Origin of the sequence: Bacillus sp. PS108 (assembly GCF_037963335.1) — a bacterium.
GTDB lineage: Bacteria > Bacillota > Bacilli > Bacillales > Bacillaceae > Bacillus > Bacillus subtilis.
In genome coordinates, this window is sequence record NZ_CP150155.1 from 4,053,505 (window position 1) to 4,110,115 (window position 56,611).

The window sequence follows — 56,611 nt, forward strand, 5'->3', positions numbered from 1 at the left end:
GTTGATGCGTATAAACCTGAGTTCGCAACAGATAACAGTGCGATTAAAATAACAAAGTTCATGATATCAGCTGCATATGGGATTCCGATTTGCTCAAATACGGCAACAAATGGACTTTCCACGACACCCGCCTGTTTCCACGGAATCATGCCGGCAATGACAATGATTGAAAGCACAAAGAAGACAAGCGTTCTCCATACTGTCTGTTTGATTGACCGTGGAATCGTTTTTTCAGGGTCTTCACTTTCTCCGGCTGCAACCCCGATCAGCTCAGTCCCCTGAAACGCAAAGTTCACAGTAATCATCGTAATCAGCATTGCCTTTATGCCGTTCGGAAATAACCCGTCTTCATAAAAATGTGTCAAAAACGGCGCCTGCTCTCCGCCCTTCAGATCAATCAGGCCAAACATGGCAGCTCCGCCGAGAATAATAAATAAAAGGATAATCAAAATTTTAATGCCTGAAAACCAGAATTCTGATTCTGCAAAGGCTTTTGTGGTGATTGCATTTAAAATAAACATCAGTGCCGCAAAGACCAGACACCAAATCCACACGTCTATATGCGGAAACCAGCGTTGCATCAGCTGCCCCGCTGATAAAAATTCAATGGCGCATGTAACCGCCCAGCCGAGCCAGTACAGCCAGCCGAACGCAAACCCGAAGGCCGGGCTGATAAATTTTGTCGCATAGGTCTGGAAGGACCCCGACACAGGAAAGGCGACTGCCAGCTCTCCTAAGCAGAGCATCGTCAAAAACATGATAAAGCCGCCCACTAAATAGGACAGAACCGCGCCGAGCGGTCCCGCTTGGTTAATGGTAAACCCGGTTCCAAGGAAGAAACCGGTTCCGATCACTCCGCCCAATGAAATCATGAACAAGTGGCGCGATTTCATTGTCCGCTGGAGCTGATTTCCGTTATCTTGGTTTGTATTCACATTCTGCACCCCTTCAGCAACTTGTATTGGATCTAAGCTGGAACATCTGCATGGTGCTATCCCAGTTTGCTGTCCAAAGAGCCTCTATCTATTTAATATAAAATTCACTTCTTCTCATAAAGATACATTATACTAAAATACTGTAGCTGAGCAAATAGGGAGTGCTGATTTTTCTGTTGTAAATTTATACAAACGAAGTGAATATCCCGCCATGGTGCGGATTTATGCGTTTTGCAGCACGTGCTTAATTTTCTCTATCGCCCAATCCAAATCCTTTTTGGAAATGATTAATGGCGGCGCAAAACGAATAACCGTATCATGCGTTTCCTTGCATAAAAGCCCTTCTTCCTTCAAACGCTCACAATACGGACGTGCCGCTTCAGTCAATTCCACACCGATAAACAGCCCTCTGCCGCGGACTTCTTTAATGACCGGGCTGTCAATGCTCTCAAGCTCGCTTTTAAAGTATTCACCAAGCTCAAGAGAACGATCCGCCAGCTTTTCATCCTCCAGCACTTCTAATGAAGCGATAGACACTGCACATGCAAGCGGGTTTCCGCCAAATGTGGAGCCGTGTGAGCCAGGGTTAAACACGCCTAGGATCTCCCGGTCCGCCGCAATGCATGAGATCGGGAACACACCGCCGCCAAGCGCTTTGCCCAAGATATACATATCCGGAACAATGCCGTCCCAATCACAGGCAAACGTCTTGCCTGTACGTCCGAGACCCGTTTGAATTTCATCCGCAATAAACAAGACATTCTCTTCCTTACAAATCGCCGCCGCTTCCTGTAAAAATCCTTCAGGCGGAATCACAATGCCCGCTTCGCCTTGAATCGGTTCAAACAAGAATGCCGCTGTATTCGGCGTAATGGCCTGTCGAAGCGCTTCCACATCGCCGTAAGGAATGAGTTTGATTCCCGGAAGCATCGGACCGAATCCTCGTTTATATTCCTCTTCAGAAGAAAGAGATACCGCCAGCATCGTGCGGCCGTGGAAGTTCCCGACACATGCGATAATTTCCGCTTGATTGTCTGCTACGCCCTTCACTTCATACGCCCAGCGTCTCGCCGCTTTCACCGCAGATTCAACCGCTTCGGCTCCTGTATTCATCGGCAGAATCATCTCTTTGCCTGTCAGCTTAGCTGTTTTTTCGTAAAACGGCCCAAGCTGATCGTTATGAAACGCGCGCGACGTGAGGGTGATTTTATCAGCCTGATCCTTTAATGCCTGAATGATTTTCGGGTGTCTGTGCCCCTGGTTTACCGCAGAGTAAGCACTCAGCATATCCATATATTCATTGCCTTCCGGGTCCTTTACCCAAGCACCCAGCGCTTCAGAAATAACAATCGGGAGCGGATGATAATTGTTGGCTCCGTAATGAGACGTCTGATCAATAATTTCTTTGGATTTAGATAAAGCTGGCATATTTGAATTCCCCCTTGTTTTCTGTTTCAACATGTTATCCTGCTTTCCCTTTATATAAATGCAAGTTCTGTGCCAAATCAAGAATTCGTGTGTTTTCTACAATTTTCGAGGACAAGGTGCAAAAACATTCTGATATTTCGAGCAAAAAATTCAGTGAGTGCAAAATTCTTTTGCGATTCAAAAGCATATATGAACAAAGAAGGTCAGCATAAATCGAATAAAAAAGTTTTATAATAAAAAAGCATAATCTGAATGGTGATTACGCCTTTTAATCCTTAGTGCAGCTCTTTTTGATATATGAAATAAGATGCGAATACGGATAAGAGTATACTACCTATTGCCGCTATAAAAATAATCGGCTCGGTAAAAGACTCAGGAATAAATGCAGTTAAAACAATAATGATTCCGGCTAGAACAAATATTCTTGAACTCAATCTATGTGTAAGCCTCCATACATTTTCACTGCTTAATGTCCAAGGAGTTCTAATTCCCAAGAAAAAATTCGGTCTAACCTGCTGAATAAAATTACCAAAAACCATAAATATAGCTCCAAGAATAAATGAACCTAAATATGGAATAGGAAGTTTAATACCCAGCCCCGTCAATATTGTAATCAAATTAATGAGAAATAAGACGAGAAACATGGTATTAAAAATAGATAAGTATGCACGAGTAAAGGTCGGATAGTTTCGTCGGGGATCAATTTTAGGAATAAGCACCATAAGAATATATTGTACTATCATTATACCTACCAACGTTGCTATGGCCGTAGGTTTCTTTGAAAAGTCATCTGCTTCACCACTTATACCCCAGTGTGTTGCCAATTCATTAGGTAAGTGTGAATATGTTATAACCCAAGCTAAAATTGTTAAGGCTATCATAATTAGTGCAAAGAAATATTTTTTCATCATTCTCCACCTTCCTTCTTGTCATGGTCTGTATCTGTAAGGGAAAAAAACCAGCCAATAAGATCTTGAAGTACAGTCGTATTTAAAGAATAAATAATAAATTGTCCCTTTTTTTGGTCTCGTACTAAATCAGTGTTCTTTAAAATATTTAAGTGATGAGAAATACTAGGTTTTGACATATCAAATTGGTCAGCAATTTGCCCGGCTGTTAAATCTTGTTGTTTTAACAAATCCAAAATCCTTCTCCTTGTAGGATCGGCCAGAGCTTTAAAAGCCTTATTCAAATAATTCTCCCCCCTTTGGTAAACATTAGGATTTAGATATTTACCTAAATAATAAAACATTTTATTTTTCCAGTCAATATACAACACCAGTATTTCCTTCCTTTACGATAAAACGATATTAGGATTAACTGTAATACAAATCCTAAGTGCAAAATTCTTTTGCATATCCTCTCCATTTTTTTATAAAATAGAAGCAATATTAAGAAAATAATTGAGGGAGGTTCATACAGTGGTCAAAGACAGCGAATTCCTCACATTGGTTTTTCAGAGCATTTTAGATGAAATCGATGTTGGCCTGCACGTGGTAGACGAGCATGGAAACACAATCGTATATAACAATAAAATGATGCAGATTGAAGATATGGAGAAGCATGACGTCTTGAATAAAAACCTGATGGATGTGTTTATGTTTTCAAAGCAGCAGGACAGCACACTGGTACAGGCTCTTCAGGAAGGAAAGACGATTAAAAACGTCAAACAGAGCTATTTCAATAATAAAGGCCAGGAAATAACGACGATCAATCATACATATCCCATCGTCCAAGACGGCAAAATCAGGGGCGCCGTTGAAATTGCCAAGGATGTGACAAAGCTTGAACGGCTGATCAGGGAGAATATGAACAAAAAAGGCAGCACAACCTATACGTTTGACAGTATTCTCGGCACCAGTCCGGCCATTCAAGACGTCATCGAAAACGCCAAGCGGGCAACCCGTACGTCATCATCTGTCCTTCTCGCAGGCGAAACCGGCACAGGAAAAGAACTGTTCGCGCAAAGTATCCATAATGGAAGCGATCGTTCTGGCGGCCCGTTTATTTCGCAAAACTGTGCGGCATTGCCAGACAGCCTTGTGGAAAGCATTTTGTTTGGGACGAAAAAAGGCGCGTTTACCGGCGCTGTCGACCAGCCCGGCCTGTTTGAACAAGCCCACGGCGGGACGCTGCTGTTAGATGAAATCAACTCGCTGAATCTCAGCCTTCAGGCGAAGCTGCTGCGCGCCCTTCAAGAACGGAAAATCAGGCGCATCGGTTCGACAAAGGATACACCGATTGACGTACGTATTATTGCCACGATGAATGAAGACCCAATTGATGCAATTGCAGGCGAACGAATGCGGAAGGACTTGTATTACAGGCTGAGTGTCGTCACACTGATCATCCCGCCGCTACGGGAGCGAAAAGAAGACATTTTGCTTCTCGCGTCGGAGTTCATCCAGAAAAACAACCATCTGTTCCAAATGAATGTTGAACACATCAGCGATGACGTGAAGCAATTTTTCCTTTCTTATGACTGGCCGGGAAATATTCGCGAGCTTGAGCATATGATCGAAGGCGCAATGAATTTCATGACGGACGAGCAAACGATTACGGCTTCCCATCTGCCCTATCAATACCGAATGAAAATCAAGCCGGCTGACATCCCAGAGCCTGAAACACCAAGACACCAGCCGGCCGCGGACTTAAAAGAAAAAATGGAAAGCTTCGAAAAATATGTGATAGAGAACGTGTTAAGAAAACACGGCCATAACATCTCGAAAGCTGCTCAGGAGCTTGGCATCAGCAGACAAAGCCTCCAATATCGGCTGAAGAAATTTTCTCACTCGTCTAACGAATAATCCGGAGCAGGAAGCCTGATCAGAAAAACAGTGCCTCTGCCGATTTCACTTTTCACTTCAATCGTCCCATTGTGATTGTCGATAATCGATTTCGTTATGGCAAGGCCTAATCCCGAACCTCCATATTTCCGGGAGAATGCTGAAAATGGAGGTATTTGCAGTTAACAGCCATTTGCTGCTGTTTCACGTGTAACAACCATCTTGTATTTTTCTTCATATTCGATATATCCTTTTCAACTGAACGAGCGTGACCCCCGTTCAGTTTTTTTTGCATATCAAAACAGCCTGGCAAACGATGCCAGACTGTTTTGATTAACTTCCTAATTGGTCTGCGGACGACAGCTTGATGTCAACAGATTTTTCTTTTCCGCCGCGGTAAAACTTCACCTTCACCCGGTCACCGACTTTTTTCTGATAAAGCCGTTTTCGCAGGTCAACAATATCATTTACTTTGTATCCGTCAAATTCCGTGATGACATCGAGTTCCTTCAGTCCCGCTTTTCCGGCAGGTGAAAAGGCGTCTACACCCATCACAACCGCTCCATTGGTGACGTTCTTAGGAAGCTTTAATGTTTCATCCCAATGATAGCTTGCGATGTCGCTTAGGGATTTCATCTCAATGCCAAGGAACGGGCGTTTGACCTTTCCGTATCTCTCTAAATCCTCTATCACAGGGATCACGAGCTTAGACGGAATGGACAGGCCAATCCCTTCAACCGCTGACTCGGCAATTTTCATTGAATTGATGCCAATGACCTTCCCATCCATATTTAACAAAGCGCCGCCGCTGTTCCCAGGGTTAATGGCCGCATCTGTTTGCAGGACTTCTGCGTTCCAGTCAGGCTGTCCATCACCGTTTGAATCTACTGGGATCGCCCTCTCCGTACCCGAGATGACGCCTTGTGTGACAGAGCCAGCAAACTCAAGGCCTAACGGGTTCCCGATCGCAATAACCGGCTCCCCAGACTTCACTTTATCTGAATTTCCGAAATCGGCGACTGCTTTAATTTTATCGCTTTTCACCCGTAAAACGGCCAGATCCATCAGCTGGTCGCTGCCGACAAGATCAGCTGATACACGCGATCCGTCTTTCAAGCTGATTTCAATTTGGGAAGCGCCTTCGATGACATGATGGTTGGTCACGACATAAGCGGAATGGTCATTTTTCTTATAGATGACGCCAGAGCCGCTCCCAGCCTCGCCGCTCTCTCCCCGTATATCTGATTTTTGGATGTTCACAACACCGACAACGGCGGGCGACACATTGCTGACAATCTTGGTGACCGTATTGTTGACACTGACATTCACCGTCCTGATTGATTCCCGGCCGTTATTGTTCTGCTGCTGATCTAAAGCGCCCGTATCTAGCCCTTCATTTGAAAGGTACGGCATGATAAACGCCATTAAGACGGCACCGACAATCACACCAATCAGGCTTGAAAGAAAATATCCTTTTTTGCTTCTCTTTGGCTGTTCAGGAGTAGTATGTTCTTCCTCACGTTCGTAATCCACCATATTCCATCCTTTCCAAGAACGTTAATATGGTTATATTGTGGGTTAGAAGCTCCTAGAATAGTCATGATTTACATAGAAAAATTATACAGCGCAAAGCGGAGTGGCCTTCTTCGGATCAGTGTCGTATAAGTCAAATGTCTCACCCGTCACAAATCCTTTAGAAGCCAATGTCTGCTGTACAGACATTCTTGCCAGCTCCTTCATGTTGTTGTCCTGGCTCAAATGCGCCAGGTAAATACGAGACGTCTCATCACCAATGACATCCGTCATCGCCAAGGCAGCATCTTCATTTGACACGTGCCCGACGTCACTTAAAATCCGCCGCTTAATGCTCCATGGGTATCTTCCCATTTGCAGCATACCGACATCGTGATTGCTTTCAAACACAAATACATTCGCTGAACGGATAATGCCTTTCATCCGGTCGCTGACATATCCCGTATCTGTCATTAATGCGAGCTTTCGGCCGTTATAATGGAACACATAAAACATCGGTTCCGCCGCATCGTGGGAGACGCCAAACGATTCAACATCAAGTCCGCCGAACGACTTCACCGTCTCCATCGGAAATACAAACTTTTGATCGGTGTCAATTTTGCCGATTTGATTCTCCATCGCTTTCCAAGTCTTCTCATTCGCATAGATCGGAAGCTTGTACTTTCTGGCGACGACACCAAGGCCCTTAATATGGTCACTATGCTCATGCGTCACAAAAATGCCGTCTACATCATCCAGCTTACGCCCGATCTGCGCCATCAGCCCATCCATGGCTTTTCCGCTCAAACCGGCGTCCACTAAAAATGCGTGATCCTCTGTTTCGAGGTAAAACGCATTTCCCGTACTCCCGCTCGCAAGTACGCTAAATTGCAAGCTCATGTTTGTCTCACTCCATTATTTTCATTGATCTGTATCTAAAATCGTACTCTCCAAAGCATTCACAGTAAAATACTCTTGTACTGCCTTTTTCTCACCGTTCACTTTTTTCTCGTACTCGACCGTAATTCTCCATACCGGCGCCAGCACCTGCGTACTTGTCAGCGGATATTGTGCTACATAGCCGAATTTACAGCTCTTCACAGTGCTGTATTCTTTTAATTGATTTTGATAGTACAATAGCTCAACCGCATCCATTTCAGTAATTAAGCTTTCTTTCTGGATTTGCTTGAAGGTCTCAAGCGTAGTCTGGTCGTATGACACAACCTCGTTTTTACCGTTTAAGTGCAGCACCACTTGCCCGATCATATTAGAGGGATTGTCGGTCTTTTGGTAAATATAATGGCCTTCGTACGTTTGGAAGAAAATAATTTCTTTCTTCGATTTATTAACCTTCCAAAGCTTATATTTTTCGCCATCTTGAATTTTCGAAGAAACAAGTGCCTGAGCATCGTCCTCGATATCCTTCTTTGATAGGGCGATTGGATTTGCAAACTTCATTTTCAGGCTCGTTACTTTATGATCATCACTAGGCATGTCCATCAAAGGCTTTTGATCCTTCAGCGCCTCAATTTCCTCCTTGGTGAAGGCTTTTTGATTTGCCGTGATCCGATAGCCTTCTGTCGCTTCCTTATTCAAGCCTTCATACGTGATATGATCGGCCTTCATGTCATGCTCGACATCATTTTTAATGACTTCATATTCTTTGCCGGTAGCCTGCCATTTTTGAAAAAACTGATAGCCTAAGAAAATATCTAAAATGAGGAAGGCAACGATGAAGATTGATTTTGTCTTATTCCACTCCACTGTTAGCCCCCTCCTTCCTCAATAAATCCTTTGTAATCGGCACAATTTTTCCATTTACTTTCATCGCCCAAACCGGTTCCAGTTCAACGAGAGGATCATCGTTGGTTGATGTTGATACCAATTGATAAGCAAGGAAGATCTGATCAATTTTGTCCGTATCATAAGCGGTTTGTTTCGAAAGCAGCATCTTCACTTCGCTGCCGCTCATGAGCTCTGTTTCACTTGTTTTAATCGGATTCGTTCCGAGACTGTAATTCGGCCGCTTATAGCTGAGAATATCATCATTCGCCCATTGCACCGTAATCGCCGATGTCGCTCCGAAAGGTTTGGCGGTGCTGTTAATGACCGGGATCTGATCCATAAAGATATAGAAGCTCAGCTGCTGGCTGTCATTGATATTGAAAAATTGATAGTGATCCGTCCAGCTTCCGGTATCCTCAAGGTATTTTTGGCTCTTTTTGATTAACTCACCTGTTTGATAGGATGTGCTCTGCACCAAATTGCGCTGCTGGAATTGCACCTGTCGCTGGCTTAGATTCACATCTAAACGGCTGATCCCATCTGTCAGCACATTTCTGTTGTTGTAATTCGAATCTTCTCTTACAATGCTCGGATCACTAAACAAAGCCTGCTTAAAGGTATTTGTTTTAATCGATTCTGTGACAAATTCTTTTTTGTCCATCGTAAGCGGTTTGTTCGGCAGCAAGAACTCTTTCTTTGAGCCAATGGAGAACAAACTGAACGCCGGCATATTTGATTGCCTGTTTTTCAAGTCGTTCATAATGTTCCGGTAGTTTGCCGACTCAACCGTCACTTCAAGAATGAGCTGTTTGCTGTAAGATACCAAATAGATTTTCTTGTTCGCTTTTGTTTCATTGAACGGGATCAGAATATGGTCAAACGAACTGTATTCAAACGACTGATTAGACCATTTAAACAACGTTTGGAAAATATCAATCGGGATCGTATCGCTGAATTGCAAGTCAAGCTTGGCTTCAGAACCGCCTATTCCATAAAACCAGCTTTTGAATCCAGCCTTGTCATACTGATCCGAAATATCTTTAATTCCTTTCACATCCCAATGCGGCAAGTCAGACCAAATTTCTTCATAGAGGGCATTGTCATCCACTTTGTAATGAGCGCCGTCATCATGGATAAACATGTCCCTTGGCCTTACCGTTTCAGACAGCTTTTGGGTGGTTTTTTCGATTTTATGTTTCACACGAACAGTAGACTCTGTTGAGGATGAGCCTTCAGAAAAGTTTGGCTGGAACGTCCATATCCCCCATGTAAAAACAAGACTGATGACGACGAGTACCGTAAGTAATATCGTTTTTATATTTTCACGCTTCATCCCAATCATCCTCTTGTTCCTCTTTATATGGAAGAGTAAATGTAATCGTCGTGCCTTTTCCTTCTATGCTGTCCGCCCAAATATCTCCGCCGTGCGCCTGTACCATTTCCTTGGCAATCGCCAATCCCAGACCGGTGCCGCCAAGCTTTCTCGTTCTCGCTTTATCCACCCTGTAGAAGCGGTCAAAGACTTTTTCGACATCTTTTTTCGGAATGCCGATCCCTTCATCCTTCACGCTGATATAGAGAAGTTCTTCCCCTTCATTGACATCAATCGAGAACGTGACATGTCCGCCTTCCGGTGAATATTTTAAAGCGTTAGAAATAATATTATCGAGCACCTGCGTTATTTTATCCTGGTCAATCTCGACGTACAGATCTCTGTCCGGCAGATTGCGGATAAACTCCACATGCTGCTCTTTTGTCATTTCAAAACGGTCAATAATAAGCGACATAAACCGGACAATCTGAATCCATTCCCGGTTAAATTGATAATCCTTGCTGTCAAATTTCGACAGCTGAAGCAGATCATTGACAAGCCGGATCATACGCTCTGTTTCATTTTGCGTCACCATTAAGAAGCGCGGAGCAATGTCTTTATTTTCCCACGCGCCTTCAGCTAACGCTTCTAAATAGCTGCGCATTGTCGTAAGCGGCGTCCTCAGCTCATGTGATACATTCGCAACGAATTCTCTGCGTTCCTGATCCATTTTCTCTTGTTCGGTTACATCGTAAATGACAGCGATTAAACCATCAATTTTGCCGTGTTCCCTTTGAATCACAGAGAAATTCACGCGAAGCACCGTTAATTCATCATCGCGCTCAATTTCAAGCAGCATAGAATCCTGCTGCTCCACTAAATCTTCAAAAGTATAATTCTCTTGAAGCCCCAGCAAACTCGTAATCGGCATTTCTAAGGCTGTTTCACGTGAAACGTTCAACAGTTCCAGCGCCGGGCTGTTTAAGAGAATAATCGCTCCGTTTCGGTTTGTGGCGATAACGCCGTCTGTCATATAAGCAATGACAGAGGCTAGCTTTCTGCGTTCTCCTTCAGTCATCGCCTGGGCATCTTCAAGCTCTCTCGTTAAGTGGTTAAACGTTGTGGCCAGCTGCCCAATTTCATCATGCCCGTACTTTTTAACCTTCCTCGAGAAATTCCCTTTCGCAAGCTCCATCGCCTGCTTTCGCATATCTGAAAGCGGGTGGGTAATGGTTCTTGCCAGAAAAATACCGAGAAGAGCCGTCAAAACAAGTGCCAAACCTGTGCCGGACGCCAGTATCGTGTTGATCGTCTTCATTTGATTAAAGACATCTTCCATACTCGCGACAACATAGATCGCGCCGACAACCTCTTGGTTTTCAGTCATGACGGGCTTCGCGGAAATAAGAACTCTGATTTTGCTTTTCGGGTCATAATATTTTCTTAAATACGACTGTTTGGTAGAAAAAATTCTTTTGAAAATCAGATCGGTCGTTTGTTTCCCAGCCACTTCCTCACCGTACGGCTTTGAAGAACCGACCACTTCATAGCTTTTATCTACAAAGCTAATTTCCCGAACCTCATCACTTTTCGTGAAGTCATTCAAAATACGGCTGACGTCATCCTTTATGACGGTACTGTCGTTATCGCTCTTATATTCTTGTTCGATATAATAAGAAAGGTTGTCGATTCGCTGATTCAGCGATTGTTCATAAGAGCTGATCAGCGACTTCTCTACCTGATTGACAAAATACACACCAATGATTTGCATGGCAATGATAATCAAAAGCACATAAATCAAGGTAATCTTAAATTGGATCGACCGAAAAAAACCAACCTTATTCATATGGGCATTAGTCCTGTTCTGGGTTTCTCAAGTAATAACCTACACCGCGGCGTGTGACGATCCAATTTGGATGGCTCGGGTTGTCCTCGATTTTTTCACGAAGCCGGCGGACTGTTACGTCAACCGTTCTGACATCGCCGAAGTAATCATAGCCCCAAACGGTTTGAAGCAAATGTTCACGGGTCATCACTTGTCCGATATGTTTTGCTAAATAATGAAGCAATTCGAACTCACGATGAGTCAATTCGATTGTTTCGTCTCGTTTTGATACAACGTACGCGTCAGGGAAGATGACGAGAGAGCCGATATGAATCTCGTTAGAGGAAGGCTCTTCCTCCGCAGGCGCTGTTGTCAGCTGGCGACGCAGGTTCGCTTTTACACGTGCCAAGAGCTCGCGTGTGCTGAATGGTTTTGTGACATAGTCATCAGCACCGATTTCAAGCCCGATAACCTTGTCAATTTCTGAATCCTTAGCCGTCAGCATAATGATTGGCATATCGTATTTCTTTCTGACTTCGCGGCATACTTCAACGCCGTCTTTATTCGGGAGCATAATATCTAAAAGAATTAAATCAGGCTGAAGCTCTTCTACCATTTCAACGGCTTCGTTTCCGTCGTGGGCACAGTGCACTTCATAGCCTTCTTTTCTTAAGTTAAATTCCAATATATCTGCAATCGGTTTTTCATCATCTACTACAAGGATCTTTTTATCCATCATTTTGATTTTCCTCCTGCCGAATGACTTCATTTCATCTATATAACATTCGTTTCATCACTTATGGCCCATGTAAAGAATGGGTCCTTGTCTATTATAACGGTTTAAGGTCAAAAGATAAAAAAAATAAAGGTTTAGAAAAAAAACACATGTTTCACCTTTATCGCCAGTTGTTTATCTATTGTCATGCTGGTCAACTTTTTTTAAAAAAGATAACTTTATTGAAACCTCCCCTCACCGGAGTGCGTCTTTATCAATGACGTCTTCTTCTTTGAACCGGCCGCAGGGCCGGTTCTCCCTTTTTCTTCTATTATAACACTCCTCATGTTTGCCTTTTTCCTAAAAGAAAAAACGCACCTACGATTGCAGATGCGTTTGGTAAGTGGCTCGGGACGGAATCGAACCGCCGACACACGGATTTTCAGTCCGTTGCTCTACCAACTGAGCTACCGAGCCAAATGTTTTATTTTTCTCTACTAAGTAAAGTAAAATGGCGGTCCGGACGGGACTCGAACCCGCGACCTCCTGCGTGACAGGCAGGCATTCTAACCAACTGAACTACCGGACCTTACAGTAATTGCCCGGAGAGCTGTCGTGTCAGCTCTCACAGACAAATAAGGAATTTAGCAATAACGCTAAAGTAAATCAATGACCCGTACGGGATTCGAACCCGTGTTACCGCCGTGAAAGGGCGGTGTCTTAACCGCTTGACCAACGGGCCTTCACGAAATGGTGAGCCATGAAGGACTCGAACCTTCGACCCTCTGATTAAAAGTCAGATGCTCTACCAACTGAGCTAATGGCTCTTAAAGATGTCGGAATTTCTATAGAGCAAACGACTTAGATCTAGTTCTTATCTCGTACTCTATTGAAGCAGTTTCCGTAACAACGAGATTTATAATATCACGAACAAATAGAAGTGGCAATAACTTTTTTGGTTTTTTTTCATATTTTTTTCTCAGACCAACTTATATGCGGCTTTCAAACAAAAACAAGCCCCTTAAATAGGGGCTTGCAGACATATTCTATTTAGTTCGCACGGTACACACTGCGAAGGACATTTGTTTGTGAGCGGTCTGGACCGACAGAGAAAATAGAAAGCGGAATGCCTGTCAGCTGAGACACACGCTCAAGATAATGGCGCGCATTTTCCGGAAGCTCGCTCAAGCTCTTCGCACCTGTAATATCCTCATTCCAGCCCGGCATTTCTTCATATACCGGCTCACATTCAGCAAGTGCCTTAAGACTTGCTGGGAATTCTTCAATGATTTCGCCTTTGTAGCGGTACGCCACACAGATTTTCAACGTTTCAATTCCTGTTAGGACGTCAATTGAGTTCAGAGAAAGATCTGTAATTCCACTCACACGGCGGGCGTGGCGGACAACAACGCTGTCAAACCAGCCGACACGGCGCGGGCGGCCTGTTGTTGTTCCATATTCGCGTCCGACTTCACGGATTTGATCGCCGATTTCATCTTTCAGCTCAGTCGGGAAAGGACCGTCGCCGACACGAGTCGTATATGCTTTTGATACACCGACAACGTGCTTGATTTTGGTCGGGCCGACACCAGAACCGATCGTGACACCGCCGGCAACCGGGTTAGATGACGTAACAAACGGGTATGTTCCTTGGTCGATATCGAGCATAACCCCTTGTGCGCCTTCAAATAATACACGGCGCCCTTCATCAAGAGCATCGTTTAAGACAACAGATGTATCGCAAACATATTTTTTAATCTGCTGGCCGTACTCATAATATTCGTCTAAGATATCCTCAAGTTTAAACCCTTCTGTCTCGTACATTTTCTCGAGAAGACGGTTTTTTTCTTCAAGATTGCGCTCAAGCTTTTCCGCAAACGCGTCACGGTCTAACAGATCCGCGATGCGAATTCCGATGCGGGCTGCTTTATCCATGTAAGCAGGGCCGATTCCTTTTTTCGTTGTGCCGATCTTGTTAGCCCCTTTACGCTCTTCTTCCACTTCATCCAATTTCAAATGATACGGCAGAATGACGTGAGCTCTGTTGCTGATTCTCAGGTTATCTGTACTGACGTTGCGCTCATGAAGATACGCAAGCTCTGTGACTAATGCTTTCGGATCTACAACCATTCCGTTTCCGATTACACACGTTTTATCCTTATAGAAAATTCCAGACGGGATTAAGTGAAGCTTATATGTGATTCCGTCAAACTTGATTGTATGCCCTGCGTTATTTCCGCCTTGATAACGGGCGATCACTTCTGCATTTTCTGATAGGAAATCTGTAATTTTACCTTTTCCTTCATCGCCCCATTGCGTACCTACTACAACTACTGAAGACATGTCCGTGCACCTCCGTTAACCTTTCAAAACGATTCTATTCAAACAAATCAAGTTTATCAGTGAAGAAACAGAAAGTCAATTGTAAATCCGAACATTAAATTAATGTAAATCTATATTCGTTCGCTTCCATTCGTTTTATAAGCGTTTTCTCACTGCTTTGTCATAAAAAGCTTGCGAAACTTTCACCCTTTAGCACAAGAAAGAATCACTTGCCTGATATCCCTTTTGAATTCATAAAAACGACCCGCCAGCCATCCGGGTCCTCTATCGTCACGCCCCCATTGCTCCAGTACGGGTTCTCTGATTCGGCCTCTTGATAGCCCATGTGCTTTAGCTTTGAAGTGATCGCTGCCAGTTCAACTGCATTCGGCACATAAAAAACAAGAAGGCTGTCGGGATGGGGAACGGGGGCAGTGCTTCCCCCTTCATACTGGGTGAATTCCAAATGATAATCGGCATGAGGAAGGCCGAACATGACACCGTCATACCCGTTATGCTTTGAAAATTCTCCTATTCGTTTCAAACACAGTCCCTCTTCGTAAAAACGAATAATCTCATCAAGCTGGCCCGTAGGACGCGCAATTCGGATTTGTGCTGCTTGAAAAGACGAAAAACGTTTTCCCATATTGTTACCATCTCCTTTTTGCACCATTTTATTAAAACGCTTTCAAATTTTCATCCGCTGAGCGAACGGTATTTCTTCCATCTTTCGAATGAAAAAAAACCCCAAGAGCAGCTCTTGGGGCTTATGCGCCGGGCGGAACGCCTGCGTCATCAAAACGCCGTTCCAGGTTGACGAATTTGTTGTATTCTTTTACGAACGCAAGAGACACGGTTCCTACCGGGCCGTTACGCTGTTTGGCGATAATAATTTCGATAATATTTTTATTCTCGGTTTCTTTGTCATAGTAGTCATCACGATAAAGGAACGCGACAATATCCGCGTCCTGCTCGATACTTCCTGATTCCCGGATATCAGACATCATCGGACGTTTATCCTGACGCTGCTCAACACCCCTGGAAAGCTGAGAAAGCGCGATAACAGGGACTTGCAGCTCCCTCGCAATCGACTTCAGTTCACGGGAAATTTCAGATACTTCCTGCTGACGGTTGTCCTTTGAACGACCGCTTCCCTGAATCAATTGCAGGTAATCGATCAAAATCATGCCCAGCCCGCTTTCCTGCTTCAAGCGGCGGCACTTGGCACGGATTTCACTCACTCGAATACCCGGTGTATCGTCGATGTAAATCCCGCTGTTCGATAGGCTTCCCATTGCCATCGTCAGCTTGCCCCAATCCTCTTCGGTCAGGTTACCTGTACGGAGATTCTGGGCATTGATATTTCCCTCGGCACAGAGCATACGCATAACGAGCTGCTCTGCACCCATCTCAAGACTGAAAATTGCTACGCTCTCATCGGTCTTTGTCGCCACGTTTTGTGCGATGTTCAGGGCAAAGGCTGTTTTCCCTACTGACGGACGGGCAGCCACAATGATCAAGTCGTTGCGCTGGAAACCCGCAGTCATCCGGTCAAGCTCCGTAAACCCTGTTGGAATTCCCGTGATATCACCTTTTCGATTGTGAAGCTGTTCGATATTATCATAGGTCTGGACAAGGACGTCCTTAATATTTTGGAAGGCACTCGTGTTTTTGCGCTGTGCCACTTCCATAATCGTTTTTTCCGCTTCACTTAGTAAATCCTCGACCTCATCCTCACGGGTATACCCGTCTTGAGCAATCGTTGTCGCAGTTCTGATTAATCGGCGAAGAATCGATTTTTCCTCAACGATTTTCGCGTAATATTCTATGTTAGCCGCTGTCGGCACCGAGTTTGCGATATCTGTCAAATATGAAATGCCGCCTACTTCTTCCAGCAGGTCTGTGTTCGCAAGCTCTGATGTTACTGTCACCAGATCAACCGGTTCACCTCGGTCACCGAGCACCAGCATCGCATTATAGATTTTTTGGTGGGACATTCTATAGAAATCATCTGGAATCAATACTTCTGAAGCCAGTGTTAAAGCAGACGGCTGTAAAAAAATAGCGCCTAACACGGCTTGTTCGGCTTCTATATTTTGCGGAGGAAGCCGGTCATTCAGAAGGTCTGTCATGCTAAGCACCGTCCTCTCATTAAAAAATCTCCAACCTCCATTCTACCATTTCTACAGAAAAAAAATAGAAAAATTGTCTGTTTCCTGTTTTTTTCAGTTAGCAGATTGGATCGTTTCGGACAGTAACAAGGCGGGAAAAATGCAATAAAACATGAGGGAGGAATGAAAGATGATAAAGAAATATGCGATTACGCCTAATGTTGACGCGGACGGCTGGTTTATTGAGGTGGAGAATGTAGCGCCGACAGCTTTGTATACGTCTAAAGACGCCGCTATTGAAAAGGCCAAACAGGTGGCTAAGGAAAACAGTCCGTCTAAGCTTGTAATTTATGACCAGTTTAAAAATGTGGAAGAAGAACACTCATTTTAATGAATGAAAGCCTTCGCTGCAGCGAGGGTTTTTTGGCGGTTATCGGTTTATTTCATCCATTGGATGCCTATGTGCATCATCAAATCTGCCGCTTTTTGATACAGATCCCACTCCCCGATCGAAGCAAATTTCCCCATCAGCTCCTGAAGCTTTAACCTCATTGCTATATATTCTTCGAAAGTGACAGCTTTTTCAGTGTCTATTTGGTGTTCCTTCAGCATTTGTTTTAATAAGGATAACGGTGCGTGCATAAGAACCCTCCTTACCTCTTTTATAACGGTCATTTTCCGATTGCTCTATTCCTTTGTGACATCTTCTTACATTTCACATCTGATTCTTGTACAATGGACAGAAGAGAGGAGGGATCTTTTGTGAGACCTTTGCAAATTTCTGCTGAAACTGCACAAAAGCTTGCAGAGTCCTTGAATCTGCCGCTTGAACAGATCATGCATATGCCTCAGCATATTCTGCTTGCCAAAATGGCTGAACTGCAAAAAGAGGACAAATCATAGCGTTCATTCACATACTTGCTTACCTGTTTCGGGATAATATCATGTATATGTTAGAAAAGAGGAGTAACTGCTTTGCCACATCCACATAATAAAAAAATCCAATCATTTTGGCTGATCACCGGCATTATCTTTATCGCCTTTAACTTACGGCCCGCGATCACTTCAGTCGGTCCGGTCATCAGCTCTATCCGGGCAGAGCTGCACATGTCCAATGGGGCAGCCGGTTTTTTGACCGCACTGCCGCTGCTTTCGTTTGCAGTTCTTTCTCCACTTGCACCTAAGCTTGGACAGCGCCTCGGAAATGAGCGAACTTTATGGCTAGGTCTCGTGATACTGCTTATCGGTGTTTTGACTCGTTCTACCGGCTATACTGCCGCTTTGTTTTTCGGAACGGCACTTATCGGAGTCGGAATTGCGATTGGTAACGTACTTTTGCCAAGCTTAATCAAACATAAATACCCTGAAAAGCCAGGGATCATGATCAGCCTGTATACGACATCAATGAATATATTCGCAGCTTTAGCATCGGGTGTCAGCGTGCCTTTAGCGACCCAGATGGATGGCGGATGGAAACATGCCTTTCTCTTATGGGGCGGGCTGGCTTTACTTGCATTGCTAATCTGGATACCTCAGCTGCGCCACCGGGATACGGCAAACCAGACAATGAAGCTGCAATCCAGTTCCATTTGGGCTTCCAAAATGGCATGGTATGTCACCATCTTTATGGGCCTGCAATCGTTTTTATTTTACAGCAGCATCGCTTGGTTTCCTGAAATTCTCCGTTCACACGGGATTGATACGGCAACAGCCGGATGGATGGTATCACTCATGCAATTTGCGAGTCTGCCTTCCACTTTTTTGACACCAGTTTTAGCTGACCGTGTGAAACAGCAGCGTGGTATCGTTGCGGCGCTGGCCTCAGTTTATCTGATCGGCCTCTGCGGATTATTAGCGGGCGGAAGCCATACATTGCTTGCCATCTGGATGATCATTATCGGTATCGGGCAAGGCTCCAGCATTAGTCTGGCGCTCACTTTGATTGGTCTCCGCAGTGAAAATGCCCAACAGGCCGCTGCGCTGTCAGGCATGTCTCAGTCATTCGGCTACCTGCTGGCAGCAGTCGGGCCAATCTTTGTCGGCTATCTCTTTGACCAGACGCATTCATGGACGATGCCGATTGTGCTTCTCATTGCTGCCCTGATCGTAATGGGAGCAGCCGGACAGGGAGCCGGACGAGATCGATACATTTTCCAGTCAGAAAAACAAAGAAATTCAGCATAAAAGCGGGGAAAATATCTCCGCTTTTTTCTTTGAATATTTATGGTTTATTCATAAGTTTTTCATATTTGTTTTTTACAATGAGACACCATAAAGAGGTGAAAAACGATGAAAACCAAACGATTCGACGCAGCCCTTATTCTTATTTTGCTGGCAGCAGCTTTTTTGAATACGTATCACATTTGGCAGGATGATACAGCGAACCAGTACTATTTGGCGGCTGTAAAAAGCATGACGCAAAGCTTCCATAATTTCTTTTATGCGTCATTTGACCCTTCTGGATTTGTGACAGTAGATAAGCCTCCTGTCGTGTTATGGATTCAAACGATTTTCGCACTGATTTTCGGTGTTCACACGTGGAGTGTCATCATTCCCCAGGCTCTTGCCGGAGTTGGATCTGTCTTCCTTCTCTACAGAATGATCAAGCCGACTTTTGGAATTGGAGCGGCCCGCATTTCCGCACTTGTTATGGCACTGACCCCTATCGCAGTAGCTGTCAGCCGGACAAACAATATCGACAGCATGCTCGTTTTTACCATATTGCTCGGTTCAGCTTGCCTGTTTCGGGCAGTAAAACAAGGCAAGCTGGTTTGGCTGCTGATGGCATTTGCCCTGATTGGGCTCGCCTTTAATATGAAGATGATGCAAGCGTTTATGGTATTGCCTGCATTTGTGTTATTCTACATGGTTGCATCTCGGGTTTCCCTCAAGAAAAAAATCGGTTCCCTGCTTCTGTCTCTTGTCCTTCTGACAGGCCTTTCACTCTCATGGGCGATAGCAGTGGATTCAGCCTCTTCCTCAAGCCGGCCTTATGTAGGAAGCAGCCAGACTAACTCAGTGCTAGAACTGGCCTTTGGCTACAACGGCACAGAGCGTCTGCTTGGGCAAACTACGGGCCTTGCAAAGGGTGATATGAATGCTGCTGGCGGAGGGAACATGCAGAATCAAGACAACATGCAAGCGCCAAATGGCGACGGTTCATCTTTTTCTCAGAACGGAAATCAATCATTCGGAAACCATTCACAGGCGCCTCAGCCGCCTAACGGACAAACCGGCGCTCTCAATGGAGGCGGAGGCACACCTCCCACAGGTGGCAACGGGCCTGGAAATGGAGGGCCTGGCGGTAGAGGCGGAAAAAGCGTGAATATGTTCGGCACCGGTGATCCTGGACCGCTTCGTCTTTTCCAATCAGCACTTTCCGGCCAAATCAGCTGGATGCTTCCATTCTCATTGATCGGATTACTGGGCGCAATCGTCAGCTGGTACCGTGATCGCCGCGGACATGCTGCTGAAATGAAAGAAACGCTATTCTGGGCGGCTTGGCTTGTTCCCGTGGCTGGTTTCTTCAGCATCGCAGGATTCTTCCACCAGTATTATTTGATTATGCTGGCACCGCCGATTGCCGCCCTTTCTGGTATCGGATGGTATACGATGCACCGCTTATACAAAAATAATCAAGACTGGCCCAGCTATCTTCTGCCGGCAGCCGTTCTGATCACAACCGTGTTCCAGGTGTATATTCTGAGTGCTTATACAAGCCAAATCGGCAGTGTGTGGATGTATGTCCTGGGACTCGTAGGACTCGGTATCACCCTTGCACTTCTGATGCTTAAACGCAGCCATACGTTCAGTAAGCAGCTGACCATCATCAGCTTGTGCGTTCTGCTTCTCACACCTGTTTACTGGTCAGCAACGCCGCTTCTATACGGTGGCAACAGCGTCCTTCCTGAATCCGGCCCGCAGCTCAAAGGCTCAGCAAACGGCGGGAACATGTTCTCTTCAGAGGTCGACAGCGGGCTCCTGTCCTATCTGAGAAAACACAATACCGGCGAAGAATATTTATTTGCTACTTTGACAACCGTAACAGCTGCGCCATACATCATTTACGAAAATGAATCTGTTATGGCAATGGGCGGATTTAACGGCACGGATCCCATTCTGACTGTGTCGGAACTGAAAAAACTGATCAAAGAAGGCAAAGTGAAATACTTCCTTCTGTCAGAAAACAACTCAGGCAACAGCGAACTTGTTTCCTGGATTAAGAAAAACGGAAAAGAAATAACATCTGACGAGTACAGCGGTTCCTCCAGCAGCACAAACAGCGTGCAGGGAATGCGAAGAGGACCTGGCGGAGAAAGCCAGCAAACTCTTTATCTCGTGGAATAAAAAAAGAGGCTTGGATTCATCCAAGCCTCTTTTCTATTAAGCTTCTTCTTTTACATGTACCTTTAACACAGCCTGCACTTCAGGATGCAGCTTCACAGGCACGTTTGTATATCCTAATGCACGAATGCCGTCCGGCAGTTCAAGCTTCCGCTTATCTACTTTAATGTTATGGTCTTTTTGGAGCTGTTCAGTGATTTGCTTGCTTGTCACTGAACCAAATAAACGGCCGCCCTCACCTGATTTTGCGCTAAGCTCAACAGTCAGTTTTTCTAATGTCTCTTTCAAGCTCTTAGCCTGCTCAAGCTCAGCAATGGCTTCTTTTTTCTCTTTCTGCTTTTGTCCGTTTAACGCGCTGATGTTTGACGCGTTCGCTTCAACCGCGAGGCCTTTTTTAATTAGAAAGTTATGCGCATAACCGTCTGCTACGTTTTTGACTTCGCCTTTTTTTCCTTTTCCTTTTACATCTTGTAAGAAAATAACCTTCATCTCTGTACGCCTCCCTCAAAATACTCATCTATGGCGTGCTTCAGCCGTTCCAGCGCTTCAGAAACTGAAATGCCGGACAACTGAGTCGCCGCATTTGTTAAATGCCCTCCGCCTTCCAGGGCCTCCATGATGATCTGAACATTTACCTCGCCAAGCGACCGCGCACTGATACAAACCGTTTGTTCATCCCGTCTCGCCACCGCAAATGAAGCCTCAACCTCACTCATCGACAGCAGCGAATCGGCAGCCTGCGCAATCAGCACTTGATCGAAGTATTCCTCTTCATTTTCCGGAAGAGAAGCAATCGCAATGTTATCTTTATAGAGGACCGTATGCTGGATCAGCTTCGCCCGTTTAATATAGGAATCAACGGTTTCTTTCAGGAACTTCTGCACCAGCACCGTGTCGGCGCCTTTTGCCCTTAAATAAGAAGCCGCATCGAAAGTCCGCGAGCCCGTGCGGAGAGAAAAGCTCTTTGTATCCACTATTATACCAGCTAATAGGGCTGTTGCTTCAATCATATTGATTTTTAAGCGCTTCGGCTGATATTCAAGCAGCTCTGTCACCAATTCCGCTGTGGAAGAAGCGTATGGTTCCATATAAACGAGCAACGGATCTCTGATAAACTCCTCACCTCTTCGGTGATGGTCAATGACCACGATATGTTCAATTTTATTGACCAGCCGTTCCTCCATAACAAGTGACGGCTTATGTGTATCAACGATCACAAGCAGTGTGTCATCATTGGAAATTTCCATTGCTTCTTCAGGCGTAATAAATCTTGACCACAGTTCTTCATATTTTTTGATTTCCCCAATCAAACGCTGCACACTTGATCCGATTTGATTTGGGTCAATCACGATAAAACCATCTTTGTTATTTGCCTGAGCCACCTTTAAAATCCCGATCGCTGCGCCGATAGAATCCATGTCAGGGAATTTATGCCCCATGATAATTACATTGCTGCTTTCGGTGACGATTTCCTTTAAGGCGTGAGAAATCACGCGGGCCCGCACCCTTGTTCGTTTCTCCATTGGGTTTGTTTTACCGCCGTAAAACTTCACCTTGCCGTTTGGCAGCTTAATGGCTACCTGGTCTCCGCCGCGTCCCAGTGCTAAGTCCAAGCTGGATTGCGCCAAATCGCCAAGTTCTTTCAGGGAAGAGACTGAAGCCCCGACACCGACGCTTAACGTCAGCGCTACACCGTCAAACGAGGTTTTTTCCCGCACTTCATCAAGAATCGAAAACTTCGAATTTTCGAGTTCAGTTAAGATGTGTTCATTAAGTACAGCGATAAAGCGTTCTGAAGACGTCCTTTTCAAGAAGATCCCGTACTCCTGCGCCCAAGCGTTCAGCAAAGATGTCACCTGGCTGTTCATCGTGCTTCTCGTCTGGTCATCCAATCCTTGTGTCACATCATCATAGTTATCAAGGAAAATATATGCCAGGACGGTTCTTTCGTTTTCATATAGCTTTTCAATCTGAATTTGTTCTGTTACATCAAAGAAATATAACAGACGCTCATCCCGTTTGATGACAACCCTAAACTTGCGGTCATTCAATGTAACCGTTTCCGATTCCACCTCTTGTTTGATAAGCGGCACTACCGATTCACAAGTATCGTAAAGTGATCTCCCCACTAAAGTGCTTTCATTAAAGCAAGAGGAAAGAAACGGATTTGCCCATTCTATATAATATTGGTCATTAAAAAGCATGATTCCAATCGGCATTTCCATCAATGCCTCTTCACCGACTTTTTTCAACCTGTAGGACAACGTAGAAATATAAGCATCAATCTCTTGTCGAATAAGAGAATCAGCACGCTTAATAAAAAACAAAATAACTGCCAGCAGCAGCACTTCGACGGTTCCTAATATCCAGTTAAAATAAAAGCTGATGAGGATTGTAATAATTGACAGAGCAATCAATGCATAGATGGGATACCGAAACAGCGGTTTTTCATAAAAGCTTGGCATTTCTATCACTCCCCACCATGTGAGTAAAACTCATGTTCACTTCACCTTATTCCTTATATGAAAGCCCATATCTAAAACGCCTAAAATGCGAATGGCTGCCATGAAGACCGGATGCACAAACCCAAGTATGACAGCAATCACAGCCGCAGCCTTTGGATATTGTTTCTTATGGCAATAGAAAAAGATAAATGATAAACCTTGGATGAAAATCAGAAACCCGAGTATAAACTCCCCATTTAAAGCGATAGAGTACAGCATTTGGCCTTTTTCTAAAGGCAAAAATGAAAGCATGACAATAATCAAATACAGTACTACAACACTTTGCGGAAACTTCAACTCTCTAAAAGGCTTTAGATTAGGAATATCGGGGGAGAATCGCCTTAAGAGCGGCTTAGCGATAAGGTAACTGAGGAAAGAAAAAATAACTCCTACCATCACAATAGCTGTTGGAAAAAGATATTGAACGATACCCAATTGTTCTTCCATCAGTTTTAATTGCTTCTCAAACTGTCCAGCATTGCCCGACTGCTTCGCTACAGTTTCTACCATATCAAGAGATTGCCGGTATTGTGTCATCGCCTCATCAATGATATTGATACCCAAAAACTGAATGCTTATCACAAAATAGAAGACAATACTAAGCATATAAATAAGAGCGCCCGAAATAATGGCGTGCCCGGGCTCTTTCCTTTTGAAAAAATGTCCCATGGCAATGCCGGCGCAAGCTGACATAAAAGCTACAATAAGCCCGTTAAAGGACCCGACAATAAAAACAACCGGAAGACTGACAGCGCCCATCCATATCCCTAGCTTCAATCCATGTCTGATCGTATACAAGATCATTGGCAGCGGCAGTGCAAATAACAGAATTGTTCCAATCACAGGAACATAAACGACCAGAAGCGTGATGATCGCAAACAGACTGATTAAAATAGCACCTTCCATTAAAGCTCTCGTTTGTTTCACTTAGTCACCTCGTATCATCCTGAACATACGAATAGAAAAGAGCAGCATAAACGACTGCTCTTTTTCATCGCTGCAACATACGTTGCACCGAATGTTTTTATATCATCTCTAAATTTTACTTTTATATTTTAACATAAGTCCAAATCGCAAGTAAAATGACGCTAATGTTTCATGTGAAACATAAAAATGAAAAGACATTCTTTGAAAAGAATGCCCATCACAATTAATGTTTATCATCCATAAAGCCAGAAGATTCCTTGTTTTTCTTTTTCGTTTTTCTGACATACATAAAAATTAAGATCACCAGTAAAAGGGTTGTTGCTTGCAGAACGCCGCTGCTAAACAAGAAAAAGTTCTTTATCATGTCCCACATTGTGTTTCACCTCTTTGTGCATGTTCTCAACCCGTATCCTATATAAGGTGAATTTCCCTTTTTATAAACTTCAAAACATCATGAACAACATTGAGCGTTGGGCATATGCTGATATGGAATCTGATCGATAAAGGAGAATTTTCACATGGATGAACGCAGAACATTGGCTTGGCATGAAACATTAGAAATGCACGAGCTGGTTGCTTTTCAATCAAACGGACTCATTAAACTGAAGAAAATGATAAGAGAAGTAAAAGACCCTCAGCTCAGACAGCTTTATAACGTGTCTATTCAGAGCGTTGAGCAAAATTTGAGAGAGCTTCTTCCGTTCTTTCCACAGGCTCCGCACAGAGAAGATGAGGAAGAAGAACGCGCAGATAACCCATTTTACAGCGGTGACCTGCTCGGTTTTGCCAAAACATCTGTCCGCAGCTATGCCATCGCAATTACAGAAACAGCAACACCTCAATTAAGAAACGTACTGGTCAAACAGCTGAATGCTGCCATCCAGCTGCACGCCCAAGTTTATCGATACATGTATCAGCATGGATATTATCCGTCTTACAACCTTTCTGAACTGTTGAAAAACGATGTCAGAAACGCCAACAGAGCCATTTCAATGAAATAAAACAAGCAGCAAAGGAGTTCCCTTTGCTGCTATTTCTGCTGATCCTTCACTAAGCCGTTCGAACGATAAGATTCCAGCACGTCTCTGTTGGATTCTCCCCATTCTTTCATTTGCAAAACAATCGGTTCAAGCGTTCGCCCGAATTCTGTCAGAGAGTACTCAACCTTGGGCGGCACCTGTTGATAAACCTCACGATGCACGATGCCGTCCGCTTCCAGCTCCCTCAGCTGAAGAGTAAGCATTCTTTGAGTAATACTCGGGCAGATTCGCCGAAACTCATTAAATCGTTTCTTGCCATCTATCATGTGATAAAAAAGAATTCCTTTCCACTTTCCGCCAATGACATCTAGAGTAAATTCAACTGGACAGCCTTCTTTGTTCGGGTATATATTCTTTTTTCCACTCATTCTTGACCCTCCAATAGTACCTTTTTTGATACTACATTACATTTTGCAACTAAGCTACCCAGTATTTTACACACCTTTTCTCCTTAGCTCAAAGAAAATGCTTCTTATTCACATCAATTTTTAAGGGTTTGCATGATTACACCTGCAGCAAGACGTGTTAAACTATATAAAGATTACACTACTTAAAAAAAGGATAGGAGCTATCATGGAAAAGATACTTATTTTCGGACACCAAAACCCAGACACAGATACGATTTGTTCTGCGATTGCTTATGCTGATTTGAAAAACAAACTCGGCTTCAATGCTGAGCCTGTCCGTCTCGGACAAGTCAACGGCGAAACACAATACGCGCTTGACTATTTCAAACAAGAAAGCCCGCGTCTTGTTGAAACAGCTGCAAACGAAGTAAACGGCGTTATCCTGGTTGACCATAACGAACGCCAGCAAAGCATCAAAGACATTGAAGAGGTTCAGGTTTTAGAGGTTATCGACCATCACCGCATCGCTAACTTTGAAACAGCTGAGCCGCTTTACTATCGTGCTGAGCCTGTAGGCTGTACGGCTACCATCTTAAACAAAATGTACAAAGAGAATAACGTGAAAATCGAGAAAGAAATTGCCGGCCTTATGCTGTCTGCGATCATTTCTGATTCCCTGTTATTTAAATCTCCAACTTGCACGGACCAAGACGTAGCAGCAGCAAAAGAGCTTGCGGAGATCGCTGGCGTAGATGCTGAAGAATACGGCTTGAACATGTTGAAAGCAGGCGCTGATCTAAGCAAAAAAACAGTGGAAGAGCTCATTTCTCTTGATGCGAAAGAATTTACGCTCGGCAGCAAGAAAGTCGAAATCGCACAAGTAAACACAGTGGACATTGAAGATGTGAAAAAACGCCAAGCTGAATTAGAAGCTGTGATCTCAAAAGTTGTGGCTGAGAAGAATCTTGATCTCTTCCTTCTCGTTATCACAGATATCTTAGAAAATGATTCACTTGCTCTTGCAATCGGTAACGAAGCAGCGAAAGTGGAAAAAGCGTTCAACGTTACATTAGAAAACAACACAGCCCTCTTAAAAGGCGTTGTTTCCCGTAAAAAACAAGTCGTTCCTGTCTTAACAGACGCAATGGCTGAATAAGCAAAAAGCATCCCGCGTCGGGATGCTTTTTCTTATTCACCCAGCTTCTCAATTTGTCCCATCACATCAGTAATTTGCTTTGCGTTTTGGACCAGGTCTGACTGCTCCAATTCTTTAAGCGATACCTTGCCTTCCTCGGCTTGTTTCAACACATCTTCAGCGCTTTTCTGCAAGGTTTTGTTATGTTCCTGAATGGTTTGATGAATCTCCGCTGCGGCATCAGGCGGCGTTAATTCATTAAAATCAGCGGCAGCCTTCTGAATCGACTCAAGCTGCGCTTCAAGTTTTTCTTTCGCCTCGGTGTCATTTACAGCTTTCTCAGCCAATTCAGGCGCTTCCTCTGCAAATGTCTTCACCTTCTCCACATAACCAGCTGCTTCACTCGTATAGTTCAATCCGTCGTTCACCTGATCAAGCATGCCGCATCCGCCTGCACTCAAAAGTCCCACTCCGGCAAGTACTGTCAAAATAATCTTCATCTTCAGCCCCCTCATCGTTTCTTTTTCATTTTTTCTTTTAAGATCGGAATCAATTTCTCTTTCGCTAACGGCAGCCCTTTCCTTACCAATTCACGCTTCAGCCACTTTTTCAGCTTAGACATTCTGATGCTCCTCTCCCTTTTTGATAAAAATGAAAAAACTCCACCAATTTGGTGAAGTTCCTGAAACAAAAAGACCTTCACCAAATCAGATTTGGCAAAGGTCTCGCTAACAATGAGATTGCCAGCAAAGCCGAGGACACCTTGTCCCGTAATGACGACTTTACTGTGAAAGCTACTCCCCTTTGGAGTGTTCATTTTTATTACTTTCATTCTAAAGCACCGATCTGTTCCAGTCAAATTCCTGCCGTTTATATAAAAGCGCGCTGTGGTATTTAAAATTTGAATGGTTTTTCTATCAGGAGATCATGCTATGACAGAGGAGGTTTTCATCATGAGTCAAGAGCGCGTGAAACGGCCTGGGCATACCAGATGGTACATATCTTCGTTACTTAGCGGCATTATTATTCTTAATTATTTTGACCGAGTGGCCATCTCGGTAGCGGCCCCTGCGATACAAGATTCGTTTCACCTTACTGCAACTGAACTCGGCATCGTGTTTTCCATTTACACCTATTCCTATACACTGATGCAGCTGCCTGTCGGAAGTTTGCTGGACCGTTTTGGGGTCGCATGGGTCACGAGGGTTGGAATGACAATATGGAGCTTTTTAACGATCCTTCTTGCTTTTTTGCAAGGAAAATTGCTGTTGTATCTGTTCCGGTTTCTCATTGGGCTGACGAGCGCCTCTGCGTTCCCTGCTGCCTCTAAAGCAACCGCTCTCTGGTTTCCTCCAAGTGAGCGGGGATTGGCAAACTCACTGTTCGATTCGGCCGCCAAGTTTTCAAATGTAATCGGCGCGCCATTGGTCGCCTTTCTTGTCACAACATTTGACTGGCGTGTCGCTTTTTTGACGATTGGATGCATCAATGTGCTGTTTACGATCTTTTTCTGGCAGTATTATGAACAGCCTGAACGGCACAAACGCATTTCTAAAAGTGAACTAAACTATATTCAAAAACACAATGCCATTACAACAGAGCAAATCCCTTACAAAACGGGCCCGCTTTTAAAAAAGCTTTTCACCAATCGGAAAGTATGGGGCTTAATGATCGGATTTACAGGGTACGGGTATACATTCAACCTGCTGCTCACCTGGCTTCCGACTTTCTTTAAGCATACATACGGTATGGATCTCATGTCGTCCGGTTTATTTACAGCAGTGCCGTGGCTGATCTCAACCATTTCCGGAATTGCCGTCGGCGGCTGGCTCGTCGATTATTTTATTAAGAAAGGCTATCCTAACACCAAGGTGTACCGAACCGTAATCATAGTCGGAATGAGCTTTGGCTTTTTCTTTTTAGGCTCCATTCTGACGAACAATATTACCGTAGCCATTATTTGCATTTCCATCGGACTCGCCGGAATTTCCGCAACCGCTCCGGTCGGCTGGTCCATCTCCGCAGAACTTGCGCCGATCGGTTCCGTATCCATGCTGAGCTCTATGGTGAATCTCGCAAACAACCTGTTCGGAGGCATTATTGCTGCGTCACTGACAGGGTATTTGTTTGATGTGACAGGCTCCTTTACGCTCAGCTTTCTGGTAGCTGGTTTTGTGCTGTTGCTGGGATTGGTTTTTTATGTGTTTGTATTAGGGGATGTAAAACGAATTAAACTGGAATGAAGAGTGCTTGCTGAAAAGCACTCTTTTCTTTGAATCCGCCAGGTGTTATTTTCTTTCTCCCAACATTCACTAGGCTGTCTTCGGACGAAAACACCACCATTTTATCCTTGACTCCAACCAAAGGTAAGGCCTCATAGTGAAAGAAGAAAGGAGGAGTCAGATGGTGAAATTAACAGTAAAAGAACTATCCAATATTGCGAATGTCACAATCAAAACGCTTTATCATTACCACAAAATCGGCTTGCTAGCCCCAAAGGAAATAAGCGAAGCCGGATATCGGTACTATGGTGCTGACGAACTAAAAAGACTGCAGGAAATCCTTTTTTACAAAGAATTAGATATTCCTTTGTCAGAAATCAAAAGATTATTAAATGAGGATGCTGAAAGAACAAGTACATTAGAAAAACAAAAAAAGCTGTTTGAAAAGAAAATTGAAAAGTATCAGCGTCTCATTCAAACAGTCAACACATCTTTAGAATACACGAGAAAAGGCGAAAACATGGATCATAAGGTAATGTTTAAAGGATTTGAAAGCGCTGAAGAATGGAAACAATCTTTAGCAGAACAAAATGGGTATTTAAAAGAGCGTTACGATTTTGAATTGGATACACATACAATCAATGTCGATGAAATGAACAAAATGGCAATAGAGGCTAAACATTTTCTTGATAGGATGGCTGATTTTTTAAGAAACGGCGTAACGTATCATGACCCTTCCGTGCAAGAGCATGTCATGAATCATCTTAAGTTCCTAAATCAGAACGGGCATCCGACAAGTAAAGAAGATTACGTAAAACAAACACGTTTTTTTATGCAAGATGATTTCCATAGAGGAATGTTAGAAGAGCAGCAAGCCGGTTTATCTTATTATTTGGTTGTCGTTGCAGAACACCTGTAGTGTTTTGTCACCCTTTATAGGGTGACAGCCATCAGGATTACGAGACAGCACCGCCAACAATCGAAACATTCTGCCGGTCAACGGCAAAACGCCGTCCGTTCCATTTTAATACGGTTTGAACATATCCCAATGAGTCGGCGTTATACCTTCCCGCTATCCGCTGGTACGCCAATAATTCGTATACGCCGTCTCTGTCAAAATCAACCGGATACAAGCCCGATAAAGGATTCACCCATCCTTCTATCGGCATTTTTAACACACCTTGGCTGTTATAAATCTCATTCAAATATTCCCTGCCTTTGTAAGTAAGGTCGAGGATATACGTTTCGTTTTGCTGATGACTGATGACGCTCGCTTTATATTGATTTTGATACCTCACACTGTACTTTAATTCATCATTCAATACATCTGAATTGAAAATTCGCCGGAACTGCCTGTTTAGATAGGCAAACACGTATGCATAAATAGCACCGCCGCTTCCCCCTGTATCTATTACCACCGCCACATCCTCAATCTTGTCGCCTGTCATATCCCCCAGAAAAAGTGACGGATTGTATCCCATATTGTTTTGAAGCTGAATCTGCTGCTCCTGATGGGTTCTGCCATCACGGATCACCAATGTGATATTTCTCCATAACAGGCTGCCGGGCATTTGATTTCCAGTTAGAAAGACCTCGTCAATAACGCCGTCTCCCGTTACATCGCCGCGAGTAGATGCAATGATTGCACGTGAGGAGACAGGCTGCCGAAATACGTATGGATGTTGAACAAGTCCTCTGCTTTCATAAAACCAATAAGGAGCCATTCTGATGTCATACACATTCAATTGTGTCACCTTCCCTAATCAGCTGAATGAATCATTATATGCAGGTATGGCACATCAAAGACATATCTTACACACCAATTAAATCCGTACCATATGAGTTATCAATTACACAAAGCCACTCGCCTTGCGCATTCTTCTTAAATACATAGGTCGCCCTTCTTTCCATCGCATACTCGGAGTCCTTTTTATCCGAATCAAGCAGTGTCTGAGAAAGGACGAGTACCGTGTCACCTGCTTCCAACAGGATCATTTCCCCTTGTTTCGGGACAATATGATGATTGAAATAGTTCGCAATCGTAATAAACGCTTTTTTGATTTCTTCTTTGCCTCGCGCGATCATGCCCGGCTTCACGACTAAAACGGCATCTTCCGAATAATAATTCATCAGTGTATCAAAATCTTCATTTTGGATTGCCAAATCACACGCAGAGATGATGTCTTTCAATTGCTGTTCCAAATGAATTCCCCCAATCATCATGATTGGATATATTATACATCGCTAGACCACTGAAACCGTGAAAACAAAATGAAAAGTATCCTTTTTTCCTATATAATCAAATAGATATATTTAACAAAGTACCCAAGTGAAGGGGTGAATATTATTGTCTGCGGAAGTAACGTTACATGACAATATACATCATGATTTAAGTGCGGATTGCCAGCACTGTTTTGGCCTGTGCTGTGTCGCCTTGCCTTATGCGAAGTCGGCAGATTTTGCTTTTGATAAAGACGGGGGCACGCCTTGCCGCAACTTACAATCAAACTATCAATGTTCTATACATAAAGATCTCAGAGAAAAAGGATTTCGAGGCTGCTCTGCATATGAATGCTTTGGCGCCGGCCAAAAAGTATCCCAAATCACTTATGAGGGAAAGGATTGGCGAAACAGCCCCGAAACGGCCAACCAGATGTTTGATGTTTTTCCTATCATGCAGCAGCTGCACGAAATGCTCTGGTATTTACATGAAGCTCTTTCTATAGATATAGCCAAGCCGATTCATGCTGAACTGAGAACCAGTTTCGAAAAAATAGAAAGGCTCACCAGACTCAGCAAAGAACGCTTGCTGACACTGCAGGTGGACGAGCATCGAGCTGAGGTCAATGAATGGCTGTTAAAAACAAGTGAACTGGTGCGAGCCCAAGCCCGCCATCCAAAACTCCCGAAAAAGGTCAGCCGGGGAAGTGTCCTGATCGGCGCGAAACTGAAAGGGCTTGATCTGCGAGGAGCAAATCTAAGAGGGGCGCTGCTCATAGCCGCCGATCTGAGAAATGCCGATTTGAGAATGACAGACTTTATCGGTGCAGATATGAGAGACGCTGATCTCAGCGGCGCCGACCTGACCGGGAGCATCTTTCTGACACAGGCACAGGTGAACGCCGCCAACGGCGATTCGAACACAAAGCTGCCGCTGTCTTTACGAATCCCTGCCCATTGGAAATAAAAAAGGACCCGCTAACGGTCCTTTTTTACTGATCAATTCAATCCTTTTTCGTTCCTTTTATCCGGCACTTTCGCACTTCTTGCCAAGTATCCCGACAGCCATAACGCAACCAGCAGCATGAAGGTGATCATACCGACAACGCCCAGCCAGTGAAAAACAGACCAGAATAGCCCTCCGATTGTTCCGAAAACACTTGAACCGGCGTAATAAAAGAACAAATACAGCGATGAAGCCTGTGCTTTGTTGTGAAGGGCTCTCCTGCCCACCCAGCTGCTGGCAACTGAATGCCCTCCGAAAAAACCGAATGTAAAGAGGGCAATTCCCAGAATTTTCACTGCCAGCATACTGTTTATCGTGAATAAAGCACCTGCAATGACGATGAAAATATTCATCACCAGTATTTTCGGATAGCCATACCGATCAACCATTCTTCCAATGAAAGACGAGCTGAAAATGCCTACAATCATCACAATAAAGATCCAGCTGGAAAATGCTTTATTAAGCGAATACGGCGGGCCCAACAGCACATACACAATGTAATTAAACAAGGCAACATTGCTTCCAAGCAGCAAAAAACCAATGAGAAACAAGCTGAATAGTTTACGGTCCCTCAAGTGGCCGTTCAGAGACATTCCCAATTTCCCGAGCTTCAATTTTCTTGGCGTAAAATGCCTGGATGGCGGCAAATTTATAAAAAATATAACACTAGCAATCAAACTAATGACACCAATTGCCCCCATCGCCATATGCCAATTCAAGTACTCGCTCAGGAGCCCGGAAACGATCCTTCCGAAAACGGCGCCGATTGCATTTCCGCTGATATACAGCCCCATCGCCGACCCAAGACTTCCGGGTTCAATTTCTTCCCCGAGATAAGCCATCGCAATCGACGGAAGGCCTGCGAGCGCAACGCCTTGGATGGTTCTCAATACGAGCAGCGTATGAAAGTTCGGACTAAAGGCCGATGCCAGACAGAGAACCGATGCGGCCAGCATGGAAATACCCATAATCGGCTTGCGCCCCCACACCTCGGATAATGAACCAAAGACAAGCATGCTCACAGCTAACAGCATTGTGGTAACAGATAAAGAAAGACTCGCCGCAGTAGGCGTCACATGAAATTCCCGCGTGAATTCCTCCATGAGCGGCTGTACGCAATATAGAATCGCAAATGTATTGAAACCCGCAGCGAAGAAAGCAAACGTAATTTTTCGAAAAACCGGTGTGCCTTTTTGAATGTATGTCATCGGGACTTTATCGGTCCCTCATCATGTTGTGGAGCACTGCCATTCATAAACAACCATCCTTTATTTCTTCCGAATTCAAACATCCTCGAGTCTGTTTATATTACTATCTTAGCACCGTTGATATATGTTGTATAATGCATATAAAATATCATTTTCATGCTTATATGTAATAAAGGAGGGATGATAATTGGAATGGGAACAACTTGAATATTTTCAAACACTGGCCCGAATGCAGCACGTCACGAAAGCCGCAAAAAGCCTCTCCATCACACAGCCTGCGCTTTCACGCTCTATCGCCAGGCTGGAAAATCATTTGGGTGTGCCGCTATTTGACAGGCAAGGACGATCCATTAGCTTAAATCAATACGGACACATTTTTTTACGGCGGGTTCAGGCGATGATGAAGGAGTACACCGAAGGAAAAGAAGAAATCCAAGCCTTATTAAAGCCAGACCAAGGCGTAGTCTCTCTCGGTTTTTTACATACATTAGGCACCACGCTCGTGCCCGATCTCATCGGCTCCTTTCAGCAGGAATACTCCAACATTTCCTTCCAGCTGAAGCAAAACCACTCTTATTGGCTGCTTGAACGATTAAAATCCGGGGATCTGGACCTCTGTCTCCTCGCTTCGATTAAGCCTGAAAATCCGATCCAATGGATCAAGCTGTGGAGTGAAGAACTCTTTGTATTTGTGCCAAATGATCACCCATTAGCCAGTCGCGAAAGCATTACCCTGAATGAGATTGCCGGGGAGCGTTTTATTTTATTGAAAAAGGGCTATGCGCTTCGGATGACGGTCGATGAGCTGTTTGAGAAGGCCAATATACAGCCGAACATTATGTTTGAAGGAGAAGAAGCAACTACTGCCGCAGGTTTTGTGGCAGCCGGTCTGGGCATATCTATTCTCCCAGACCTGAAAGGCTTAGACCAAAGCAAAATCACCAAAATCCGCGTCAGCTGGCCGGAATGTCAGCGTGTCATAGGAATTGCCTGGATAAAAGGCAGGTTTTTATCACCGGTTGCTGAGACCTTTAAACAATATGTGATCAGCCATTTTTCTGAGTAGGAAGGATTCAAGCATGAATGTCAAAAAAATCACGTCAGAACAGGATTTACATACAGCGTTTGAAATCAGAAAGGCAGTATTTGTAGAGGAACAAGGCTGTCCCATTTCGGATGAATTCGATGAGTTCGATACACTCCACGGTGACTGCCAGCACATCCTGGCTTATCATCAGAATGTACCTGTTGGCACTGCACGTGTCCGTATCGTTGGCCACACGGGGAAACTGGAACGAATCTGCATTCTGAAGTCTTACCGCAAATTCGGTTTGGGAAAAGTGATCGTCGATGCATTAGAACGTATTGTAAAAGAACAAGGCATTTCTGCCTTCAAACTGCACGGCCAGACACAGGCGGCAGGCTTTTATGAAAAGCTCGGCTATCGGACTGCATCAGAAGAATTTATGCTGGACGGCATTCCGCATGTGCTGATGACAAAACAAGACGATTCTGCGCTATAGATTGTTCACAAATTTGTCACTTATGAGCATGAACGGTTCATTGGTATACTAATCACCGATTATGGAGAGAAGGAATGATTGTATGCCAGCAAATAAAAAAGAAGGCCTTATATTTGGCGTGATGATGTGCTTTGGAATGGTTTGCGTCATGTCGATTTACAATGCCATCATCAACGGAGCCATCTACGATTTTTCACTGATGACCGTTTTTGAAATGGTCATCGGTTTTATGATCGCCCTCCTGTTAGATTTACTGTTAGTGGGCCCCCTCGCCAAGAAGATTGCATTCCGCATGCCGTTCGACAAGACTAAAAAAATTTATGTCATCCTTGCCATGTCAACTTGTATGGTGATTGGCATGGTACTTTGTATGTCTGTGTTCGGTTTAGTGACAGCGGTTCTAGCAAATGGGCTGAACGGGGACAGCCTCTTCAGTGCTTATCTTATGATTGTGTTGAAAAATTTCATCCTGGCCTATCCGTTGCAATTACTGATTATGGGCCCATTAGTCAGAGGAGTTTTCATGAAATTTGTAAAACCAAAGCTCACAGCCGCAATTTAAATAGAAAAGGAGTGAGCCTGACACTCACTCCTTTTGCTCATGAATCGAATGTAAAACAAGCTCCGCAAAAGCCTCTGCGGCAGGCAGCTGCCATTTTTTCTTTTTGGGTGTGAGTAAATCGGATCGAGGGCTTCACCATGCTGGAGATTTTTCAGCTTATGTTTTTCACTTCCATTAATCCCTATACCTTACCACATAGTTTTTATACAATTCTTCGTTATAAAGGATTTCTTCGCCATGTGAAGAGCAAATGAGCGTTGGTTTGATTTGATCTATGATTGAGCCGCTGTCGATGTTCTCATTTATATCAACACTGAATCTTCTTATAGGTGGGTGTAAATCCTCCTTACTTGTGATAAAAAGGTCGCCCGTCAATAGCGTACGATCGATTTTATGATAATACACAACATGCCCCGGCGAATGGCCAGGTGTTAAATAGTATTTCAGAGGCAGATGAGCAAGCGTTTGCTCCGTCAGCGGCTGTACAATATGGGCTACCCCTGTGTTCTCCACTTCATTTTTGTTCGGATATGGCTCTTCCCCATTGATGTACTTTAGTTCTTTCTGGTGCGCAAAAATCGGAATATCAAATCTCTCTAACCATTTTGATGCACCCCCGATATGATCACTGTGGCCATGGGTAAGCAAAATGGCTTTTGGATTGCCGATCGCTAACGCTGCCCTAATTTGAGCATCAGCAAAACGTTCTATTCCCGTATCAACAATATAAACATCATCACCATCTTTGATAAACCAGGTATGAACCGGAATACGAAGAGGCACATCAAGCTCAAATTCACATTGAAAGACATGTTCTGATAGTTGTCTCAAATTCACGCAAACCATCTCCTGTGGAAATTTTTTGATAGTTTTAAAGAAAACAGAAGTGAACGGACTATTTTCACCCACGCTCGAGCTGACTGGATTCTTGAGAGGAAACGCCGATTTTCGCCAGCATCAGCTCAACTTGTTAACGTTGTCCATTAATAATCCCTTTTGTTCCCCTTCTTCACATATTCCCAATCACGTTCTATATTCTTCCTCACTCTATGAAGGAGTGCAGAAATGGTTTCCTTTTCCTCTGAAGTAAAACCGGACAAGGCCACTTCCGTGGAATGTTCTCCTTCTCTTCTTAACAATGGATATACCTTTTTCCCTTTCTCAGTCGGGAACAGTTTTTTTATTTTTTTATTTTGCTCATCTGGCAGTTTTTGAATAAATCCCTGCATTTCCAGCTTCTTAATGGCCCGCGCGGCCGTTGTCCGGTCCACCTTTATCATTTCCGCCAATTTTTCTTGAATAATTCCCGGATTTTCGTATATACGTACGAGATAGAGATACTGCCCTCTTGTTAAGTCCAAATCTTTAAATTCGATGTTGCTTATGGAATCCAACGCTCTTGCTATCATGCCGATCTCACGCAAAATATCATTCATTCCTAAAACCCCTCACGTATTTTTGTTGCAATTACAACAAAAATGTTTTAACCTTACTATTATAAGACCACATGCATGCTGTACAGTCCAGACTAATATCAGAAAAGGATTGATTCATAATGAATATAAAAAGAATAACAACTGAAGCTGATTTACATGAAGCTTTGAATATTAGAAAGACGGTTTTCATTGAGGAGCAACATGTATCGGAATCCGAAGAGTTCGATGAATTTGATACGCTCCAGGAACAATGCCAGCATGTCTTGGTATATCATGAGAATCAGCCTGTCGGCACGGGCCGTGTGCGCATCGTTGACCATACAGCAAAGCTGGAAAGAATCTGCATCCTAAAACCTTACCGTAAGTATGGATTGGGGAAAGTCATCGTAAGCTGGTTAGAAGAAATCATAAAAGAAAAAGGACTGACTGCATGTAAGCTGCATGGTCAAACACAAGCAGCAGGCTTTTATCAAAAACTGGGCTACCAGATTTCTTCACAGGAATTTATGGAAGACGGCATCCCTCATGTCTTGATGACAAAAGACATATCGCGGAATATAACATGAAATATATTTTTTACGGATTAGGCATACTCATATTAAGTTTGGGCATTTCCTTAACCATACAATCAGGACTGGGCACATCACCCTTCGATGCCCTTTTGGTTGGTCTGTCAAAAGAAATCGGTCTTACCGTAGGGAGCTGGGAGGTCCTTATTTCTGTGATCCTCTTAATCTGCAACGCTATATTAACGAGAAAAAAACCTATTTTGCTAGGCTTAATTACAGCATTCATTACTGGAATAGGCATTGACCTATGGTTGTTTGTTGTAAAAAACACCATCTATCTAAATGCGTTGTTAAGCAAACTGATTTGTTTCGGAATTGGTTTGATGCTCATCGGTCTTGGAACAGCCATCTATCTTCAGACGAAATTCGCATCAACACCCATCGATCATTTAACACTTATTATCCGAGATCTCTCCAAAAGAACAATCTTGTTTTCAAGAACATTGGTATACGCTCTTTTCTTAGTATTAGCCATCATCTTTAAAGGCCCTATCGGCATCGGAACCCTATTAACCGTCTGTTTGGGAGGAATGATCCTTCACGTTTTTATGCCTATTGTGGAAAAACAATTCTTATCAAAAAAAAGAAGGGGTTAAAAAACCTCTTCTTTGAAAAAACGAAACGCAAAACAAGCTACGTTTCGTTCAATAATTTTATGATAAATTAAAATTTATAGTACCAAAAAATCGCAATTTCATTTGCTGTTGGAAGGTTGGAATAAAGCATCGTATCAACTGCACCTATTATAAAGTGATGTTTGGCATAAAAACGACAAGCTGAAACATTAATATCTTGTGTTTCAAGCATAAGACCACAAAAGCGATTCTCCTTTGCCCACTCAATCGCTTTATGTAATAATGCTGTTCCAACGCCTTTTTGTCTATAGTCTTTTGCAACGGCAATGTCCTCTATTAGTGCATACCCATTCCAGTTAGAACGAATCTTAATCCGACCGATGCAGTTGTTTTCAACATAATATAAAAAGACAACCTTCCCTTCATCTTCAATATAACTAACATCCATTTCATCATCTTCATATTGTTTAAAATAAGGTTCAGAAAATCGTTCCTCAGTATATGTCCAAACACCGTTTTCAAAAGCAGGTATCATTCTCCCAAAAACAACGAAAGGTTCATTTGGTTTATTGAAATCTTTCAAATTCAATTTAGTCATTTTAATGATCATATCAATCTCCGCCAATCGAGATAATATTTAGTAAACTCGTTTCGATACTATCCAATAACAGCTTCCAAAAGAGAACAGCACTAGGTAAGGCATCCATTACCTTATATATTTCACTATCTTAATGAGGTATTTCAACAGAGGCTTGTGGTACAGTAAAAAGGAATAGAAACAAGAGAAAAGAAGATGAACCTATGCCCACTAACAATAAACTCAATGAGAAATAACTCGCCCATACCCCTGTTGACTAGTACCCGTGGAGAGGGAAGCTTTGACACAGCTTCTGCCATTGATGACATCTCTATTGAAGTATCCAAAGGACAACCAAGGATCGCTCTTTGACTTTTTCAAGAAGAAAGTAGAGTGAATAAAGGAGTGATTGAGTATGTTAACAAGAGAAGATATCTTTAAACACGTCAAAGAAAAATACGGTACATCGCCTGATTACCCGTGGGAGAAATACCCAAACTATGCTTCTTTGAGACATACATCAAACAAAAAATGGTACGGTCTTATCATGAATGTTCTCCCAGAAAAATTAGGCTTGGATGGTCATGGCGAAATAGATATTCTAAATCTAAAATGTCCCCCTGAAATAAGTGATAGCTTAAGAAACGGGGAAAATGTCTTACCCGGATATCATATGGATAAGGAACATTGGATTTCAATTGTTTTAGAACGGACAGATCCAGAAGGCGAAATCTATAACTTAATCGAGCAGAGCTTTCATTTAACCAAGTGAAGATAAAGAGTGTTTCTGCTAATCGAGCTGCGGAGAGTAGTGGGCACTTTCATTTTAGATATTGTTCTTCACTTTGTCCACAAACGCAACTTAGTCCATCTGGTGTGTGAGTGGGAGAAGAATTTCTACCAACTTCTTATGTAAAAGGATGAATAGTTATGACAAATAACTTAAAACAGAGAAGAATAGTGTTAGATTTAGCAGTTACTTTAGATGGTTTTATTGAAGGGAAAAATGGAGAAGTTGATTGGTGCATTATGGACCCTGATATGGGGTTTACTGATTTCTTAAATCAAATTGATACTATTTTATATGGCAGAAAAAGCTACGATTTATGGGGACAATATATTCCAAAAGATGAAGACCCTGATACAGAAAAGGAAATTTGGAAATTGGTTCATAGTAAAAAGAAATATGTTTTTTCCAGAACACAAAATGAGATTGATAATCAAGCCATATTTATAAATGATAATATTCTTGAAGAAGTAAATAAATTGAAGAAAAAGCCCGGTAAAGACATCTGGCTTTATGGTGGAGCGAGTCTCATTACAACTTTTATAAATTTGGGGCTTGTTGATGAATTTAGATTATCTATTCACCCTGTTGTTTTGGGAGAAGGAAAACCGTTGTTTATTGATGTAAAACAGAGGATAAATTTAAAAATGGTGAATACAAGAACATTTTCCTCTGGCGTTGTGCAAATCGTTTATCATTGGAATGGCTAACATTGTAAAGTAACACTCGACAGTAATCCTTCTTATTGAACTAAAGGGGAATCCATAAATAATGGGTTCCCCTTAATATACTATGGAATTATCAATATCAAATTTTCTGTAATAAAAGAGGATTGAAAAGGACGGTGTCTCCTCCATTAACATCATTAAGCATTATAGTATATTTTCTTCTCCCTCTTTTAAGTAATCGGCTAAGTTTTGTATTTTATAAAAAAACGAAAGAAGGTGATCCAATGCCTATTAACAATAAACCCAATAGATTAATCGCTGAGAAGTCTACTTATTTTACTGCAACATGCCACAATCCTGTTGACTGGTTCCCTTGGGGAGAAGAAACATATGAAAAAGCGAAACGCGAAAACAAGCCTGTTCTCGTATCTATTGGGTATAGCTAACGATGGCTAATCTAAAGAACATGCTATTGATGCCATGTTTATTCATTTTACAAAAAAGGATCAACCTTGGATTACTTTTACAAGATTGATCCTTTCACTCATTTAGCGATGCCTCCGAGAACGTTTATATACATTCAAGATTACTAGCCAACAAATAACAATGGTTCCTGCAAAAAGTATGAGCATATTGCTATACAAATAGGTAGAGTGATCAACGTCAATAGGCAGCAGCCTATTGTCTAAGAAGCCGATAGATAATAAACCGCCTACAATCGCAATACCCGTTCCCTCTGATAAAAAGCTCGTGAAATTAAGCAAACTCATTCCAGCGCCCGCTTCCTTTTCTTTCAAACTGCTAGACACAACTGTAGATATAACTGTTTTTGTGAAAGATAGCCCTCCAAAAACAAAAATTACTATAATTGTCATGATCCATGGTGCTGCATCTATAAAAAAGGCAGCGATTAAAAAGCCCGAAGAAAGCAATGCACTTCCAATAGTTAGTACATACAAGGAACCTTTCCGATCAACAAGCAATCCCCCAATGTAACCAAAGATGATGACACTCATTGTTCCGGGGAAAATAATGCCGCTTCCAATTGCTGTAGTACTTAAATGGTGAACATCTTTCATCATGTAAGGAACCATAGAGACAAATCCTGCTACTGTACCAAATATTAGTCCTCCGCAAAGGGTTCCAATCACAAAAAAGACGTTTTTCCCTAATTCAGGGTCAACAAAAGGGTCCTGAGCTTTCCTAATGTGTTTTACAAATATGAAGAAAGCAAGAATACTGATGATCAGAAAAGAAAATCTATAAGATGTTGTAAACAGCATAAAAAATACGATACCTGCAGACATCAATATAATCCCTGCCATATCAATGTGTCCTCTTATTCTCTCTTCCTTTTTCAACAATTTTATAAGGAATGGAACGGTGATAATTGTTGCAGTTGGAATAAGCAGCAAATACGACCAATGGATATAATGAGCAACCATTCCGCCAATAGCTGGCCCAACACCTTCTCCCATTGCTACCAGGGACCCGATCAGGCCAAATGCTTTCCCCCTGTTCTCTTTTGGAATATAGCGCGCAACGACAACCATCACAAGAGCTGGGAATGCGGCTGCACCAATCCCTTGAATAAACCGGGCTAGAATGAGTATAGAAAAGAAAGAGTGTCCAACAAATCCAATGATCGACCCAAAGCCATTTACCATAATCCCAAATAGAAGCAGCTTTTTAATGCCCAGCTGATCCGATAACTTTCCATATAGAGCTGTTCCAATGGAGAAGGTTAACATAAAGGCAGTATTCACCCAGTTTGCACTTGCTGGCAGTTTATTAAAATCGTTGGCGATATCAGGTAATGAGACGTTCAGAACCATTTCATTTAATACGCTGAAAAATGATAGAACACAAAGCCAAATCAAAACTTGATTGTGCCGTAAAGTTGACTGTGAATAAGACGTATTCACAATTTCCCCTCCATTAATGAGGGCAGACGCAGTTTATAGGGCCATTGATACGCTTCCCTCTTTTAATTGTACCCTGTTCATTTTATTGCACTTCATAATAACTCCCCCTACATTTGATTGATATGATCTTATTATATATAGACTAAGGTTTAAACTTTTACTTTTTTTTATAAAAATTTGAAGAGATTGCGAAACAAGGAAAAACGTTATTCGCATTTATCTCAAGTGGCAAAATGAAACATTAGTTTATATTTTCACATCACAATTATCGATAAGCAGTCAGTTATTGTATTTGTTTAGGATAACTGTGGTAACCTGAATATAACCAACTTAGGAAGAAGCTGATCCCATGCCAAATAAAAGTAAACCCAATAGATTAATCGCTGAAAAGTCTCCTTATTTACTCCAACACGCCCACAACCCTGTGGACTGGTTCCCGTGGGGAGAAGAAGCATTTGCAAAAGCAAAACGCGAAAACAAGCCGGTTCTGGTCAGCATCGGTTATTCGACGACTTGTCATTGGTGGCCTGGGATAATCAAATCGTGTGGAACTCCATTAAAAGATAACAGAAGCCATTTTAAACGATAATACTATTTGTTCAAACAATACAGTCTACCTTTTATGTCATTCATTTTTAAAACCTGTAATCCGTAACCATGCGGTAGCAGGTTTTTTTATTTGCTTGACTTAGAGTTAACTCTAAATTGTAAACTAACTTTAATTAAATGAGAGGGATGATGTTGTTGTATTCCATTAGTAAAGCTGCTGAAAAGACTAGTATTAGTTCGTATACATTAAGATATTACGAAAAGATTGGGTTACTTCCACCACCAAAACGAAAAAACAGTGGAAGGCGTTTTTATACGGAGACTGATATTCAGTTCATGTTATTCCTGAAAAGTTTAAAGGAAACAGGTATGTCTTTGGAGGATATTAATGAGTTTGTCAAAGACGGATGCATTTTGGAAAAAATCAATTCGGATGTTAAATCGGCACAACTCTCCCCATCTATAAATAAACGTATTGAGATTTTAACCAAGCACTTAGAGAAAATGGAAATTAAAAAAAGGGAGCTGGAAGAAGTGATTTCTACTACAAAAGGAAAACTGGATACATATTATTCAATTTTGAAAGAGGAAGTGGAAAACAAATGAAACATTTAAATATATACATAATGTTACTTGGCTTCTCTATTTTCACGGGAGCTACTTTTAATCTTGCAAAATATACAGTTGAATATTTTTCTCCATCGTCTTCTGCGGCATGGCGTTTCGGTTTAGCGGCTGCAGTGATGCTCATCATTTTGATTTTTACTGAAGGTATAAAGAAGAGTCAATTACGGAAAAACGCCGTTTCATACATTGTTCTTGGAATTATAGGAATCTTTGGATTTAATGCCTTGTTTTTTGTTGGTTTAAAATATACATCTCCCGTTAACGGAGCATTAATAATGGGGCTGAATCCTTTATTAACAGCAATTCTCGCTCGAATTATCTTAAAGGACAACATGACAAAAAAACAAGTACTCGGCATATTGTTTGCATTCATCGGTGTATTGTTAGTCATTACACAAGGTTCTATCGAAACCATTAAAACCTTATCAATTTCAGGAGGAGACTTAATAATCTTTACAGGTAACGTTTGTTGGGCACTTTATGGCGTACTTGGACGTCGGTTTGTAAAGGATGGTACACCGCTATCTACAACCACTTATACGATGGTTATTGGTGCTGTTAGTTTAATAGTAGTTTCCTTATTTACATCCAAACCTGTTTCTTTATCGAACATCCCGATTGGAGTTTGGGGGGCAATTGCTTTTATGGCTTTCTTTACAAGTGTTTTGGGTTACCTATGGTGGAATCAGGGGATTAAAGAGATTGGGGCTAGTAAAACATCTTTATTTTTCAACCTTGTTCCCGTTGTAACGATGATTATTTCATTTGCCGTTGGAACACCAATAAAGGTATTTCAAGTTATTGGGGCTGTGCTAGTTATATTAGGTGTTTTAACCGCTTCGGGGGTAATACGTATTCCTAAGTACAATACTAAAGAACAGTCAGCTATATAAAGAAATAGGGAGTATTTTTGAGAAAATGTGTTAAGTTAAATATACACTAATTATAGGAAGAAGGTGATCCCATGCCAAACAAAAGTAAACCCAATAGATTAATCAATGAGAAATCACCATACTTACTCCAACACGCCCACAACCCTGTGGACTGGTTCCCGTGGGGAGAAGAAGCATTTGAAAAAGCAAAACGCGAAAACAAGCCGGTTCTGGTCAGCATCGGTTATTCGACATGTCATTGGTGCCAAGTTCGTATAGCTACACACCTATAATTATGATAATCTAGAATTATATTACATTCAGAAAATCATAAAGGGTGATGAGCTGTTGGAGTTAAAAAACAAAATCAAGCGAGTAGCCATTTATCTAAGAAAGTCACGAAATAAAGAGGGCGAAGAAACAGAAGAAACATTGGCAAAACATCGAAAAAGACTTCTTGATATTGCTCATAAAAACAATTGGCAGTATGAAATATTCCAAGAAGTTGGGAGTTCAATGGATGAAATGCGACCTGAATACCAAAGGATGATTAACAAACTCACTGATGGCATATTTGATGCTGTTTTGTCAGTTAACTTAGCACGGGTTACAAGGGATGATGCAGAGACACCTAAATTCATGAACCTTTTACGCCAAGATGACATACTCTTTGTCACTGATAGTGAAAGAGTATATGACCTTGAAGTACAAGAGGACTGGCAAGCATTAAAATTTACTGGGTTCGTTAACAATTGGGAGTACGAGAATATAAAAGCCCAACTAAGAAAAGGAAAAAAAGACAGTGCAAAAATGGGTCGCTGGTCAAATGGCACACCCAACTACGGATATATTTATAACCGTTTAGAAAGAAAATTGGAAATTGATGAAGAGAAAGCAAAAGCTGTAAAGCTCGCATTTCAAATGACTATTGATGGCATAGGTGCTGATAATATAGCAGTAAAACTAAATAAATTGGGATACAGAACAAACAACGGGAAGTTTTTTCACGGCCAAAGCATTGTCAGAATGATTCGATCGGAGATATATAAAGGATGGATTGTTGCTAATCGGTTGAAAGGAAGAAATAAAACAAACGGAAAAATAAGACCACAAGATCAGTGGATTGTTGTTAAAGATGCTGTTAAACCCTGCATTATAGATGAAGATACGTGGGACAAAGCAAACAAAGCTTTAGATAAACGAAAGTTACTTAACCCTAGAGCCAAAATGAGAAAACACGGATTATCCTCTTTAATTGTATGCGGTTTATGTGGAAGAACTCACTCAGTTACTATACGTAAAGATAGAAATAACATGAGAGTAATTCAATCATGTAGAAAAAGAAACCCACTTGGCGAAAAATGCATTAATGGTGGAATACAATATAATATAATGATGGAATTAATTATAAATAATATAAGAATGAAAAAGGATCAGATACAGTTAGAGCTTGAAAAACTAAAAGACGCAAACGAAGCCATTGATACAACTGAAATTGAGATACAAAGCATTAAACAACAAATTAAAAAAGTCGAAAAAGCATTACAAATGCTCCAACTTCAATTAGAAGAAGACTTAATAAGTCTCAGTGACTTTAAAGAGAGAAAAACTATCCGATCAATTGAATTGGATAATCTTCAAAAAGAATTAACCAAATTAAAGGAAACATCAAAAGAAGATAAGATAAAATACAAAGAATCATTCATCGAATACTTAGATCACTTTCTCAATAATTGGTCAGAATTAGATGAGTCGCAGCTTAATAATGAATTGATGTCTTTTATCAAAAAGATAATATGGTACCACCCAATAGGAAATAATAAAGAACATCGTGAAATCAAAATTGATTGGGCTGAATAAGTCAAGCCCTTAATTAAGGGCTTGCTGATTTACTATTCATTTTCTACTTTTTCTTGCTGATTTACACAGTGATAACATTGTCCTTCCCATAATGCAATACTCATATCGCCCCATGCTATTTTTTCACCACACCACTCATTAGGACACTCTTCCATATATAGATTATTTTCTAACATATCAAGTGCTAATGCTTTTAACTGAGCATCGCTTAATGAATTAAGACCTTTATCCACTGCTTGTTTCGCTGAACCGATTGCAGCAGGATGAATTAAAACATCATCCTCTAATATTTGTTCTAAGTAATCATAAAGACCCCAACTATGTGCATCTTCACCTTTATGATCTGAAGCATCGCTTTTTAAACGCTCAACTAAAGAATCAATCTCTAATTTACTAACCACTTGATTACCTCCTCATTTATTTGGAATACCTCTATTGTACTAAACTATGGAAAAAAGGATAATCATTTACTTATCCGTACTCGTTATAACGGTTAAGGAACAGCAGTGACTGAAATAATGTTATAGTCATCTGACATCTATGCAAATGCGAAAATAAAAAAGGTATTGCGTGCGGGCTTTCTGATGCAAAATGTTAATCAAACTAAAAAAAGAGGAGCAAACACATGGTTTACTCCTCTAACTTTGTTTCTTTACCTTTGGCTTCTTCATAGTCAGGTGTTTTCTTTGATAAGCCAAGACGATCATTTTCACCATTTCCAGGCATGTCGCTCATTTCTTTATACTCGTTTCCAAGTTTTTCATAGTATTTAAAAGTAGTTAATTCACGAGAAGAATCATCAGGCATATAAAATGCGAACTGAATATATTTTCCTCCATCGTAAACCCGAACTATAGAATTAGCCCTCGAAACATTTATTCTAGTATCATCACCTTTATATTCTTTATATTGATTGATTACATCATCAATCGCATCATTATATTTATTGCCGCCGCATGCAGTTAAAACAAACATCATCATCAAACTAAGGAAAATAAAAAGGTTTTTCAAAATAAACATTACCTCCTTTTTCAATATTTAGTATAAACAAACATTTCGATTTTTTCCACCTTTTATCCATTTCCTTTAACCTGCACATTATCAACTAACCAACCATCTTTTTCTTTTTTCATAGTCGTTTGAACAATTAAAACTTGATTCGTAGTAACTGAATTTGCAGTCGTTGAGATTTCTACAATGTTCAAAAACAATTCATGGGATTGATCTAAGGGTTTTGAATAACTCTCTAAAGAAAGTAATTCACTTTGCACACTGACTGTGTGCTTTTGATCAGAGCGAGAAGGGAATGCATAGTCAAATCCTTTTCCAGTTGTATGCTTCTTAACTGTCTCATATCGCTTATCTATGTCCGAGTAATTAAAAAACGCTTCAAAAAATGCCTTGTTTTCCGAAGCGCTGCTTGTTGATTCTATATGGTTCAATTCCTTAATTTTTTCTGTCAAAACTTCATTTTTATCCTTTAACTTTTCAATCTTATACGTTTGCTGTCCATTCGTAAAAAATCCGGTCAGCAGTATCAATAATAAACAAGCTGAAGCCCATGCGATATGTGTTTTCATGTTTTCACTCCTAGTTATTTAATGCGTCCAAAAGATACAAGGTGATCTCTCCAGTAACCTGATTTCAGATCAGAATATTCGATTCCACTGTCATTCGAATTAAACATTCTGCCATTGCCTACATAGATGCCAACGTGAGTAATGGCTTTTCCTTCGTATGTGCCGCCAAAGAACACTAAGTCACCCGCAGTCGCTTCTTTTTCACTTATTTTCTTTGTTGCCCCATGTTGTTCTTGTGCTGTTCTAGGAAGAGTGATTCCAGCTTTCGCAAAAGACCACTGAACAAGGCCCGAACAATCAAATCCAGTTTTCGGATTTGAACCGCCCCAGGCATACGGTTGCCCTTCATACTTTAAAGCTTCTTTCATGACCGTTTCATAAAAATCCATAGAACCATTCACAGGTTTTACATTTTTATCAGAGCCTTTCACATACCTCATGACATGGTCAACATAACTTGGGTCACCGTAGCTTTTCCAGCCCATTTTAAAAGCTTGCAGTCGACTAAAATCAAGTGCTAATTTCTTTGTGTATTTCCCACCATTCTTTTTCACATAGTCTATAAATCCAGAACCAAAGTTGTATGCCTGTAAGGTTAAACGAACATCACCGCCAGCCTGTTTAAAAACCTTCTTAAAATGTTTAATGCCGACTTCAATAGAACGTTCTGGGTCAGTTATGGAGTTGGGAGGTAAGCCGATACTTTCGGAACTTTGCATGATATCTAAAGAACGCCCACCACTTTCCTGCATGGTGAGCGCCATTATAATATTCACTTGGTCAAAAACGCCTTCCTGACGGGCGTATTTCTCAAATACCGCCCTAAATCGTTCAACTTCCGGTGCAATGCCAACCGTTTCATATTCGCCATCCCCGCCGCCTATAAAATCGTCTCCGACTTGATTTTCTCTTGAAATCGTCATAACCACTGCGATACATAAAACAAAAAAGAAGATAAAAGGAGCCGAGAACACCAAAGGAAGAACTACCTTTTTACTTATCATCTTGTTCTTTCATCCCTTCTCAGTCGATCTTCTACTTTTGATGAAGAGCGTCTTGCAATTTCATTCAAAGACACTTGGTCAAATGAATTAACGCTTTGTTCAGTCCGTTTAATGCTAGGTGCTGAAGGCTGTTTTTCTCTTGATACAGTCTTATTTTCAGAAGGAGCAACAGCCTGTTTTTCATCAACACGAATACCATCTGAATGAACTTTTGCGGGTTCAGATGGTCTGATTTCACGTTCGTTATTGGCAATAGGCTGATTTTCTACTTTTGTAGATTGAGGACTTTCAAAACCGAACTGCGGTTCAGGTTGATTCATCATGACTTTTTGATCTGATCTTTTGATCTCTGCAGATCTCTCTTGTGCTAAAGGCTCACTCTTTGAAACAGAATCATCTTTCTGCACTTCAAAATCTTGTTGCTTATCTGTTTCAGGATTTTGCTTTTGTTCTTCATAAACATACGCTTTCTGATCAGTGCGTTCTGTATCTTTATCATTCTCTTGTAAGACAGGCGCTCGATTAGAAGCAATTTCTTCTTCATGTTGTAATGATGCATCGTCAGTTTGTTGCTGGTTATTTGGCTGTTTAAGAAGTTGTTCAACATATTCTTTTTGATCTGTTCTAGCTGATTCATCCTTTTTATCCTGCAAGATAGGTGCTCGTTTGGATAAATCCTCATTTCCTTCATTCAAAGCGTCTTTCAGCATAGGAGAATTTATTCCGTCTTTTCTCAATCTGTCTAAATGGGATTGGTGTTTATTTTCTTTTGCATTCGCAAAGGCTTCTTTTGGTTTTTGCTTTTCTTGTTCTTTCGATAGAGTTTGAGGATTTCGTTTTAAGTTTCGGCTGTTATGACTAGCTATTCCGTTAGCAGTCTCTTTTTGTGGAGTTCTTGAAATGGCGTGAGTATTATCATATCCCATAGCAGCCCCACTCGGTGAATTGCCGCCACCACTTGGAGCACCAGTTACGCCATCAGCATTCGAACCGTCTTTTCTTCCCCCAAAATGCTTTGTAAAGTCAGTAAATACGCCGCCTCCGTTCCCCCATACTCCACCTATTTTCTTTGCTTGTTCCCAAGCAGGCTGAACAATGTTTTGTCTCATGTTTTCCATCATATTATTATCAACTGAAACTACTTTTCCAGCAGTCACAAACTTGATAATGGCATCCCTCTTGTGAAAACCAATCCACAAAATTGAGGCAAGGACAGCAACATTCAAAAGATACATTCCGAAACCGTTTGGAGGTATTAACTTGTCAACGATAAAACATGTCACGTACACAAACAGAACAATAATACCTAACATTGCTTTCAGTAGATAAACACTCCCCAAACGTCCAAGAGTGACAAATCCAGAGTAAGCTAATTGGGGAACATACGCTAATATGAAAGCGAATGGTACGAAAAAGACAATGACTAAAGCAACAACTTGAAGCAAGAAATTAAAAAACGCTAGTGCCAAAAATGGGATTCCAATAACAATAGAAGCGACCACAGCAATAAAAGATTCTCCAAGCTGATTAAACACATTTCCAGAAGTCATAGATTCATTTTTATATTCATCAATTTCAGTTTCTTTTATATAATCTTTTTTATCTTTTTCTCCATCCTCTGAAAGCTTATAAGAAAGCAGTTTATCTATACGATTAAGTCCGCCTTTATCTGTATCTTTCTCATTGATTTTCTTTTCGCTTGTTTCATCAAAATTCACAATTAAAAAAGGCTTCATCAAAGCAATGTCAAAGTAAAGATTACGCATAACCGCAACTGTGCCTTCCATTTCCTTTCCTTTTTCAATCGCAGAACTGTCCGCAAAATTGCCTTCATCTTGAACAATGCCAACCAATCCATTTCCCGCAGTTAAAAGCTTTCCTTGCGCTTCTACAGACAAGGCATTCAACGCTTTCATGTAATAACCAGCGTTTGACATCCAAAGCCCACCGATCACCATGACACAAATAAATAAAATACTCCGCCGCATGGCTTCTTTTACGCTACCTCTCACACAGAACAAGTAGACAACATAGGCACACGTGAAAATAAATAAAGCTTCACCGAAATTCTTTTTCAGTGTTTTATAAACTGTTTTAGAGACGTTTGTAATGGAGTTTGCGAACTCGTCAATCGGTTGCAAGTTATACAAAATATCCATTCCCGCATCAACCACACGGACAATGTTTCCCGCAAAAGAAAAAGTGACGTTTGTCAGCCCAACAAACGCCCCCTTGATTAAATCGTCAGATGCTTCATTATTCGCTTGATAGCGTGAGATAGGAAATCTTTTCACCTTCAATTCCACGCCGCCGGCTTTCTCAATTTTTGGCTGCGTGGTGGTATCTCCATCAGCCGAAAATACTGTTACAGCTGAAGCGACAGTTAAAAACAGCAACACGATAGCCGACACAATTAGAATCCTTTTTTTCTTCATCACAGCCACCTCCTAATCTAACCGAGTTAATAAATAAAATTGATATCTGGCTTTCTCTAAGTCTCTTTGCGTTAGCAGCACGTTTTCGGGATATCGTTCATACAAGGAAAAACAGATTGCTTTTTGATATTTCATATGCCTAAAAGTCTTTCGGTTTTGTTCAATCTTGATGCCTAATAATTTTTGCAAAAACTGTGCCGTTGATTTATGTCCGATAAAACTTTTGTATCGACCATCATAATGCTTTAGCCATTGTTTAACTTCTTCCAATGTAATCTTTTCAGCTTTATAAAAGCCTGGACTCGTGACCACAAGAGAGTTTAAGAAAGCTATTTCCATGTACGATTCAACCCCTTTTACAAATATTTTTCTTCCGCATATGCGACAGCTTTTTTCTCTACTGTTTTTAAAGCGCCTTGCCATTCTTCGAATAGGCATTCAATCGAAATTTTGGAGGTGCGGCCATAATAATCTTTAAATAAGCATTGACCTTGAAACATGGATTCCATCATTTTTTTGTTTTCTTTTGTGACCTCCATGTTCATCCATTTCAACACTTCTTCTCGCTCATTCGGTTCATCAAAAGCAAAGGCAACACCGAAGTTTCCAGAATCCTCTTCTTTTAAAGCGTCTTTTGTGGATTGGGAAATGAAGTATTCCGCATTGTTGTATGAGCGACCAATCCGGCGCATTTGTCTCTCAACTTTTTTGCCTTGTTGAGAAGTGGTAAATATCCATGCTTCATCTATAAATTCAACGGTCTGTTCATCTGGGTTCATACCAAATAGTTCGCAGAACTTACCAAGTGCAAACATGACGGCACTAGACTTTAGTTGTGATATGGTGTAGTTTTCAAGTCGTTCAGCATGATCTGGCAAATCCATATTTTCAACTTCTAAAATGGTGATTCGTTTTTCAAGTGACAATGCAGGGTTTGAACCATCATGAATACAAAGTTTTAAAATTGAATCTGATACAACCTCATTTAAGTAGTCGCCAGCCTTTTGTACAGCTTCTTCGGGATGGTTCTGCATCTTCCGAATAATATCCAGTGAGCCGACCTGTTCGCCTTTTTGTTTTGCCTCAATTACTTCTGATGTAGCACGAAGGAAAGCCGTGTTTATGTCGTCCTTCCCTTTAAAGTCATATACTTGTTCAAAAATGACTTGAACTAGCTCTTTTGCTTTCATAGGAGGGAGGAAGGAGATAGGATCAAGCGCTCCCCAGTTGTGCGTGTTTTCATGATCTAGTGTGATATAGTTGTATTTCTCTAAATGTGCAATATATAAGGGAAAGTTCTCTCTAATGTACTCATCATTCAAGACTCTTTGAATCCACTTTCTCATTTCCTTTTTAGGGTCTATATACAGAGATTTGATGTTTAACATGCTGATATAGTTAAAGATCAATTTCGCTAGATATGACTTGCCATTTCCTGTGTCTCCTGTGATTAGGCAGTGAGGAGAACGTGTCTTTGAACCTTTTAACTGCTGGTTCGCTAAGAAAGGGTGGAATAAAACAAAATCACGGCTGGACATAATGGCACTTTCTAAGTCGGTGTGCTCTTGGAAACGATCAACCCAGCCGAGAAAGAAGCCGATTTTCGAACCAATATCAGAGTTAACAGCAAACAGACTTTCAGCCACACCGTCTTGCGTTGTTTTTTGAATCCAGTTCTTATCGGTTATGTCTAACTTTTCACCAGGAAGCATTTTATAAAAAAGGTTCAATTGATCAGCCACCGGAAGCCGACAAGTAATGCCAGCGCCTTTTAAATGCCTTTTGACAATCGTTGCTTTTCCCACACATTCTTTTTTTGTCTTTCCATGAACGACTATCACCGACAGCCAGTTCATCACATGCACATCTTCTTTCTTTATTTCATCTTGTAAATGCCTTATCATTGTGGCACTTGTGACAGTGGAAACATCACTTCGATCGCCTGTGCTTTGTTGTTCTTTTTGTTCTTCTTTCAATTGCTGTCTTTTGAGGTTGAGGGCAGGCTTGGTAATGGACTTTGATTCCGTTTGAATTTTCATCTGAACTTCAACAGGGAAGGGAAGAGACTGTGCTTCATAAAACAAATCACTTTCCGACATATTGTGAAGAAATTCGTCAATCACGACAAAAGCTGAATAGCCTTCATCTTGATCACTATGCAAATGCAATACTGATGGGTCAGTGGGGTCTATGATCGTGTTTGTAATAGAGCGAACATCCTTTATCTCACTTTCTTCATTCGTTTGGTGCTTTAACCCACGTACAAAGTGATAACGGTTAATGTATGTCATTTCTGTTTCTGAAAGCCGTTCTCCGCGAACAGAAGCCATGATATTCGCTAGTGTTTCTTCGACTTCCTCATATTTTTCAAAAAAAGAGGTGGAAACATTTTGTTCCCACCCGAGCATTTTCACGACTGTATCAGTCGCTGTATTGAAAAAAGATAATATATTGTCTTTAAGTTCGACACTAATATTTACAAGACTGCTTTTCAGTTTTACACCTAAAATGAAGTCATACTTTGTCAGCCTTCCTAATCGCTGTTCTAACAGCCTTACCGTTTCTTCATTGTAGTAACGTGCCACATCCATTGCATCTGCCGCAATATCTGTTTCTAAATCCTTAAATCGTTTTTCTAATTCATACTCACTTGGATACATCATCAAGTGAAAATCCTCATAAGATGTAATTTCTTCAAAAAGATGCTGCCACTTCTTTTTATACGATTCAACTTTTTCTTTATTTTGCATAGGAATCGAATTGCTTTTTATTCGGTAGTACGCCCACACGTCGCCCGTTCTTGTTAACAGCAAATTCTTGTGTATTGCCTTCATAGGCGTTTTTAGTCTCATTCGAATAATCCACCACCTTCACAAGTTTTCGAAACTCAATTTGTTTTTCATTACTTAAATCAACCTTTCGGTCATTGCAAAACTTCTTTTGTGGAAGCTTAATGAGGAAGTAATACTTTGCAAAATCAATGAAGTATAAATAAATGTTTTTGCCTTCCGGCTTTATTTTCGTAACAAGCATTGTTAAAAAAATCGGTATTCCAAAAATCACGATGATGAAACTGTTATCAAAAGCGTGAGGAAAAATCATCCTCACGCCGTACCAGAACCCAAAGCATAGGCCAACAAAAATGAAATAGTTAATAGCCGGTATTAACTCAACTGCAAAGGGTAACGAATAATTTTCGGTTAATTGCTGAATTTTTTTCGGCTCTCTCATTGCCTTCCGATAGTTGAACACCAGACGCCCCATTCAGATGCCCCCTTACAATTTTTCCATTAGCGCATTGATCCAGCCGGAGAATTCTGACCAGTGTTTAATAACCCACGTTACCGCACTGCCAATACAGCAAACAAAGATAATGCCGCCCATTTTTAATCTCATAAGATTCTTTGCGGCTACGAACATGACCACAATCGTAATGAATTGGATAACAACATCTGACGCCCAACCTTTTACCCCTCCAAGTGTTGGAAGGTCTGCACCAAGAATAAAGAAATTCATGAAATCCATATTTAAACCTCCTATTGATGTTTGAGTTTATTTACATAAAACTGACCGCTGTTTTCCGTAATCTCTAGACTGAATTTTTCATTTACCGGAATGTCATTTTCTTTTTCCTTAAATCGAACAGCACAAAAAACCTCGAAACCTTTTTTCGTCTCGAAGATTTTTACTGACTGTACTGCCCCAAATAACAAGTTTCCTTCCAATGCTTCCGGCTTTTTCATCATATAAACCATTTCTTCTTTCTTTTCAGAAGCGTATTTCTCAAAGAAATTTTGAAGAAATGATTCGATAGATTCTTTTTTCTCGCCTGCATATTCGTCTCTAGTTTCTTCTTTGCCCTTAAAAGCAATATCGCCTTTCAAATCATAAATCTGGGTAAAGTAAGGGACGGCAGACACCGCAAAGGAATCATCTTTATTTGTGACTGGAATATTCAGCAACATTTGTTTTTCAGATTTCTCATTTGTTTTAACCTTTTCTTTCACCTTCTTTTTCTTCTTTCCGTCTTTGACTTCTTTTTCAACTTCCTTTTCTACAGGGTATAGATTTTCATATGTGACCTTATATTGAAAAAGGCTGTTTTTATCACCTTCTTTCACGTTATATAAGCTGTAATCTTTCAACTCTCGATCACCTTTTAAACCATCCACATTGAAGCGTTCTTCATCTTCAAAGTGGTTATCCTCCTGTTTCACCATGTAGCTTTCAAGGCTCTGTATACGTTTTTCAATAGATTCTTGATTGTTCTTCACATTCACATATTCATTGATGAACCCTGATAGAAAGTTTTCAGCAGCAGTCACCGAAATTTTTTGTTTATCGTCATTTGTTGGCTTATTGGCTTCATCTTTCATGTCATTAAGTTGAGAGCGAGTATTAATTGACAGAAGCACAGCGAGCAAGCAGATAAACAGCAAGCCACCGACACAAGACCACAATGTGACGGCTATCAGTTTCGACCTGTCACGAGGGACTTTCTGTTTGTCTTTTTCCGGTCTTTCAATTCGTTTCAGTTTTTGAAAGGCAGACCGAAAAAAGGACTCTTCTTTTTTATCCGAGCCAATTTCTTTATGGAGCAATTCGATTCACTCTCCTTTCATATATTTCTAAGCACTTTCCTCCTGGTTAACTTTCATGTTTCTTGTCATTTTCAAAATGGCTCTCGCCATTTTTTCATAGTTCGGTTCGTTTAACTCCGTCACAATCACTTCCACTGGCTTACCTTTAATTTCAACGACCTCAACACTCTGTTTCATGAAAGACCTCGCTTTCTTTAAACCTGTTTTGTTTTTTCAAGGAATAATAAAAAGGATGCTACACGATGTAACACCCTTTTTATGCTTTGATTCTCCACATAAACTTTTAAGCTAGTCATTCGACCGTCCGGCAAATATCTTGTCTTGTAAAATGTGTAACGATATTCAGCAAATCCTTTTACTCTTTCTCCTTCTACAACTAACATACAATCTCTGCTTAAACTTCTTACAAAAACTAAAGAGGGAATACCAACATTAAAGCCCAGTCTTTTGAAGTGATTATCAACCGCAGACACTTGATCACCTCGTTATATTCGTCCTCCGTTTTTAAGATGATTTTCTTCGTAATCTTTTCTTATAACATGAGGATCATACATTACAAATTCGACAAGAACTCCTCCGTCATCTGATTCCGTTTCATTTTCTTCAAGGACTCTAAAGTGAAAATACAAGTTCGCAACCATGTCCCCGCCGTTATCCTTTCTAACATGAATAATGATCATTTGATCATATCCCGATGAAATTTCATCCCTTAATCTTTCGAGTACGTCATCCAACAAGTGTATATTAAGATGCCTTTCTAATGTGTTTATAAGGGAG

63 protein-coding genes, 4 tRNA genes and 4 pseudogenes (2 of these 71 running past the window's edge) are annotated in these 56,611 nt (G+C 41.6%); 23 read left to right on the top strand and 48 right to left on the bottom strand.

Annotated features, from left to right (window positions below):
- The 4 genes from NSQ16_RS21050 to NSQ16_RS21065 form a co-directional block, all read right to left on the bottom strand.
- On the bottom strand, window positions 1-935 hold the 5' portion of the coding sequence (locus tag NSQ16_RS21050) for an amino acid permease (RefSeq protein ID WP_003242721.1). Its footprint begins 469 nt before the window's first position; the window shows 935 of its 1,404 coding nt (coding positions 1-935); the start codon lies at window positions 933-935; the stop codon falls past the left edge of the window.
- A 222-nt stretch (window positions 936-1,157) separates the two neighbouring features.
- Window positions 1,158-2,363, bottom strand: coding sequence for an ornithine aminotransferase (gene rocD, locus NSQ16_RS21055; protein WP_069838313.1), 1,206 nt, complete (start codon window positions 2,361-2,363; stop codon window positions 1,158-1,160).
- 275 nt (window positions 2,364-2,638) lie between these two features.
- Window positions 2,639-3,271: an SdpI family protein gene (locus NSQ16_RS21060; protein WP_085185985.1), complete on the bottom strand. Its 633-nt coding sequence runs from the start codon at window positions 3,269-3,271 to the stop codon at window positions 2,639-2,641.
- On the bottom strand, window positions 3,271-3,555 hold the full coding sequence (locus NSQ16_RS21065; protein WP_015715052.1) for an autorepressor SdpR family transcription factor: 285 nt from the start codon (window positions 3,553-3,555) through the stop codon (window positions 3,271-3,273). The genes NSQ16_RS21060 and NSQ16_RS21065 overlap by 1 nt, the downstream gene beginning before the upstream one ends.
- A 229-nt stretch (window positions 3,556-3,784) precedes the next feature.
- Here NSQ16_RS21065 and rocR point away from each other — a divergent pair, with 229 nt between their 5' ends.
- The gene (gene rocR / locus NSQ16_RS21070) at window positions 3,785-5,170 is read left to right on the top strand and encodes an arginine utilization regulatory protein RocR (RefSeq protein ID WP_003244510.1); all 1,386 of its coding nucleotides are present in this window, start codon (window positions 3,785-3,787) and stop codon (window positions 5,168-5,170) included.
- On the opposite strand, the pseudogene NSQ16_RS21075 reads toward rocR, so the two are convergent.
- The 15 genes and pseudogenes from NSQ16_RS21075 to dnaB form a co-directional block, all read right to left on the bottom strand.
- A pseudogene (locus NSQ16_RS21075) lies at window positions 5,152-5,304 on the bottom strand (ATP-binding protein); the annotation flags it as partial. The gene rocR and the pseudogene NSQ16_RS21075 overlap by 19 nt on opposite strands.
- A 27-nt stretch (window positions 5,305-5,331) precedes the next feature.
- Window positions 5,332-5,462: pseudogene (locus NSQ16_RS21080) on the bottom strand (hypothetical protein).
- Window positions 5,463-5,482: 20 nt separating this feature from the next.
- Window positions 5,483-6,685: a serine protease HtrC gene (gene htrC / locus NSQ16_RS21085; protein WP_015250812.1), complete on the bottom strand. Its 1,203-nt coding sequence runs from the start codon at window positions 6,683-6,685 to the stop codon at window positions 5,483-5,485.
- Window positions 6,686-6,766: 81 nt separating this feature from the next.
- Window positions 6,767-7,561 carry an MBL fold metallo-hydrolase gene (locus tag NSQ16_RS21090; protein ID WP_003226939.1) on the bottom strand — a complete coding sequence of 265 codons (795 nt, stop codon included), beginning with the start codon at window positions 7,559-7,561 and terminating at the stop codon, window positions 6,767-6,769.
- Between the two features lie 21 nt (window positions 7,562-7,582).
- Window positions 7,583-8,425 carry a WalRK two-component regulatory system regulator WalI gene (gene walI / locus NSQ16_RS21095; protein WP_230488690.1) on the bottom strand — a complete coding sequence of 281 codons (843 nt, stop codon included), beginning with the start codon at window positions 8,423-8,425 and terminating at the stop codon, window positions 7,583-7,585.
- Window positions 8,412-9,779, bottom strand: a complete 1,368-nt coding sequence (gene walH / locus NSQ16_RS21100; protein WP_003226936.1) for a WalRK two-component regulatory system regulator WalH — start codon at window positions 9,777-9,779, stop codon at window positions 8,412-8,414. The genes walI and walH overlap by 14 nt, the downstream gene beginning before the upstream one ends.
- Window positions 9,769-11,604, bottom strand: a complete 1,836-nt coding sequence (walK, locus tag NSQ16_RS21105) for a cell wall metabolism sensor histidine kinase WalK (RefSeq protein ID WP_024572714.1) — start codon at window positions 11,602-11,604, stop codon at window positions 9,769-9,771. The genes walH and walK overlap by 11 nt, the downstream gene beginning before the upstream one ends.
- A 7-nt stretch (window positions 11,605-11,611) precedes the next feature.
- Window positions 11,612-12,319, bottom strand: a complete 708-nt coding sequence (walR, locus tag NSQ16_RS21110) for a cell wall metabolism DNA-binding response regulator WalR (protein WP_003244363.1) — start codon at window positions 12,317-12,319, stop codon at window positions 11,612-11,614.
- A gap of 383 nt (window positions 12,320-12,702) precedes the next feature.
- Window positions 12,703-12,775 (bottom strand) — tRNA-Phe (locus NSQ16_RS21115).
- Between the two features lie 35 nt (window positions 12,776-12,810).
- Window positions 12,811-12,887: transfer RNA gene (locus NSQ16_RS21120), tRNA-Asp, on the bottom strand.
- Window positions 12,888-12,968: 81 nt separating this feature from the next.
- Window positions 12,969-13,040 (bottom strand) — tRNA-Glu (locus tag NSQ16_RS21125).
- Between the two features lie 9 nt (window positions 13,041-13,049).
- Window positions 13,050-13,125 (bottom strand) — tRNA-Lys (locus tag NSQ16_RS21130).
- 223 nt (window positions 13,126-13,348) lie between these two features.
- Entirely contained in the window at window positions 13,349-14,641 is a 1,293-nt protein-coding gene (gene purA, locus NSQ16_RS21135; protein ID WP_080530016.1) for an adenylosuccinate synthase, read from the bottom strand.
- Between the two features lie 205 nt (window positions 14,642-14,846).
- Window positions 14,847-15,266, bottom strand: coding sequence for a VOC family protein (locus tag NSQ16_RS21140; RefSeq protein ID WP_163182287.1), 420 nt, complete (start codon window positions 15,264-15,266; stop codon window positions 14,847-14,849).
- Window positions 15,267-15,387: 121 nt separating this feature from the next.
- Window positions 15,388-16,752, bottom strand: a complete 1,365-nt coding sequence (dnaB, locus tag NSQ16_RS21145; protein WP_003226923.1) for a replicative DNA helicase — start codon at window positions 16,750-16,752, stop codon at window positions 15,388-15,390.
- Between the two features lie 169 nt (window positions 16,753-16,921).
- Between dnaB and NSQ16_RS21150 the strand changes: the two genes are divergently transcribed.
- Window positions 16,922-17,122, top strand: a complete 201-nt coding sequence (locus tag NSQ16_RS21150) for a DUF2188 domain-containing protein (RefSeq protein ID WP_003226922.1) — start codon at window positions 16,922-16,924, stop codon at window positions 17,120-17,122.
- 47 nt (window positions 17,123-17,169) lie between these two features.
- On the opposite strand, the gene NSQ16_RS21155 is transcribed toward NSQ16_RS21150, so the two are convergent.
- On the bottom strand, window positions 17,170-17,373 hold the full coding sequence (locus NSQ16_RS21155) for a hypothetical protein (protein ID WP_003244312.1): 204 nt from the start codon (window positions 17,371-17,373) through the stop codon (window positions 17,170-17,172).
- Between the two features lie 120 nt (window positions 17,374-17,493).
- Here NSQ16_RS21155 and NSQ16_RS21160 point away from each other — a divergent pair, with 120 nt between their 5' ends.
- The 3 genes from NSQ16_RS21160 (at window position 17,494) to NSQ16_RS21170 (ending at window position 21,078) form a co-directional block, all read left to right on the top strand.
- Window positions 17,494-17,634: a YycC family protein gene (locus NSQ16_RS21160; RefSeq protein WP_003242786.1), complete on the top strand. Its 141-nt coding sequence runs from the start codon at window positions 17,494-17,496 to the stop codon at window positions 17,632-17,634.
- A gap of 72 nt (window positions 17,635-17,706) precedes the next feature.
- Window positions 17,707-18,915 (top strand): CynX/NimT family MFS transporter, encoded by a 1,209-nt coding sequence (locus NSQ16_RS21165; protein ID WP_163182288.1) that lies wholly within the window; start codon window positions 17,707-17,709, stop codon window positions 18,913-18,915.
- Window positions 18,916-19,020: 105 nt separating this feature from the next.
- Window positions 19,021-21,078 carry a glycosyltransferase family 39 protein gene (locus NSQ16_RS21170; protein WP_230488689.1) on the top strand — a complete coding sequence of 686 codons (2,058 nt, stop codon included), beginning with the start codon at window positions 19,021-19,023 and terminating at the stop codon, window positions 21,076-21,078.
- A 36-nt stretch (window positions 21,079-21,114) separates the two neighbouring features.
- On the opposite strand, the gene rplI is transcribed toward NSQ16_RS21170, so the two are convergent.
- The 4 genes from rplI to NSQ16_RS21190 all read right to left on the bottom strand — a co-directional run bounded on the left by rplI (window position 21,115) and on the right by NSQ16_RS21190 (window position 24,879).
- Window positions 21,115-21,564, bottom strand: a complete 450-nt coding sequence (gene rplI, locus NSQ16_RS21175; protein WP_003226915.1) for a 50S ribosomal protein L9 — start codon at window positions 21,562-21,564, stop codon at window positions 21,115-21,117.
- Window positions 21,561-23,540: a cyclic-di-AMP phosphodiesterase GdpP gene (gene gdpP, locus NSQ16_RS21180; protein ID WP_003242517.1), complete on the bottom strand. Its 1,980-nt coding sequence runs from the start codon at window positions 23,538-23,540 to the stop codon at window positions 21,561-21,563. Before gdpP ends, rplI begins: the two co-directional genes overlap by 4 nt.
- Window positions 23,541-23,576: 36 nt before the next feature.
- A complete protein-coding gene (locus tag NSQ16_RS21185) occupies window positions 23,577-24,506 on the bottom strand; it encodes a YybS family protein (protein ID WP_003226911.1) in 930 nt (309 codons plus the stop codon).
- A 223-nt stretch (window positions 24,507-24,729) separates the two neighbouring features.
- Complete coding sequence (locus NSQ16_RS21190; RefSeq protein WP_003226909.1) at window positions 24,730-24,879, bottom strand: hypothetical protein; 150 nt, start codon at window positions 24,877-24,879, stop codon at window positions 24,730-24,732.
- A 145-nt stretch (window positions 24,880-25,024) separates the two neighbouring features.
- Here NSQ16_RS21190 and cotF point away from each other — a divergent pair, with 145 nt between their 5' ends.
- A complete protein-coding gene (cotF, locus tag NSQ16_RS21195) occupies window positions 25,025-25,507 on the top strand; it encodes a spore coat protein CotF (protein WP_003226906.1) in 483 nt (160 codons plus the stop codon).
- 29 nt (window positions 25,508-25,536) lie between these two features.
- On the opposite strand, the gene hypR is transcribed toward cotF, so the two are convergent.
- Complete coding sequence (hypR, locus tag NSQ16_RS21200) at window positions 25,537-25,914, bottom strand: transcriptional regulator HypR (protein WP_015715058.1); 378 nt, start codon at window positions 25,912-25,914, stop codon at window positions 25,537-25,539.
- Window positions 25,915-26,119: 205 nt separating this feature from the next.
- Between hypR and NSQ16_RS21205 the strand changes: the two genes are divergently transcribed.
- The gene (locus NSQ16_RS21205) at window positions 26,120-27,049 is read left to right on the top strand and encodes a manganese-dependent inorganic pyrophosphatase (RefSeq protein ID WP_003226902.1); all 930 of its coding nucleotides are present in this window, start codon (window positions 26,120-26,122) and stop codon (window positions 27,047-27,049) included.
- Between the two features lie 32 nt (window positions 27,050-27,081).
- Here the strand turns inward: NSQ16_RS21205 and NSQ16_RS21210 are convergent, their stop codons facing one another.
- Together NSQ16_RS21210 and NSQ16_RS21215 are read right to left on the bottom strand one after the other, a co-directional pair.
- Window positions 27,082-27,528, bottom strand: a complete 447-nt coding sequence (locus tag NSQ16_RS21210; protein ID WP_003226901.1) for a DUF6376 family protein — start codon at window positions 27,526-27,528, stop codon at window positions 27,082-27,084.
- Between the two features lie 11 nt (window positions 27,529-27,539).
- Entirely contained in the window at window positions 27,540-27,860 is a 321-nt protein-coding gene (locus NSQ16_RS21215) for a hypothetical protein (protein WP_003226899.1), read from the bottom strand.
- Between the two features lie 100 nt (window positions 27,861-27,960).
- Between NSQ16_RS21215 and NSQ16_RS21220 the strand changes: the two genes are divergently transcribed.
- Window positions 27,961-29,271: an MFS transporter gene (locus tag NSQ16_RS21220; RefSeq protein WP_014478548.1), complete on the top strand. Its 1,311-nt coding sequence runs from the start codon at window positions 27,961-27,963 to the stop codon at window positions 29,269-29,271.
- 160 nt (window positions 29,272-29,431) lie between these two features.
- Window positions 29,432-30,169, top strand: coding sequence for a MerR family transcriptional regulator (locus NSQ16_RS21225; protein WP_032676932.1), 738 nt, complete (start codon window positions 29,432-29,434; stop codon window positions 30,167-30,169).
- Window positions 30,170-30,206: 37 nt separating this feature from the next.
- Here NSQ16_RS21225 and NSQ16_RS21230 read toward each other — a convergent pair whose 3' ends face one another.
- On the bottom strand, window positions 30,207-30,995 hold the full coding sequence (locus NSQ16_RS21230; RefSeq protein ID WP_032676931.1) for a hypothetical protein: 789 nt from the start codon (window positions 30,993-30,995) through the stop codon (window positions 30,207-30,209).
- A 67-nt stretch (window positions 30,996-31,062) separates the two neighbouring features.
- Window positions 31,063-31,452, bottom strand: coding sequence for a nuclear transport factor 2 family protein (locus tag NSQ16_RS21235; RefSeq protein WP_029726106.1), 390 nt, complete (start codon window positions 31,450-31,452; stop codon window positions 31,063-31,065).
- Between the two features lie 145 nt (window positions 31,453-31,597).
- On the opposite strand from NSQ16_RS21235, the gene NSQ16_RS21240 reads away from it, so the two are divergent.
- Entirely contained in the window at window positions 31,598-32,437 is an 840-nt protein-coding gene (locus NSQ16_RS21240) for a pentapeptide repeat-containing protein (RefSeq protein ID WP_003226887.1), read from the top strand.
- Window positions 32,438-32,469: 32 nt separating this feature from the next.
- On the opposite strand, the gene NSQ16_RS21245 is transcribed toward NSQ16_RS21240, so the two are convergent.
- A complete protein-coding gene (locus NSQ16_RS21245; protein ID WP_003226885.1) occupies window positions 32,470-33,684 on the bottom strand; it encodes an MFS transporter in 1,215 nt (404 codons plus the stop codon).
- Window positions 33,685-33,871: 187 nt separating this feature from the next.
- Between NSQ16_RS21245 and NSQ16_RS21250 the strand changes: the two genes are divergently transcribed.
- The 3 genes from NSQ16_RS21250 to NSQ16_RS21260 all read left to right on the top strand — a co-directional run bounded on the left by NSQ16_RS21250 (window position 33,872) and on the right by NSQ16_RS21260 (window position 35,769).
- Complete coding sequence (locus NSQ16_RS21250; RefSeq protein WP_003226883.1) at window positions 33,872-34,750, top strand: LysR family transcriptional regulator; 879 nt, start codon at window positions 33,872-33,874, stop codon at window positions 34,748-34,750.
- A gap of 13 nt (window positions 34,751-34,763) precedes the next feature.
- Window positions 34,764-35,207: a GNAT family N-acetyltransferase gene (locus NSQ16_RS21255; protein WP_003226881.1), complete on the top strand. Its 444-nt coding sequence runs from the start codon at window positions 34,764-34,766 to the stop codon at window positions 35,205-35,207.
- 82 nt (window positions 35,208-35,289) lie between these two features.
- Complete coding sequence (locus NSQ16_RS21260; protein ID WP_003226879.1) at window positions 35,290-35,769, top strand: hypothetical protein; 480 nt, start codon at window positions 35,290-35,292, stop codon at window positions 35,767-35,769.
- Window positions 35,770-35,793: 24 nt separating this feature from the next.
- On the opposite strand, the pseudogene NSQ16_RS21265 reads toward NSQ16_RS21260, so the two are convergent.
- The 3 genes and pseudogenes from NSQ16_RS21265 to NSQ16_RS21275 all read right to left on the bottom strand — a co-directional run.
- A pseudogene (locus NSQ16_RS21265) lies at window positions 35,794-35,927 on the bottom strand (LysR family transcriptional regulator); the annotation flags it as partial.
- Window positions 35,928-35,943: 16 nt separating this feature from the next.
- Window positions 35,944-36,606 (bottom strand): MBL fold metallo-hydrolase, encoded by a 663-nt coding sequence (locus NSQ16_RS21270; protein WP_003226877.1) that lies wholly within the window; start codon window positions 36,604-36,606, stop codon window positions 35,944-35,946.
- A gap of 146 nt (window positions 36,607-36,752) precedes the next feature.
- Window positions 36,753-37,205, bottom strand: coding sequence for a MarR family transcriptional regulator (locus NSQ16_RS21275; protein ID WP_003226875.1), 453 nt, complete (start codon window positions 37,203-37,205; stop codon window positions 36,753-36,755).
- A gap of 119 nt (window positions 37,206-37,324) precedes the next feature.
- Between NSQ16_RS21275 and NSQ16_RS21280 the strand changes: the two genes are divergently transcribed.
- Together NSQ16_RS21280 and NSQ16_RS21285 are read left to right on the top strand one after the other, a co-directional pair.
- The gene (locus NSQ16_RS21280; protein WP_003226873.1) at window positions 37,325-37,771 is read left to right on the top strand and encodes a GNAT family N-acetyltransferase; all 447 of its coding nucleotides are present in this window, start codon (window positions 37,325-37,327) and stop codon (window positions 37,769-37,771) included.
- Complete coding sequence (locus NSQ16_RS21285) at window positions 37,768-38,370, top strand: YitT family protein (protein WP_003226872.1); 603 nt, start codon at window positions 37,768-37,770, stop codon at window positions 38,368-38,370. The genes NSQ16_RS21280 and NSQ16_RS21285 overlap by 4 nt, the downstream gene beginning before the upstream one ends.
- Window positions 38,371-38,437: 67 nt before the next feature.
- Here the strand turns inward: NSQ16_RS21285 and satA are convergent, their stop codons facing one another.
- Window positions 38,438-38,959 (bottom strand): streptothricin N-acetyltransferase SatA, encoded by a 522-nt coding sequence (satA, locus tag NSQ16_RS21290; protein ID WP_085185293.1) that lies wholly within the window; start codon window positions 38,957-38,959, stop codon window positions 38,438-38,440.
- 382 nt (window positions 38,960-39,341) lie between these two features.
- On the opposite strand from satA, the gene NSQ16_RS21295 reads away from it, so the two are divergent.
- The 3 genes from NSQ16_RS21295 to NSQ16_RS21305 all read left to right on the top strand — a co-directional run bounded on the left by NSQ16_RS21295 (window position 39,342) and on the right by NSQ16_RS21305 (window position 40,827).
- Window positions 39,342-39,698, top strand: a complete 357-nt coding sequence (locus tag NSQ16_RS21295) for an MmcQ/YjbR family DNA-binding protein (RefSeq protein WP_029726097.1) — start codon at window positions 39,342-39,344, stop codon at window positions 39,696-39,698.
- Between the two features lie 158 nt (window positions 39,699-39,856).
- Entirely contained in the window at window positions 39,857-40,423 is a 567-nt protein-coding gene (locus tag NSQ16_RS21300; protein WP_085185291.1) for a dihydrofolate reductase family protein, read from the top strand.
- A 242-nt stretch (window positions 40,424-40,665) separates the two neighbouring features.
- Window positions 40,666-40,827, top strand: coding sequence for a DUF255 domain-containing protein (locus tag NSQ16_RS21305; RefSeq protein ID WP_085185289.1), 162 nt, complete (start codon window positions 40,666-40,668; stop codon window positions 40,825-40,827).
- A 102-nt stretch (window positions 40,828-40,929) separates the two neighbouring features.
- Here the strand turns inward: NSQ16_RS21305 and tet(L) are convergent, their stop codons facing one another.
- Window positions 40,930-42,306 (bottom strand): tetracycline efflux MFS transporter Tet(L), encoded by a 1,377-nt coding sequence (gene tet(L), locus NSQ16_RS21310; protein ID WP_085185287.1) that lies wholly within the window; start codon window positions 42,304-42,306, stop codon window positions 40,930-40,932.
- A gap of 349 nt (window positions 42,307-42,655) precedes the next feature.
- Between tet(L) and NSQ16_RS21315 the strand changes: the two genes are divergently transcribed.
- The 5 genes and pseudogenes from NSQ16_RS21315 to NSQ16_RS21335 all read left to right on the top strand — a co-directional run bounded on the left by NSQ16_RS21315 (window position 42,656) and on the right by NSQ16_RS21335 (window position 46,214).
- A complete protein-coding gene (locus NSQ16_RS21315; RefSeq protein ID WP_003243894.1) occupies window positions 42,656-42,895 on the top strand; it encodes a DUF255 domain-containing protein in 240 nt (79 codons plus the stop codon).
- 149 nt (window positions 42,896-43,044) lie between these two features.
- Window positions 43,045-43,461 (top strand): MerR family transcriptional regulator, encoded by a 417-nt coding sequence (locus tag NSQ16_RS21320; RefSeq protein WP_010886646.1) that lies wholly within the window; start codon window positions 43,045-43,047, stop codon window positions 43,459-43,461.
- A complete protein-coding gene (locus NSQ16_RS21325; RefSeq protein WP_085185285.1) occupies window positions 43,458-44,375 on the top strand; it encodes an EamA family transporter in 918 nt (305 codons plus the stop codon). Before NSQ16_RS21320 ends, NSQ16_RS21325 begins: the two co-directional genes overlap by 4 nt.
- A 71-nt stretch (window positions 44,376-44,446) precedes the next feature.
- Window positions 44,447-44,617, top strand: a pseudogene (locus NSQ16_RS21330) (DUF255 domain-containing protein); the annotation flags it as partial.
- A gap of 85 nt (window positions 44,618-44,702) precedes the next feature.
- A complete protein-coding gene (locus NSQ16_RS21335) occupies window positions 44,703-46,214 on the top strand; it encodes a recombinase family protein (protein WP_339232481.1) in 1,512 nt (503 codons plus the stop codon).
- A 32-nt stretch (window positions 46,215-46,246) separates the two neighbouring features.
- Here NSQ16_RS21335 and NSQ16_RS21340 read toward each other — a convergent pair whose 3' ends face one another.
- The 13 genes from NSQ16_RS21340 to NSQ16_RS21400 form a co-directional block, all read right to left on the bottom strand.
- Window positions 46,247-46,615, bottom strand: coding sequence for a hypothetical protein (locus tag NSQ16_RS21340; protein WP_144486887.1), 369 nt, complete (start codon window positions 46,613-46,615; stop codon window positions 46,247-46,249).
- A gap of 229 nt (window positions 46,616-46,844) precedes the next feature.
- A complete protein-coding gene (locus NSQ16_RS21345) occupies window positions 46,845-47,225 on the bottom strand; it encodes a cystatin-like fold lipoprotein (RefSeq protein ID WP_088679614.1) in 381 nt (126 codons plus the stop codon).
- A gap of 62 nt (window positions 47,226-47,287) precedes the next feature.
- The gene (locus NSQ16_RS21350) at window positions 47,288-47,794 is read right to left on the bottom strand and encodes a hypothetical protein (RefSeq protein WP_088679578.1); all 507 of its coding nucleotides are present in this window, start codon (window positions 47,792-47,794) and stop codon (window positions 47,288-47,290) included.
- 14 nt (window positions 47,795-47,808) lie between these two features.
- Window positions 47,809-48,798: a bifunctional lytic transglycosylase/C40 family peptidase gene (locus NSQ16_RS21355; protein ID WP_339232484.1), complete on the bottom strand. Its 990-nt coding sequence runs from the start codon at window positions 48,796-48,798 to the stop codon at window positions 47,809-47,811.
- Window positions 48,795-51,242: a transposon conjugation system subunit ConG gene (gene conG / locus NSQ16_RS21360; RefSeq protein WP_339232487.1), complete on the bottom strand. Its 2,448-nt coding sequence runs from the start codon at window positions 51,240-51,242 to the stop codon at window positions 48,795-48,797. Before conG ends, NSQ16_RS21355 begins: the two co-directional genes overlap by 4 nt.
- Window positions 51,243-51,245: 3 nt before the next feature.
- Window positions 51,246-51,572 carry a YddF family protein gene (locus tag NSQ16_RS21365; RefSeq protein WP_033881975.1) on the bottom strand — a complete coding sequence of 109 codons (327 nt, stop codon included), beginning with the start codon at window positions 51,570-51,572 and terminating at the stop codon, window positions 51,246-51,248.
- Between the two features lie 17 nt (window positions 51,573-51,589).
- Window positions 51,590-54,085 (bottom strand): VirB4-like ATPase ConE, encoded by a 2,496-nt coding sequence (gene conE / locus NSQ16_RS21370; protein WP_339232489.1) that lies wholly within the window; start codon window positions 54,083-54,085, stop codon window positions 51,590-51,592.
- Complete coding sequence (locus NSQ16_RS21375; protein ID WP_041516320.1) at window positions 53,973-54,497, bottom strand: conjugal transfer protein; 525 nt, start codon at window positions 54,495-54,497, stop codon at window positions 53,973-53,975. Before NSQ16_RS21375 ends, conE begins: the two co-directional genes overlap by 113 nt.
- A gap of 12 nt (window positions 54,498-54,509) precedes the next feature.
- Window positions 54,510-54,758, bottom strand: a complete 249-nt coding sequence (conC, locus tag NSQ16_RS21380) for a transposon conjugation system subunit ConC (RefSeq protein WP_339232491.1) — start codon at window positions 54,756-54,758, stop codon at window positions 54,510-54,512.
- A gap of 11 nt (window positions 54,759-54,769) precedes the next feature.
- Complete coding sequence (locus NSQ16_RS21385) at window positions 54,770-55,834, bottom strand: conjugal transfer protein (RefSeq protein ID WP_339232492.1); 1,065 nt, start codon at window positions 55,832-55,834, stop codon at window positions 54,770-54,772.
- A gap of 27 nt (window positions 55,835-55,861) precedes the next feature.
- On the bottom strand, window positions 55,862-56,011 hold the full coding sequence (locus tag NSQ16_RS21390; RefSeq protein WP_003328171.1) for a hypothetical protein: 150 nt from the start codon (window positions 56,009-56,011) through the stop codon (window positions 55,862-55,864).
- Between the two features lie 17 nt (window positions 56,012-56,028).
- Entirely contained in the window at window positions 56,029-56,307 is a 279-nt protein-coding gene (locus tag NSQ16_RS21395; protein ID WP_080624166.1) for a hypothetical protein, read from the bottom strand.
- A 12-nt stretch (window positions 56,308-56,319) separates the two neighbouring features.
- Window positions 56,320-56,611, bottom strand: partial view of a hypothetical protein gene (locus NSQ16_RS21400; protein WP_339232494.1) — the 3' portion only. 26 nt of this gene lie beyond the right edge of the window; the window shows 292 of its 318 coding nt (coding positions 27-318); its start codon lies beyond the right edge, outside the window; its stop codon occupies window positions 56,320-56,322.

Excerpts from the sequence above, each read along its gene's own strand:
- rocD (WP_069838313.1), bottom strand. The coding sequence starts at position 2,363 with ATGCCAGCTTTATCTAAATCCAAAGAAATTATTGATCAGACGTCTCAT.
- NSQ16_RS21060 (WP_085185985.1), bottom strand. The coding sequence starts at position 3,271 with ATGAAAAAATATTTCTTTGCACTAATTATGATAGCCTTAACAATTTTA.
- htrC (WP_015250812.1), bottom strand. The coding sequence starts at position 6,685 with ATGGTGGATTACGAACGTGAGGAAGAACATACTACTCCTGAACAGCCA.
- NSQ16_RS21090 (WP_003226939.1), bottom strand. The coding sequence starts at position 7,561 with ATGAGCTTGCAATTTAGCGTACTTGCGAGCGGGAGTACGGGAAATGCG.
- walH (WP_003226936.1), bottom strand. The coding sequence starts at position 9,779 with ATGAAGCGTGAAAATATAAAAACGATATTACTTACGGTACTCGTCGTC.
- walK (WP_024572714.1), bottom strand. The coding sequence starts at position 11,604 with ATGAATAAGGTTGGTTTTTTTCGGTCGATCCAATTTAAGATTACCTTG.
- walR (WP_003244363.1), bottom strand. The coding sequence starts at position 12,319 with ATGGATAAAAAGATCCTTGTAGTAGATGATGAAAAACCGATTGCAGAT.
- purA (WP_080530016.1), bottom strand. The coding sequence starts at position 14,641 with ATGTCTTCAGTAGTTGTAGTAGGTACGCAATGGGGCGATGAAGGAAAA.
- NSQ16_RS21140 (WP_163182287.1), bottom strand. The coding sequence starts at position 15,266 with ATGGGAAAACGTTTTTCGTCTTTTCAAGCAGCACAAATCCGAATTGCG.
- dnaB (WP_003226923.1), bottom strand. The coding sequence starts at position 16,752 with ATGACAGACCTTCTGAATGACCGGCTTCCTCCGCAAAATATAGAAGCC.
- NSQ16_RS21150 (WP_003226922.1), top strand. The coding sequence starts at position 16,922 with ATGATAAAGAAATATGCGATTACGCCTAATGTTGACGCGGACGGCTGG.
- NSQ16_RS21155 (WP_003244312.1), bottom strand. The coding sequence starts at position 17,373 with ATGCACGCACCGTTATCCTTATTAAAACAAATGCTGAAGGAACACCAA.
- NSQ16_RS21170 (WP_230488689.1), top strand. The coding sequence starts at position 19,021 with ATGAAAACCAAACGATTCGACGCAGCCCTTATTCTTATTTTGCTGGCA.
- rplI (WP_003226915.1), bottom strand. The coding sequence starts at position 21,564 with ATGAAGGTTATTTTCTTACAAGATGTAAAAGGAAAAGGAAAAAAAGGC.
- gdpP (WP_003242517.1), bottom strand. The coding sequence starts at position 23,540 with ATGCCAAGCTTTTATGAAAAACCGCTGTTTCGGTATCCCATCTATGCA.
- NSQ16_RS21190 (WP_003226909.1), bottom strand. The coding sequence starts at position 24,879 with ATGTGGGACATGATAAAGAACTTTTTCTTGTTTAGCAGCGGCGTTCTG.
- cotF (WP_003226906.1), top strand. The coding sequence starts at position 25,025 with ATGGATGAACGCAGAACATTGGCTTGGCATGAAACATTAGAAATGCAC.
- hypR (WP_015715058.1), bottom strand. The coding sequence starts at position 25,914 with ATGAGTGGAAAAAAGAATATATACCCGAACAAAGAAGGCTGTCCAGTT.
- NSQ16_RS21205 (WP_003226902.1), top strand. The coding sequence starts at position 26,120 with ATGGAAAAGATACTTATTTTCGGACACCAAAACCCAGACACAGATACG.
- NSQ16_RS21210 (WP_003226901.1), bottom strand. The coding sequence starts at position 27,528 with ATGAAGATTATTTTGACAGTACTTGCCGGAGTGGGACTTTTGAGTGCA.
- NSQ16_RS21215 (WP_003226899.1), bottom strand. The coding sequence starts at position 27,860 with ATGAAAGTAATAAAAATGAACACTCCAAAGGGGAGTAGCTTTCACAGT.
- NSQ16_RS21220 (WP_014478548.1), top strand. The coding sequence starts at position 27,961 with ATGACAGAGGAGGTTTTCATCATGAGTCAAGAGCGCGTGAAACGGCCT.
- NSQ16_RS21225 (WP_032676932.1), top strand. The coding sequence starts at position 29,432 with ATGGTGAAATTAACAGTAAAAGAACTATCCAATATTGCGAATGTCACA.
- NSQ16_RS21245 (WP_003226885.1), bottom strand. The coding sequence starts at position 33,684 with ATGACATACATTCAAAAAGGCACACCGGTTTTTCGAAAAATTACGTTT.
- NSQ16_RS21255 (WP_003226881.1), top strand. The coding sequence starts at position 34,764 with ATGAATGTCAAAAAAATCACGTCAGAACAGGATTTACATACAGCGTTT.
- NSQ16_RS21260 (WP_003226879.1), top strand. The coding sequence starts at position 35,290 with ATGCCAGCAAATAAAAAAGAAGGCCTTATATTTGGCGTGATGATGTGC.
- NSQ16_RS21275 (WP_003226875.1), bottom strand. The coding sequence starts at position 37,205 with ATGAATGATATTTTGCGTGAGATCGGCATGATAGCAAGAGCGTTGGAT.
- NSQ16_RS21280 (WP_003226873.1), top strand. The coding sequence starts at position 37,325 with ATGAATATAAAAAGAATAACAACTGAAGCTGATTTACATGAAGCTTTG.
- NSQ16_RS21285 (WP_003226872.1), top strand. The coding sequence starts at position 37,768 with ATGAAATATATTTTTTACGGATTAGGCATACTCATATTAAGTTTGGGC.
- satA (WP_085185293.1), bottom strand. The coding sequence starts at position 38,959 with ATGATCATTAAAATGACTAAATTGAATTTGAAAGATTTCAATAAACCA.
- NSQ16_RS21295 (WP_029726097.1), top strand. The coding sequence starts at position 39,342 with ATGTTAACAAGAGAAGATATCTTTAAACACGTCAAAGAAAAATACGGT.
- NSQ16_RS21300 (WP_085185291.1), top strand. The coding sequence starts at position 39,857 with ATGACAAATAACTTAAAACAGAGAAGAATAGTGTTAGATTTAGCAGTT.
- NSQ16_RS21305 (WP_085185289.1), top strand. The coding sequence starts at position 40,666 with ATGCCTATTAACAATAAACCCAATAGATTAATCGCTGAGAAGTCTACT.
- NSQ16_RS21315 (WP_003243894.1), top strand. The coding sequence starts at position 42,656 with ATGCCAAATAAAAGTAAACCCAATAGATTAATCGCTGAAAAGTCTCCT.
- NSQ16_RS21320 (WP_010886646.1), top strand. The coding sequence starts at position 43,045 with ATGTTGTTGTATTCCATTAGTAAAGCTGCTGAAAAGACTAGTATTAGT.
- NSQ16_RS21325 (WP_085185285.1), top strand. The coding sequence starts at position 43,458 with ATGAAACATTTAAATATATACATAATGTTACTTGGCTTCTCTATTTTC.
- NSQ16_RS21350 (WP_088679578.1), bottom strand. The coding sequence starts at position 47,794 with ATGAAAACACATATCGCATGGGCTTCAGCTTGTTTATTATTGATACTG.
- NSQ16_RS21355 (WP_339232484.1), bottom strand. The coding sequence starts at position 48,798 with ATGATAAGTAAAAAGGTAGTTCTTCCTTTGGTGTTCTCGGCTCCTTTT.
- NSQ16_RS21365 (WP_033881975.1), bottom strand. The coding sequence starts at position 51,572 with ATGGAAATAGCTTTCTTAAACTCTCTTGTGGTCACGAGTCCAGGCTTT.
- conE (WP_339232489.1), bottom strand. The coding sequence starts at position 54,085 with ATGAGACTAAAAACGCCTATGAAGGCAATACACAAGAATTTGCTGTTA.
- NSQ16_RS21375 (WP_041516320.1), bottom strand. The coding sequence starts at position 54,497 with ATGGGGCGTCTGGTGTTCAACTATCGGAAGGCAATGAGAGAGCCGAAA.
- conC (WP_339232491.1), bottom strand. The coding sequence starts at position 54,758 with ATGGATTTCATGAATTTCTTTATTCTTGGTGCAGACCTTCCAACACTT.
- NSQ16_RS21390 (WP_003328171.1), bottom strand. The coding sequence starts at position 56,011 with ATGAAACAGAGTGTTGAGGTCGTTGAAATTAAAGGTAAGCCAGTGGAA.